52 protein-coding genes and 2 pseudogenes (1 of these 54 running past the window's edge) are annotated in these 57671 nt (G+C 42.6%); 13 read left to right on the forward strand and 41 right to left on the reverse strand.

Annotation, left to right across the window (positions count from 1 at the left end; all coding sequences use genetic code 11):
- Positions 1–80, reverse strand: an 80-nt coding sequence (locus ODU55_RS05375) for an IS630 transposase-related protein (RefSeq protein WP_226314317.1), incomplete at its 3' end; no start/stop codon positions are given.
- 44 nt (positions 81–124) lie between these two features.
- On the opposite strand from ODU55_RS05375, the pseudogene ODU55_RS05380 reads away from it, so the two are divergent.
- Positions 125–1150 (forward strand): annotated as a pseudogene (locus ODU55_RS05380) (MATE family efflux transporter); the annotation flags it as partial.
- A gap of 152 nt (positions 1151–1302) precedes the next feature.
- On the opposite strand, the gene ODU55_RS05385 reads toward ODU55_RS05380, so the two are convergent.
- The 18 genes and pseudogenes from ODU55_RS05385 to ODU55_RS05470 form a co-directional block, all read right to left on the reverse strand.
- The gene (locus tag ODU55_RS05385; RefSeq protein ID WP_398582154.1) at positions 1303–1686 is read right to left on the reverse strand and encodes a hypothetical protein; all 384 of its coding nucleotides are present in this window, start codon (positions 1684–1686) and stop codon (positions 1303–1305) included.
- Positions 1687–1820: 134 nt separating this feature from the next.
- Positions 1821–2078: a DUF896 family protein gene (locus ODU55_RS05390; protein ID WP_398582155.1), complete on the reverse strand. Its 258-nt coding sequence runs from the start codon at positions 2076–2078 to the stop codon at positions 1821–1823.
- 9 nt (positions 2079–2087) lie between these two features.
- Entirely contained in the window at positions 2088–4124 is a 2037-nt protein-coding gene (gene glyS, locus ODU55_RS05395; RefSeq protein WP_398582156.1) for a glycine--tRNA ligase subunit beta, read from the reverse strand.
- Entirely contained in the window at positions 4124–5041 is a 918-nt protein-coding gene (gene glyQ, locus ODU55_RS05400) for a glycine--tRNA ligase subunit alpha (protein WP_394718506.1), read from the reverse strand. Before glyQ ends, glyS begins: the two co-directional genes overlap by 1 nt.
- A gap of 206 nt (positions 5042–5247) precedes the next feature.
- Positions 5248–5727 (reverse strand): DUF1398 domain-containing protein, encoded by a 480-nt coding sequence (locus tag ODU55_RS05405; RefSeq protein ID WP_398582157.1) that lies wholly within the window; start codon positions 5725–5727, stop codon positions 5248–5250.
- A 266-nt stretch (positions 5728–5993) separates the two neighbouring features.
- Positions 5994–6698, reverse strand: a complete 705-nt coding sequence (locus ODU55_RS05410) for a B3/4 domain-containing protein (RefSeq protein ID WP_398582159.1) — start codon at positions 6696–6698, stop codon at positions 5994–5996.
- A gap of 193 nt (positions 6699–6891) precedes the next feature.
- Positions 6892–7521, reverse strand: coding sequence for a hypothetical protein (locus ODU55_RS05415; RefSeq protein ID WP_398582160.1), 630 nt, complete (start codon positions 7519–7521; stop codon positions 6892–6894).
- A gap of 18 nt (positions 7522–7539) precedes the next feature.
- Positions 7540–8451, reverse strand: coding sequence for a hypothetical protein (locus tag ODU55_RS05420; protein ID WP_398582161.1), 912 nt, complete (start codon positions 8449–8451; stop codon positions 7540–7542).
- Between the two features lie 285 nt (positions 8452–8736).
- Positions 8737–9429, reverse strand: a complete 693-nt coding sequence (locus tag ODU55_RS05425; RefSeq protein ID WP_029179347.1) for a methionine ABC transporter permease — start codon at positions 9427–9429, stop codon at positions 8737–8739.
- Positions 9430–10494, reverse strand: coding sequence for a methionine ABC transporter ATP-binding protein (locus ODU55_RS05430; protein WP_398582162.1), 1065 nt, complete (start codon positions 10492–10494; stop codon positions 9430–9432). It abuts the gene before it with no gap.
- Positions 10487–11854, reverse strand: coding sequence for a M20/M25/M40 family metallo-hydrolase (locus ODU55_RS05435; protein WP_398582164.1), 1368 nt, complete (start codon positions 11852–11854; stop codon positions 10487–10489). The genes ODU55_RS05430 and ODU55_RS05435 overlap by 8 nt, the downstream gene beginning before the upstream one ends.
- A 155-nt stretch (positions 11855–12009) precedes the next feature.
- The gene (locus tag ODU55_RS05440; RefSeq protein ID WP_172052460.1) at positions 12010–12867 is read right to left on the reverse strand and encodes a MetQ/NlpA family ABC transporter substrate-binding protein; all 858 of its coding nucleotides are present in this window, start codon (positions 12865–12867) and stop codon (positions 12010–12012) included.
- Between the two features lie 152 nt (positions 12868–13019).
- Positions 13020–13709, reverse strand: a complete 690-nt coding sequence (locus tag ODU55_RS05445; RefSeq protein WP_398582165.1) for a gamma-glutamyl-gamma-aminobutyrate hydrolase family protein — start codon at positions 13707–13709, stop codon at positions 13020–13022.
- 84 nt (positions 13710–13793) lie between these two features.
- Positions 13794–14675: pseudogene (locus tag ODU55_RS05450) on the reverse strand (ATP-binding cassette domain-containing protein).
- Positions 14668–15528, reverse strand: coding sequence for an ABC transporter ATP-binding protein (locus ODU55_RS05455; RefSeq protein ID WP_398582166.1), 861 nt, complete (start codon positions 15526–15528; stop codon positions 14668–14670). Before ODU55_RS05455 ends, ODU55_RS05450 begins: the two are co-directional and overlap by 8 nt.
- Positions 15528–16358: an ABC transporter permease gene (locus tag ODU55_RS05460; protein ID WP_398582167.1), complete on the reverse strand. Its 831-nt coding sequence runs from the start codon at positions 16356–16358 to the stop codon at positions 15528–15530. The genes ODU55_RS05455 and ODU55_RS05460 overlap by 1 nt, the downstream gene beginning before the upstream one ends.
- Entirely contained in the window at positions 16355–17317 is a 963-nt protein-coding gene (locus ODU55_RS05465; protein ID WP_398582168.1) for an ABC transporter permease, read from the reverse strand. Before ODU55_RS05465 ends, ODU55_RS05460 begins: the two co-directional genes overlap by 4 nt.
- A gap of 90 nt (positions 17318–17407) precedes the next feature.
- Positions 17408–18979, reverse strand: coding sequence for an ABC transporter substrate-binding protein (locus tag ODU55_RS05470; protein ID WP_398582169.1), 1572 nt, complete (start codon positions 18977–18979; stop codon positions 17408–17410).
- Positions 18980–19272: 293 nt separating this feature from the next.
- On the opposite strand from ODU55_RS05470, the gene metE reads away from it, so the two are divergent.
- Together metE and metF are read left to right on the forward strand one after the other, a co-directional pair.
- Complete coding sequence (metE, locus tag ODU55_RS05475; RefSeq protein ID WP_398582170.1) at positions 19273–21522, forward strand: 5-methyltetrahydropteroyltriglutamate--homocysteine S-methyltransferase; 2250 nt, start codon at positions 19273–19275, stop codon at positions 21520–21522.
- 3 nt (positions 21523–21525) lie between these two features.
- Positions 21526–22386 (forward strand): methylenetetrahydrofolate reductase [NAD(P)H], encoded by an 861-nt coding sequence (gene metF / locus ODU55_RS05480; protein WP_398582171.1) that lies wholly within the window; start codon positions 21526–21528, stop codon positions 22384–22386.
- Positions 22387–22733: 347 nt separating this feature from the next.
- Here the strand turns inward: metF and ODU55_RS05485 are convergent, their stop codons facing one another.
- Positions 22734–24194 (reverse strand): NCS2 family permease, encoded by a 1461-nt coding sequence (locus ODU55_RS05485; protein ID WP_398582172.1) that lies wholly within the window; start codon positions 24192–24194, stop codon positions 22734–22736.
- Positions 24195–24539: 345 nt separating this feature from the next.
- On the opposite strand from ODU55_RS05485, the gene ODU55_RS05490 reads away from it, so the two are divergent.
- From ODU55_RS05490 to ODU55_RS05520, 7 genes are all read left to right on the forward strand, one after another.
- Positions 24540–25352 (forward strand): Cof-type HAD-IIB family hydrolase, encoded by an 813-nt coding sequence (locus ODU55_RS05490; protein WP_398582173.1) that lies wholly within the window; start codon positions 24540–24542, stop codon positions 25350–25352.
- A gap of 221 nt (positions 25353–25573) precedes the next feature.
- Positions 25574–26566: a PTS sugar transporter subunit IIB gene (locus ODU55_RS05495; protein WP_158455695.1), complete on the forward strand. Its 993-nt coding sequence runs from the start codon at positions 25574–25576 to the stop codon at positions 26564–26566.
- A gap of 29 nt (positions 26567–26595) precedes the next feature.
- The gene (locus ODU55_RS05500) at positions 26596–27402 is read left to right on the forward strand and encodes a mannose/fructose/sorbose family PTS transporter subunit IIC (protein ID WP_398582174.1); all 807 of its coding nucleotides are present in this window, start codon (positions 26596–26598) and stop codon (positions 27400–27402) included.
- Positions 27403–27420: 18 nt separating this feature from the next.
- The gene (locus tag ODU55_RS05505) at positions 27421–28332 is read left to right on the forward strand and encodes a PTS system mannose/fructose/sorbose family transporter subunit IID (protein ID WP_398582175.1); all 912 of its coding nucleotides are present in this window, start codon (positions 27421–27423) and stop codon (positions 28330–28332) included.
- A gap of 59 nt (positions 28333–28391) precedes the next feature.
- The gene (locus tag ODU55_RS05510) at positions 28392–28763 is read left to right on the forward strand and encodes a DUF956 family protein (RefSeq protein ID WP_024388464.1); all 372 of its coding nucleotides are present in this window, start codon (positions 28392–28394) and stop codon (positions 28761–28763) included.
- Between the two features lie 214 nt (positions 28764–28977).
- Positions 28978–30252 carry a serine--tRNA ligase gene (gene serS / locus ODU55_RS05515; protein WP_398582176.1) on the forward strand — a complete coding sequence of 425 codons (1275 nt, stop codon included), beginning with the start codon at positions 28978–28980 and terminating at the stop codon, positions 30250–30252.
- Between the two features lie 18 nt (positions 30253–30270).
- On the forward strand, positions 30271–30834 hold the full coding sequence (locus ODU55_RS05520) for a DUF6287 domain-containing protein (RefSeq protein WP_398582177.1): 564 nt from the start codon (positions 30271–30273) through the stop codon (positions 30832–30834).
- 172 nt (positions 30835–31006) lie between these two features.
- Here the strand turns inward: ODU55_RS05520 and ODU55_RS05525 are convergent, their stop codons facing one another.
- The 15 genes from ODU55_RS05525 to ODU55_RS05595 all read right to left on the reverse strand — a co-directional run bounded on the left by ODU55_RS05525 (position 31007) and on the right by ODU55_RS05595 (position 43715).
- Positions 31007–31474 carry a GNAT family N-acetyltransferase gene (locus ODU55_RS05525; protein WP_398582179.1) on the reverse strand — a complete coding sequence of 156 codons (468 nt, stop codon included), beginning with the start codon at positions 31472–31474 and terminating at the stop codon, positions 31007–31009.
- Positions 31475–31538: 64 nt separating this feature from the next.
- A complete protein-coding gene (locus tag ODU55_RS05530; protein ID WP_398582180.1) occupies positions 31539–32312 on the reverse strand; it encodes an acetyl-CoA carboxylase carboxyl transferase subunit alpha in 774 nt (257 codons plus the stop codon).
- The gene (gene accD, locus ODU55_RS05535) at positions 32309–33175 is read right to left on the reverse strand and encodes an acetyl-CoA carboxylase, carboxyltransferase subunit beta (RefSeq protein ID WP_398582181.1); all 867 of its coding nucleotides are present in this window, start codon (positions 33173–33175) and stop codon (positions 32309–32311) included. The genes ODU55_RS05530 and accD overlap by 4 nt, the downstream gene beginning before the upstream one ends.
- 14 nt (positions 33176–33189) lie before the next feature.
- Positions 33190–34563, reverse strand: coding sequence for an acetyl-CoA carboxylase biotin carboxylase subunit (locus ODU55_RS05540; protein WP_398582182.1), 1374 nt, complete (start codon positions 34561–34563; stop codon positions 33190–33192).
- A 25-nt stretch (positions 34564–34588) separates the two neighbouring features.
- On the reverse strand, positions 34589–35011 hold the full coding sequence (gene fabZ, locus ODU55_RS05545) for a 3-hydroxyacyl-ACP dehydratase FabZ (protein ID WP_398582183.1): 423 nt from the start codon (positions 35009–35011) through the stop codon (positions 34589–34591).
- On the reverse strand, positions 35008–35475 hold the full coding sequence (gene accB / locus ODU55_RS05550; RefSeq protein ID WP_398582184.1) for an acetyl-CoA carboxylase biotin carboxyl carrier protein: 468 nt from the start codon (positions 35473–35475) through the stop codon (positions 35008–35010). Before accB ends, fabZ begins: the two co-directional genes overlap by 4 nt.
- Positions 35476–36711, reverse strand: a complete 1236-nt coding sequence (fabF, locus tag ODU55_RS05555; RefSeq protein WP_398582185.1) for a beta-ketoacyl-ACP synthase II — start codon at positions 36709–36711, stop codon at positions 35476–35478.
- 241 nt (positions 36712–36952) lie between these two features.
- A complete protein-coding gene (gene fabG / locus ODU55_RS05560; protein ID WP_398582186.1) occupies positions 36953–37687 on the reverse strand; it encodes a 3-oxoacyl-[acyl-carrier-protein] reductase in 735 nt (244 codons plus the stop codon).
- 9 nt (positions 37688–37696) lie between these two features.
- Positions 37697–38617: an ACP S-malonyltransferase gene (fabD, locus tag ODU55_RS05565; protein WP_398582187.1), complete on the reverse strand. Its 921-nt coding sequence runs from the start codon at positions 38615–38617 to the stop codon at positions 37697–37699.
- A 1-nt stretch (position 38618) separates the two neighbouring features.
- On the reverse strand, positions 38619–39584 hold the full coding sequence (gene fabK / locus ODU55_RS05570) for an enoyl-[acyl-carrier-protein] reductase FabK (protein ID WP_398582188.1): 966 nt from the start codon (positions 39582–39584) through the stop codon (positions 38619–38621).
- Positions 39585–40070: 486 nt separating this feature from the next.
- The gene (locus ODU55_RS05575; protein WP_002938891.1) at positions 40071–40295 is read right to left on the reverse strand and encodes an acyl carrier protein; all 225 of its coding nucleotides are present in this window, start codon (positions 40293–40295) and stop codon (positions 40071–40073) included.
- A 59-nt stretch (positions 40296–40354) separates the two neighbouring features.
- A complete protein-coding gene (locus ODU55_RS05580) occupies positions 40355–41332 on the reverse strand; it encodes a beta-ketoacyl-ACP synthase III (protein WP_398582189.1) in 978 nt (325 codons plus the stop codon).
- A complete protein-coding gene (locus ODU55_RS05585) occupies positions 41329–41763 on the reverse strand; it encodes a MarR family winged helix-turn-helix transcriptional regulator (RefSeq protein WP_398582190.1) in 435 nt (144 codons plus the stop codon). Before ODU55_RS05585 ends, ODU55_RS05580 begins: the two co-directional genes overlap by 4 nt.
- 79 nt (positions 41764–41842) lie before the next feature.
- Positions 41843–42634, reverse strand: coding sequence for an enoyl-CoA hydratase (locus ODU55_RS05590; protein WP_398582191.1), 792 nt, complete (start codon positions 42632–42634; stop codon positions 41843–41845).
- A 439-nt stretch (positions 42635–43073) separates the two neighbouring features.
- Positions 43074–43715 (reverse strand): HAD family hydrolase, encoded by a 642-nt coding sequence (locus ODU55_RS05595; protein ID WP_398582192.1) that lies wholly within the window; start codon positions 43713–43715, stop codon positions 43074–43076.
- A gap of 175 nt (positions 43716–43890) precedes the next feature.
- Between ODU55_RS05595 and ODU55_RS05600 the strand changes: the two genes are divergently transcribed.
- Positions 43891–45246, forward strand: a complete 1356-nt coding sequence (locus ODU55_RS05600) for an aspartate kinase (protein WP_105157213.1) — start codon at positions 43891–43893, stop codon at positions 45244–45246.
- 594 nt (positions 45247–45840) lie between these two features.
- On the opposite strand, the gene alr is transcribed toward ODU55_RS05600, so the two are convergent.
- From alr to ODU55_RS05620, 4 genes are all read right to left on the reverse strand, one after another.
- Complete coding sequence (alr, locus tag ODU55_RS05605) at positions 45841–46944, reverse strand: alanine racemase (RefSeq protein ID WP_398582193.1); 1104 nt, start codon at positions 46942–46944, stop codon at positions 45841–45843.
- A complete protein-coding gene (acpS, locus tag ODU55_RS05610; protein ID WP_012027718.1) occupies positions 46937–47296 on the reverse strand; it encodes a holo-ACP synthase in 360 nt (119 codons plus the stop codon). The genes alr and acpS overlap by 8 nt, the downstream gene beginning before the upstream one ends.
- 114 nt (positions 47297–47410) lie before the next feature.
- Entirely contained in the window at positions 47411–49936 is a 2526-nt protein-coding gene (gene secA, locus ODU55_RS05615; protein ID WP_398582194.1) for a preprotein translocase subunit SecA, read from the reverse strand.
- A gap of 312 nt (positions 49937–50248) precedes the next feature.
- Entirely contained in the window at positions 50249–50512 is a 264-nt protein-coding gene (locus ODU55_RS05620; protein WP_277947780.1) for a hypothetical protein, read from the reverse strand.
- A 63-nt stretch (positions 50513–50575) separates the two neighbouring features.
- On the opposite strand from ODU55_RS05620, the gene ODU55_RS05625 reads away from it, so the two are divergent.
- Entirely contained in the window at positions 50576–53806 is a 3231-nt protein-coding gene (locus ODU55_RS05625; protein ID WP_398582195.1) for a ZmpA/ZmpB/ZmpC family metallo-endopeptidase, read from the forward strand.
- A gap of 41 nt (positions 53807–53847) precedes the next feature.
- On the opposite strand, the gene scrK is transcribed toward ODU55_RS05625, so the two are convergent.
- Together scrK and ODU55_RS05635 are read right to left on the reverse strand one after the other, a co-directional pair.
- Positions 53848–54729 (reverse strand): fructokinase ScrK, encoded by an 882-nt coding sequence (gene scrK / locus ODU55_RS05630; protein WP_313681145.1) that lies wholly within the window; start codon positions 54727–54729, stop codon positions 53848–53850.
- 196 nt (positions 54730–54925) lie between these two features.
- The gene (locus ODU55_RS05635) at positions 54926–56815 is read right to left on the reverse strand and encodes a sucrose-specific PTS transporter subunit IIBC (RefSeq protein WP_398582196.1); all 1890 of its coding nucleotides are present in this window, start codon (positions 56813–56815) and stop codon (positions 54926–54928) included.
- A 206-nt stretch (positions 56816–57021) separates the two neighbouring features.
- On the opposite strand from ODU55_RS05635, the gene ODU55_RS05640 reads away from it, so the two are divergent.
- Positions 57022–57671: the start of a sucrose-6-phosphate hydrolase gene (locus ODU55_RS05640; RefSeq protein ID WP_398582197.1), read on the forward strand. The gene runs 805 nt beyond the window's last position; the window shows 650 of its 1455 coding nt (coding positions 1–650); it begins with the start codon at positions 57022–57024; its stop codon lies off the right edge, out of view.

The raw sequence follows: 57671 nt of genomic DNA on the forward strand, positions 1-57671 counted from the left end.
ATAACAGATGCTTCAGTAATACTGCCCGTTTTCTCACAGTATGCGAGAACTTTTTTACGAAAATCTAATGAATATGCCATAAATACATTATACCACAAATGTACTGTTTTTGTTTCATTTTACTATAACAGTCTTAGCCTTAGCTTTTTTGAAACCTATCTTGGTCTTAATGCAAACACCTGTGAGTATCATCGACCACTCCCATGCCTTTCTAACGGCCATGTTTGGAGGATTGACCTTTACTATTTTTTATAATTTCCTGTCTTCAGCCCTACGCAGTCTCGGAAACTCTAAAACACCTCTACTGGCTCTAGTTATCGCTTGTTTTATCAATATCGGTCTGGATTTTTTCTTTATCTTAGTCATGAACTGGGGCGTTTTCGGAGCTGGCTTTGCAACTATCCTTGCCCAAGCCTGTTCGGTCCTCTTTCTTATTTTTTACATTATCCACAAGGTACCTCACTATCATATCGGACTAGCTGATTTAAAATTGGATAGAGGTAATCTCAAGAAACATGCCCAGCTTGCTTTTCCAATGGGATTTCAAGCCAGTATTATCGCCATCGGAGCCATGACCTTGCAGTTTATGGTCAACCAACTAGGGACAGACGCAATCGCCGCCCAGGCCATTGCCCTTCGTACTGACCAGTTGGCTATGCTGCCCATGGTCAATCTGGGCTTGGCTATCGCAACCTTTACTGCTCAGAACTACGGTGCTAAACTCTACGATCGAATCCGAGAAGGGGTTCGCCACTCCCTATTTCTGAACATTGTTTGGGCTATTGTATTTGCGGTCATTCTCATCTTGGGCAATCGCTTCTTCTCTGGTCTCTTTCTGCCAAATGCCAGTCAAACAGTGCTGGACTTGGCTCTTGTTTACTACATCATTAACGGCTCTTGTTACTGGATTGTTGCTTCCCTCTTTATTCTTCGTAGCTTTATTCAGGGACTTGGCAAGGGCTTTATCCCAACACTAGCAGGCTTTGGAGAATTGATTTTCCGAGCAGCAGTCGCCATCATCGGCATGCAGTATTTCGGTTTTTATGGGACTGCCGCCGCAAACCCTGCTGCCTGGATCGGAAGTATCATCGTTCTGATTCCAAGTTCCATCATCTTTATGAAAAAATTAAAAGCTGGACAAAGTATTTAGAAAAGAAAACGCTGGGCTCAAGCCCAGCACACTTCTCAGAGTTCGTGTCAACATCTCAGCGCAGTGGTTGATTGGCAGATTTGTTCGTGTTTCACACTCCAAATCTGACCTAATCAACTGTGCGGGGGTGGGAAGACGAACTCTTTTTTAGACTAGTCGAGTTCTTTCCCACTCCCAAAATAATATTTCCTTAGGAATTGGATATGAAGGAGATTCCAAAGCATAGCATAGCTAATCGCCACTACAAAAGCTATGCCATATTGCCAATTAAATTCCATCACAAGGCTGACAAAAAGGATGATTCCAAGAAGGAACAATAACAAACTACTTGTCTTTTTCTTATCCCACTTAAAATAGGCTAACAAGGGTTGGTCAGGACAAGCTCGCACTTCCTTGAACTGTTTGAAACTAGCTCCAAGACTGGCTCCTGCCACCCCTATAATTGCACCACAATAATAGTGAGGAAGGACGTAGACCGACAAATAAGCGACCGTAACATAGGCAAGCACCAACAAGGCATACATCAGTTTTTTCATGACAAATCCTCCTGAATCTATTTATCTATATCTATTTTATCATTTACAAACTAAGCAAACAAGTAAATACATGTTCTCAAAAGCACAAAAAAGACTAGAAAACCTAGTCTTTCCTTGTTTATTATCATTTATTCTTAGGAATTTGGATCATCCAAACTACGGCCATGCAAGCCCTTTTCACGTTGGACTTGACGGAGTTTCTCTGGCGTCACGTCATTACCATCTTCATCAACCAGTTTAATCCCCTCAATATGATGACGGATTGCTCGACGATACCCCTCAATATATTCTTCCCTTAGCTGAGCCTGTTCAACTTTTTCCTCTGATGTCAAGGTACCAGCTTTTTTCTTTTTAGCTAATTCATTGATCCGATCGATTTTTGCTTGTTCCATGTTTGCCTCCTACTTACTGTTCAAGAGATTGAAGACTGCTACTACAGCAGCCTTATCCGCCAAGGCTTTCAAGAGAGCCAAACGGTTGGCTTTAACCGCCGCGTCGTCTACCATGACCATGGTATTGTCGAAGAAGGCTGCGATGACTGGGCTGAGAGCAAAGAGCTTGTCCAAGTTGCCCGCCATATCTTCTGTCAACTCCAAGTTCGCCACTGCAGCTGCAAGGGCTTTTTCCTGGTCATTTTCAAAGAGGGCCTCGTCAATCACTGTTGCCTCCGCCTTTTCAGCCAAGTTGAAGACCCGTGACAAGTTTTCCACGGCTTCCTTATAGTCAGCCTCTTTTGATTTTTGGAAAATAGCAGAGCTGGCTGCCAGTTGTAGTCTAACCACAAAGGTTGAGCTAGCCAGCACGGCCTCACGGATGTCTTTCGGAATGCTCTTATCCATCATCTTCTCTACACGAGCACGGATAAAGTCCATCACAGCTGGCTGGTTGTCATAGGTCATGCTGGCAAAGTTCAAGCTGTAGAGCTCCGCAATCAACTGATCCAATGGAATTTCCCAACCAAATGCTTCCAAGATTCGCACGATACCCTGTGTTGCACGACGAAGAGCATAAGGGTCGTTTGAGCCTGATGGAATCAAACCAACCGAGAAGAAGGATAGGAGGGTGTCAAATTTATCAGCCAGTGCCAAGACCGCACCGACCTTGCTCTCAGGCAATTCGCCTTCTGCTGAGTTTGGCAAGTAGTGCTCACGGATTGCTGCTGCCACCGCAGGTTTTTCTCCTGCAAGAAGGGCATACTTCTCACCCATAATCCCTTGCAATTCATCAAACTCGCCAACCATACCTGTCAAGAGGTCAAACTTGTAGATGTCCGCCGCACGTGCCACATCCGCTTTTTCATCCGCAGACAAGCCTGCCAAGTCAGCCAGTTTTTCTGCGATGACTTTGGTGCGTTCCATGTGCTCGTAAAGTGAGCCGATTTTCTCATGGAAGGTCACGACTTTGAGGCGTTCTACCAAGTCAGCAATCTTGAGTTTTTGGTCTTCACGCCAGAAAAACTCACCGTCTTCCAAACGTGCCACCAAGACTTTTTCATTTCCCTTGATGACATTGTCAAGGTATTGGTCGTTACCGTTGCGGACGGAAATGAAGTTTGGCAAGAGTTTGCCAGCCTTATCACGCACCACGAAGTAACGTTGGTGATTTTTCATGGAAGTCACCAAGACTTCTTCTGGCACTTCCAAGTACTTGGTATCAAAGGAGCCCATAAAAGCAGTTGGGTACTCGACCAAGTTAAGAACTTCATTGAGCAGGTCTTGGTCAATCTCAACGGTCACATTATGTTTGTCCTCGATGGCCTTAATTTGCTCGACGATCATATTTTGACGCTCTGCGGGATCTGTAATTACAAACTGTGCACGCAAGTCTGCCTCGTAAGAATCTGCACTTGCAATCTCGGTTTCATTGCCAAGGAAACGATGACCACGGCTGATGCGAGCTGACGAAATGTCCAAGAAATCCATATCCAATGCCTCGTCGTCCAAGAGAACGGTCAACGTGTGGACAGGGCGGATGTAGGCGAATTTGTTGGATGCCCAGTTCATGCTGACTGGGAAGGTCATAGCTTTCAAGACCTCTGGAATGCCCGCCAAAACTGCCTTAGCTGGCTGACCAGCTTCGTGTTTGGTCACGTAGACATACTCTTCCCCCTTGATCTCGCGGAATTCGATGTCAGCAGTCGTCAGACCTTTGCCACGGACAAAACCTTCTGCCGCCTTGGTGAAGTTTCCGTCTGCGTCCAAGGCAATCTTCTTAGCAGGCCCCTTGAAATCTTCGGTCAGGTCTGTCTGCTGGTCCGCTAAACCACGCACTCGAACAGCCAAACGGCGTGGCGTTGAAAAGACATCAATGCTATCAAAAGCCAAGCGATTGTCTGTCAAAAAAGTCGCCATGCGGTCACGCAACTGGTGCATAGCTGGGGTTACGATGTAAGCAGGAATTTCTTCCAAGCCAAGTTCAACAAGTAAATTCTTTGTCATTATTCTGCGTCCTCCTTCAACAATTCTGCTCGTGTTGCTTCGTCTAAAAGTGGGAAGCCGAGTTTCTTCCGCTCTGCCACAAAGGTTTTGGCAACGACACGAGCAAGCTTACGGATACGGGCAATGTAGCCTGCACGCTCGGTTACAGACACAGCTCCACGGGCGTCGAGCAGGTTAAAGGTATGAGAGCATTTGAGCACATAGTCAAAGGCTGGGTGAACCAAACCCTCTTCCAAAGCCCGCTCTGCTTCTTTTTCAAACTTGGTAAAGTTTTCAAGCAGCATATCCTGGTCTGATACTTCAAAGGAGTATTTTGAGTGCTCGTACTCCGGCTGGATGAAGATTTCACCGTATTTAACACCGTCAGCCCACTCAATATCATAAACGGAGTCAACCTCTTGGATATAGGAAGCCAAACGCTCCAAACCGTAGGTTACCTCAGCTGTGACAGGACCTGTCGCCAAACCACCAACCTGTTGGAAGTAGGTAAACTGCGTGATTTCCATACCGTCCAACCAAACTTCCCAGCCCAGACCAGCTGAACCTGTTGACGGATTTTCCCAGTTATCCTCAACGAAACGAATGTCGTGTTCCAAAGGATTGATGCCCAAACGCTCCAAAGATTCCAAGTAAAGTTCTTGGATGTTAGAAGGCGACGGTTTCATAACCACCTGGAATTGGTGGTGTTGGTAGAGACGGTTTGGGTTTTCCCCGTAACGACCGTCTGCAGGACGACGACTTGGCTCAACATAAGCCGCATTCCAAGGCTCAGGACCGATGGCACGTAAGAAAGTGTAAGGGCTCATAGTACCCGCACCCTTTTCCGTATCATAAGCCTGCATGAGCAAGCAGCCCTGCTCATTCCAAAATTGTTGTAAGGTTAAAATGATTTCTTGAAAAGTCAACTTTTTTGACATAATATCCTCTTTCTATTTTAAATGTTCTTGCGACGTGAGCCTTCCTAGCCGATACCGCTAGGAAAGGCGAACTAGTACAGCGTCTAGCTCAGTCGCCCTAGCGATGAGCGTGTGGCAATTCGACTGAAAGGAGACTATGCCACTGACGCTGTGGAAAGTAAGTTTTTTTGACATAACATCCTCTTTCTATTTATATTTCAAAATTGCTAGTTCTCCACACTAGGTACGGTTTCCACAAAAACAACCTGCTCTGCTTTGTCCATGTAGGAACAGGTCATGGCTTCTAGGTCGATGACCCACTTGTAAATGCCTGCTTCTGCTGTTTCCTGGCAGAAGGTTGGAAAATCTGTTTGCCCAGCCTGATGATTGCGTAAGATAGTCACAAACTGGTCCAGATTAGCTTGGTCCGAAACAGGTATCGTCACTTGATAGTCCCGCTTTTCCAGAGTCTGCCCTGCTTGTGAGCGATAGGTAACCTGTCCAGACTGGATATCCACAGTATTTTCCACCATACCCAAGTCCTTAAAATAGGCAATCAGTATGGGAAAATCAGGCCCAGTAAACTGTTCATGACCGCGATTGATATTTTCTAAGGTGAACATTGGTCTCCTTTCTTTATAGTAGCTGTCTTTCACCTTGAGATAAAAAACAAGAAATACTCGGTCGGCAGACAAAAAGAACCACATTCTCTTCCCCTGTCAACAGACATAGGGGCGTTGAGAACGCGGTTCCACCCTAATTTATTACTTCATTTGTATGATTCTGATTGAGTCGGACATGGTCACGACCGGGAAAGCGCCAATTATTTCAAGACTGGCTTGGCTTTCACTCTCCCAAGCTCGCTAGACAGGCTTTTGAAACAACCTTCTTTCATGCTTAGTATTGTAGCAGAAAAATCAGCATTTGTCTAGAAAGACCACTATTTATCCGAATACAATCTCGCTAACAAATCCTACAAGGCTATTGCAGGCGTATCGCAATCTAGTAGATATTTTTCTGGTACTACTCCCAAGAATTTTTCTGCTTGTTGACTGATAAAATCAAGGGCATTTTCCAAATCTTCTATTCTATCAGAATTGACCAACTCCATGACCAAGAAAGCATTTTTTGTTTCATCCGTAATCATGGTTCGCTCACCATCGCGCCAATTGAAACAGCGACAAACGGCTCCTTTATCATCCTTATAACATACCTCACCTGGCAAGGTTGGTTGATTGACCTCATCTCCAATCAGATAGAACTCATCTCCACCCTCGGTAACTGTTAAATGTAAATCGCCTACAAAAGTATCTATATCTTCCGCACCACATGGAAGACCGAAATGCAAACTTGCTGCATTATAAATATCCACTAAGGGCGAGATTGTCGAAACTGGACGGTCACTAGCAGAACGCTTCAAAAGTGCTTCAATACTAGAACGTGCACCTTTTTTTGTTTTGAATTTTTGATAAGCTTGGCGATACGTTTGGATGACTTCATTTTCACTAAAAGTATCTTCTGTGAGAAATTTCTGGGCAATTTCATTACTTTCTTCCAGTAGTTTCACTAAATCTTCTGGTGATTCTGATGGCGTTTTATAACCCTTCAATAATAGAACTCCAATTTTAGCGTCTGGAAATAGATTCCAAAAAGATGAATCAACAACAAATTGTGACATATTCTTACTCCTTTTATACAAAATCAGCACCCTATGAACATCTTCAATGACCTAACGATGTTCATAAAATGCTGATGCATGACTACCCGGTGGCAGTAAATATTTGGTTGCTTTCATTATAAAGAATCACTAAAAGAATGTCAAATATTATCTCAAAATTAGGAAATCTATCCTGAGGTTACCCATCATACAGTTAAAATTTATCCACAAAATTATCTTTATTGATGCGAACGTTTAAGAACATATAAAATGCCGAAAGGAGCGCACACAAAATCAAAACAAACCCAACTGGTTTTAATTCCGGAACGTCATAATTTGCCAAAGCCACTACAGGAATACTCAAAATAATGTAGGGAATTAGCATGGTTGACCCTGCAGCAACATCTACTAAATCTTTGTCAGGCTCCTCAACAAACCAAAGGAATGGTAAAAATAAACGAAGCCGTTTTGCTCTCTCTGTAAATTCTAAAATTGGTCGAATAAATAGTGTCAGCAACTTGTATCCAGCAAAAGCAACCAAACGATACCACCATAAAAAGACAAGTGCAAGAAAGAGACCAATTAGCCAGGTCCAAATATCAAAACTATCCTCCTTACAACTTTTTGGTGCAAACAAATTCGCCAAGATAACCCCCACTCCTATTTGCGGAACAAGACTGACCCAGGTATCTAAATTAGGATTATCATATCCAATTTTTATATACTCTAAGCCATCGTAATAATAGACATTATTGTTCAAATCAATGTAGGTTCCTTCTTTATAGGGCTGAAGTTCACCTATATTTTTCTTAGCATATTCGTTTGCTGTTTTACGGAATACCATATCCCCTTACCTCCATTTCTATTTTTTTAATACATTGTAAATGGTATTAAATGTAGTCATCTGTTGAATTTGTTCTGCTCGCTGTAGTGTGGCTGCTTGTTGGCGCAACAGTTGGTCATATTGACTTTCTTGATGATACAGATTTAGAGCTTCCTGTAAGGTATTGACACGCCCCTCATTGACATAACCAAGCATTGTTTCAAAAAAGAATGAAGAACTATGTTGCCCCTGTTGCATAATCAATGGATGTTCCTGAGCTTTATGATAGTGCCAACTTTTACACTCTTTTACTTCCTCAAGCCTTTGTTTAATCACTGCACTATCTTCTTGCTTCTTCTGACGCATTCTATTTGCAAAAATACCGATAATAGCTGACAAGAAAAAGAATGTCAAACTCCTTTGAAAATAGCCAGCCCTATCATTACCGAAAACCAATTCACCAATAGCGAAGAAGAGGGTCAAACCAAGAATCCACCACATCCAATTCCCCTTTTTTTCCCTGTTAGACCAGGCAATAAGCACCTCATTTTCCCAATGCAGAGTTGATTCCCATCTACTCATCAAAATTGCTGCATCATAAAGATACCACTTCAATTCATTCACATTGAATTTTTCAAAGAAACCTATTCCGTAAACAGAACGGTACCATTCCTCAGAGGTCATCACTTGGCTAGTCAGATGCCGAACCCTTTCAAGAGTTCCTGCGTTCTCGCCTAATTCACCAACGGCTTTCTCATCTTCCGGCGAGAATACTATTTTATTCATTAGGTAATGCTCGTAAGTTGGGGCATCTTTAGCCGCTTCACTCTTGTAACCGTCGGGAATATCGTAATAACGATACTCTTCAATAATCCTATTTTTCTTTTGCAAATTCTCTGCCTTAAATTGTTCGATTAGTTGCAAATCTTCTTGATCTAGAAACGTTGCCATTTTTACCTCCAAAATCCATCTCTTTTCAATCCATTTATGAGTGTAATATCTACATCAATAAATATCCTCTGACATATGTACTATTTAGAAATAGCAATATAAGTGACTATCACCAATTCTAATAGCCTGATGATTGCCGCATTTCGGACACATATATTCTCGCTATTTTTGGCTTTTTAGAAAGGCTTGGCTGTAAAGTCAAGCCTTGTTATACTAGTATAACAAGAAATTTGTCAAGTATTTTGCATCAAAAAAGAGGACCAATTTGTCCTCTCAAAACATAACTTATCTATGACTAATCTTTCTGGTCAAGAAATCACCAATAAACTGAATGGCAAAGATGATAACCAAAATCAAAAATGTTGCAAGGAAGGTCACATCATCATTGTAACGCAAGTAACCATATGAAAGGGCAACCTGTCCCAAACCACCTGCTCCGATAGCTCCAGCCATGGCTGTATAGCCGACCAGAGAAACCAGGGCAAAGGTCGTCACCCGAATCAAGTCAGGCAGACCCTCACGCAGATAGACAAGGACAATATCCCAGAAAGTCGCTCCTGAAGCCTGAGCGGCCTCAATGACACCGCGGTCCAATTCTGACAAGACCACCTCAACCTGACGAGCAAAGAAAGGGAAGACTGAAAGTGCAAGAGGAACCAAAGCTGCCTCCGTACCAATCGTTTTTCCAACAATAATTTTTGTCAAAGGAGCAATGGCCGCCAACAAAATAATGAAAGGAATGGCACGGAAGATCGAAGCCACCTTATCCAAAATCCAATAAACCGTCTTATTTTCAATGACACCCCGAGGACCAGTCAATACCAAGAACAAACCAGATACCAAGCCCATAAAGCCACCAAAAGCAAAGGAAACAAAGGTCATATAGAGGGTCAAATTAAAATGTGTTAACCAACCTGTCTGACCATCCCAGCCCAATTTATAAATATCTGGAAAATTCGTTTGAATCCATTCTAACATCTAGTTTGCTCCTTTCAAAATTGTCACTTCCACACGCGCCTCCGTCACTGCCTCAATCGCACGGTGCAACTGACCAGGCTCGCCAGAGAGAATAACTACCATCTCACCGACTGGCGTATGGTCCAAAATCTCAATATTTCCATACAAAATATTGGCAGATACTTGATAAAATTTGTACAAATCATTGACAATAGCTGTATCCGTATTGGAACCAGCATACTTGAGTTGCACCAAAATACTGTTCTCAGGCAAATTCTGAACAATATCCTGCTGGTAAATTTTCACTAAGGCCTCATCAATTCCTGTTGCTGTTTTGATGAAATCCTGTGTCAATTCTTCTTTTGGATGAGAGAAGATTTCTAAAACTGAACCCTCTTCGATCAAGCGACCATCCTGCATAACAGCCACACGGTTACAAATGTCTTTTACAATCTGCATCTCGTGGGTAATCATGACAATGGTCAAGCCTAGTTTTTCATTCAACTCCTGCAAGAGTGCCAAAATCTGCTTAGTCGTTTTCGGATCCAAGGCTGAAGTCGACTCGTCAGAAATCAAGATTTTAGGGTCATTGGCCAAGGCACGAGCAATGGCAACACGTTGTTTTTGACCACCAGACAACTGAGCTGGATAGTTTTCAGCACGATCAGAAAGACCAACCAAGTCCAACAACTTAGCAACTTTTTCTTTCTTCTCTTCCTTGCTCAAGCCAGAATGCTTGAGGGCAAAGGCTACGTTTTCTTCTGCTGTCATCTGAGCCATCAGGTTGAAATGCTGGAAAATCATTCCAATCTCACGACGTTTGCTTCGCAGTTGAGCAGGGGTAAGCGTGACCCGATCCCCCTCATAAATCACATCCTCATCAATGGTAATTTTACCTGCTGTAGGAACCTGCAACAAATTGATGACGCGGACAAGGGTAGATTTCCCAGCACCCGAATAACCTACGATACCGTAAATATCCCCTTGATTGATATGGATAGTCACATCCTTTACCGCTTCGATGGTGCGTTTTTTCTGCTGGAAAGTTACATCAATATTATCTAGCTTAATCATTTCCTTACTCATAACTTGCAATTAACTCCTCTACTAATTCAACATGGCTATAGTAGTCAGCGATGCTGACATTTTCATCACCTGCATGGTCACGGCTATTGGCATTTCCTAGACCAAATCCTGCAATCGGCACACCTAGAGCATGAAAGACGGTGTGCATAGGGCCTGTTCCCGGTGATGTCGGCAAGACAGCAACTCCTTCTGGCGTCAATTTTTTAGCCAATTCAATCACATTGACAATGGCAGGATGGGACATATCACTTCGGTAGCTCATTTCCCCCAAAGTAAAGATAACCTCAACTTTGTCAAATCCGTGCTTGTTCAAATGCTGGCGAATCTTGTCCAAAACATCGTGTGGCTCCAAACCAGGCACCAGACGAACTTCCATTTTTGCAGAAGCCTGAGCTGGAATAATGGTCTTAACACCTTGACCAAGATAGCCAGTTGACAAGCCTTCAATGGTAATAGATGGCTCAAAATACAGACGCTTCAGAAATTCACGACGGTCTTCTACCAAGGTTGGTAGGGTCAAGCCATAAATGTCTTTCATAGACTGACTGGTTGCTAGTGCAAATTCCTCCACCAAGGCCAATTCACGCTCATTTGGCTCTTGCACCTGCTCGTAAATGCCCTCTACTAGAATTCGCCCATCTGCAGCCCGCATGGATTGAAGCGCTGATAATAAATACCAGCTTGCCGAATCAATGACACCACCATAGGAAGAATGAATATCCAAGTCAGCTGATTTGACCTGAAGATCAAAGGTCACAATTCCTTTATTTCCCCCAGCAATTTCTAGCTGATGTAGGCTATTGCGATGCCCCTGCTCCCAGACAAGTAAATCAGCACCGAGCAAATGTTCTTTATATTTTGAAAGGTATTTGTCCAAGTCGACAGAAGCTGACTCTTCTGCCCCTTCCATAATAAAAATCACATTGACTGGTAAATGGCCATTCTGTCTAGACTGATATTTTTTCAAGGCTGACAGACGAGCTGTAATATGCCCCTTATCATCGTCCACCCCGCGACCATAGATATAGCCATCGGAAATGGTCAATTCAAAGGGGTTCCCCTTCTCCCAGACCTGATCGGCATCTGCTGGCACTGTATCGTAGTGGTTATAGAAAATCAAAGTTTTGGCATTTGGGACTGTCGCTGTAAACTTAGCCATGACAAAGGGTGCTGCATAACTATCATCCAAAACAACCTCTGCACCAGCTTCTTCAAACATCTCTTTCAAGTAAGTCGCTACATCCAAGAGACCAATCTGCTGAGCAAAAATAGATTTCTTTGAAATCAAGACCTTCAACTTTTCAAAATAGTGCTGAATAATCGAATCTTGTTCAAAGGCTTGAATTTTACTATCTGCCATACTTCCTCCTCATACTCAATGAAAAATCAAGCAAATCTTCTAACCAAAATCAAAAATTTCTCGCATTTCTAACTCTGGTTAAGAGATTTTTCTTACCTCTATAAAAACAGATAGAGGGCTGAACAATTCTGTCCAGTCCTCAACCTATTTACATTTTACCAAACTGGCTCATCCATACCGTCTGAAGTCTCTTCAATAACTTTTTTCACTTCATCCGTGTGGTATGCTTCAATAATTTTCTTAATCGCTGCTGCTTGCTCTGATTTTTCCCAATCGCTACGAGCTGCAATCAAGTTGTACCACTGTTTTGAATTTTCATCTTTTTGCTCTTTGTAAAGGGCATTTTTGTAATCCAAACCAGCTTCCAACACAAATGTGTTGTTTACAACTGCTGCATCAACTGAGCTAAGTGAACTTGCTGTTTGGCTTGCATCCAACTCAGTAATTTTCAAGTTTTTCTTGTTTTCAGTAATGTCAGCAATAGTTGCCAATTCTGTACCAGATACACCAACCTTGATCAAACCAGCTGCTTGAAGAAGGTAAAGAGCACGACTTTCGTTTGTTGGGTCATTTGGAACCGCAATTTCTGCACCATCTGGAATTTCTTCCACTTTAGTGTACTTGTTTTTTCCATCAGCTGTACCTGAGTAAAGACGGATTGGTGCGATATAAGTATCCGCAATAGCAACCAAGTCCTCACCATTTTCTTCATTCCAGTTGTTCAAGAAGTTGTAGTGCTGGAAGGCGTTGATGTCTACCTCATTTTCAGCTACTGCCTTGTTTGGTTGTGAATAGTCTGTAAATTGAGTGAATTCCAACTTCACTTCATCACCAAGAATTTTTTGAACTTTATCCCAACGAGCTTGCTCAGAATCGCTCAAACTCATCACACCCACACGAACAGTTGTTGCTGAAGAATCGGATGAAGAGCTAGAAGACGAGCTACCACATGCAGCAAGTACACCTACTGATAAAGCAGCTGTTGCCAAACTAAACAATTTTTTTAATTTCATAAAATGATCTCCTTAAATTAGAACTGTATCTATCTTAACACAGAATTTTCTTTCTGACTAATTGACTTTTTTTATAGAAAGTTATAACTTTTCGTTATAACAAATACCCTTGCAATTATAAGAATTGACAATAAAAAGAGGGAAGCCCCTCTTTAAAACACATCGACTAGATACTGAAATAAGTTTCTATGCTGTTTGCAGTCATTGTATAGAAATTCTGGATGCCATTGAAGCCCAAACAGGGCCTGCTTGCCCTTGCTTTCATAGGCCTCAATCGTACCGTCTCTCGGATCCAGACCAGTTGCCACCAAACCAGGTGCCAAATCTTTGATCCGCTGATGATGGAAGGAATTAATCGAACTTCCCTGAGCAAATAATTGACTGACACGACTTTTTGGCTTGACCTGCAAACGATGTGAAGTCCCTTCAATTCCGTCTTGCCAATGATCCACCACTTCCTGCTCCAAGCTACCACCAAGTGCGACATTGAGCAACTGCATGCCACGGCAGACCGCAAAAATCGGTTTCCCTTGGCGGAGTGCTTCTTTAATCAAAGCCAATTCAAATTCGTCACGCTCCAATAGGTAATCATCACTATCAATTAAACGTTCTTGCCCATACAGACTTGGGTCAACATGCTGACCACCTGATAAAATCAACTTATCAATCATGCCGATATAGTCTTTGGCTAAATCCGGAGTTCCCATCGGGATGACCATTGGAACACCACCTGCCTGACGAACACTATCTGCCAATTCACGTGCAACTGTCACGTAAACCCGACCAGATTTTGTTGGAAATTCTTGTTCATTTCCTGAAATTCCAATAATGACTTTTCCCATAAGAAACTCCTTTCTGTGATTTTTTACATTGTAACACGATGGACTAGCCCTGTCTAATATAGAAGTTTTATGGGCCGATAAAAATTATCTATCAGTGGCCTGTAATACGAAATGGTCACCGCTGATTTCTTTCCATTCGCCTTCCGTAATGAAATCCTTTAGGAGCCCTGTTTGTGACAACTCTTGCAATTACGCTCTTGCCTGATGAGGATCTAAACTTAAATTGGATTGCAAAAGATAGCGGGTGTAGGGATGCTGGGGATTTTGAAAAATATCCTGCGCAGGTCCAATTTCAACCAAACTACCCTTGTACATGACCGCAATCCTATCAGCAAAATGCCGCACCAAATTTAGATCATGAGAAATGAAAAGATAGGTTAAACCTAAATCCTCTTGAAGCTGGTTAAGCAAATCTAATATGGTTGCCTGAATCGAAACATCCAGAGCAGAAGTCGGTTCGTCACACACAATAAATTGCGGATGAGATACAACTGCCCGAGCGATTCCAATACGCTGACGTTGACCTCCACTAAAAGATTTTGGACGTTTATGTACAGCATCCCCCTGTATACCTACCCTTTCCAACATTGCTAAAGCCCTCTCTTCTGCCTCCTTCTTCGGTAGCAAATAAAGCGGTTCTTTGACAAGTTCTAAAGCTGATAAATAAGGATTGAGGGAGGAGTAAGGATCCTGATAGATCACCTGAAGCGCTTGATTGTTTAGTTCCTCAGCTGTCAAACCAGGAAAGTCTACCTGTCCCTGACTTGCTTTTTCCAGTCCCAAAACAATTTTAGCCAGTGTCGATTTACCACTGCCAGATTCTCCAACCAGACCGAGTGTCTCACCTTTATAAATGGACAAATCAACCCCATTTAAAGCATCGACGCGTTGTTCTTGACCTAACCAATTCTTCTTGGAATAGGTCTTTCTCACATCTGAAACTTGTACCAATACTTCTTTAGCCATTTTTCTCCTCCTTTCTCACCCAGTGTTCTGGACCAATTTGAACCAACTGACTAGCATCGCGATCAGCTGGTACAGAACCTTGACTTGCTTCTAAACGGGCCGCCTTCAACAAAGCTTGCGTATAGGGATGCAAAGACTGGGCAAAAATCGTATCAACTGGTGCATGTTCCACCACTAGACCGTTTCTCATCACATAGACCTGATCACAAATACCAGCAATGACACTAAAATCGTGGCTCACAATGACAACTGTCAACCCTAATTGCTCTTGCAATTCTTTCAGCAAAGCCAAGATTTGAGCTTGAATTGTCACATCTAATGCAGTTGTCGGTTCATCAGCAATTAACATGTCTGGCTTGGTCAATAAGGCCATGGCAATCATGATCCTTTGACGCATCCCTCCTGAAAACTCAAAAGGAAACTGTTTGAGTCGAAGTTCTGGATCAGAAATTCCCACCTTATCCAACATCTCTAAAATGGCCATTTCCCGCTCTTCCTTGGTCAATGTCGGCTGAAAACGACGAAGAACTTCCCGTAAATGAAAACCAACGGTCCGTAATGGATTCAAAGAGGTCATTGGATCTTGAAAAATCATAGACAAAGGCAAAACCTTTGGATTACCAACTTGCTTCCCATCCATTTCAAATCGATCATAGCTTGCTTCCAAACCTTTTGGTAAAATCCCCATCAAGGATTTCATTGTCAAACTCTTACCCGAACCAGATTCTCCAACAATTCCAACAATTTTTCCTTTGGGAATGGAGAGATCAATTCCTTTGACGAGAGTAGTTTGTTCTTTACTTTTTTGATTGATAACGGTGAGGTTACTGATTTCTACCAAGTGCTTTGACATTAGTACACCTCTCTTTCAAGGCAATCACGTATGAGATCACCGATATTATTAAATGAATAAATGGTCAATAGGATAAAAAGTCCCGGTAAGATCGCCATATGGGGAGAACTCTGTAAGGTCGACTGGGCGTTTTGCAAAAGGCTGCCCCAAGATGCTAAGGGCTGTTGAATCCCCATCCCTAAGAAACTAAGAGCTGATTCTGTCATAATGGCTGACGAAATACTGGTTGAGGCCGTGACAATCAAGGTCGGTAAGATTGCTGGCAAAATGTGCCGCCAAATAATCCGTGGTTTCTTTAAACCGATAAAAGCTGCATAGCCAACATAATCTGCCACCTTTGCTTTTAAGGTTTCAGCCCGTAATATCCTAGCAATACTCATCCATGAAAAACCACCAATCACAATAATGATTGTAGATAAACCAGGCTTTAAAAAGACACTGAGGACAATCACCAAGACCAACCAAGGTATGGATGACAGCACATCTACCACCCTCATAATAGCATTGTCCCATTTTCCTCCCAGATAGCCTGCTGTGATGCCAACCAAGCTTCCAATGGTCACTGATGCAGCCATTGCCAACAAGCCAACTAAAAGAGAAATCCGTCCCCCATAAATAACACGAATAAAGTAATCACGCCCTACTTGATCGGTTCCAAACCAATGCTCAGCACTAGGACCTTGGTTCATTTGACTGACATCCGTTACATTTGGATCAATAGGAATCAAGGGCGCAATAAGAGATAAAATAATCAAGAAAAGAATAAAAAGAAGTGAGAAAAGATAGAGTGGTGAACTCTTCAAAGTCTCCTTTAATTGTTTAAGAATCATTGACCCTCTCCTCCTTTCCAAATACGTGGATCGACGACAGCATAGAGAATATCTGATAAGAGATTCCCTAGAATAACTAAGGTTGCAGATAAAAGCATGACAGCCATAATCACTGGATAGTCCAAACTCTTCGTCGCTGCTGTCAAATAAGGACCTACACCAGGCCAAGCAAAAATAGTCTCTGTGATAATAGCACCTGTTACCAACATCGGTAAGGCCATTCCAACTTGAGTCACGACTGGAATTAAAACATTGCGGGCTACATGTTTGCTAAAAATTTCAAACCGATTGGCTTTGAATGCTTCTTGAACGGTTACATAGTCCTTTTCAACCTCTACAATCGCTGATGCTCGAATAAACCGAATCAACTCAGGTAAAAATGCCATGGTCAATGTAAGATAGGGTAAGGCAAAATGAGCTAGAAAATCAAGAACATCTCCTTCCTTTCCCAAAGTGTACATTCCGATAAACGGAAACACCCGCCACTTATAGCCAAAGAAATAGATTAAAATCATGGCAAACCAGAAAGTTGGCACTGCAATGCCCACAGATGCAAAGGCATCGATGGCCTTATCCGCCCATTTACCACGTTGGGAAGCAGAAACAAGCCCAAGTGTAATGGCTAAGACAAGAGCCGTCACATAGGCTGGTAAAACCAAGGAAATCGTATTGGGAATTTTTTCAGCCAAGTCTGCCCCAATCGAATGTTGAGTCAATAGCGAAAAACCTAAATCACCAGTCACAATTCCCTTCAACCATACAAAATATTGAACTAAAAATGGCTGATCCAAACCATATTTTACTTTCAACAAATCAATCTGTTCTTGGCTCATATTGGGTGTTGTCATTGAATCAATGACATCAAAAGGGGCTAACTGAATCAATGAAAAGACAATAAAAGAAATCAAGAGCAAGAGGGGAATGGCCTGTAAAATTCTTTTTATAATATAACGAAACATATATCCTCCAAAAACGCGAAAAAGAGGGGAGGAGTTTCAGCTTTTGCCACTCCTTCTCCTCTTTGCTGGTCATACCAGCAGACACGACGTTTATTCAATAGTTAATTTAGACGGATCTTCAAATGTGTAGATTGGAATCAAGCCAGCTTCTTCAACATTTTTCACACGGTTGTTGACAGCCAGTACTTTCTTATTATCTACAATTGGGTAGATGGCAGCTTGATCAGCCAAGGTCGCTTGCAAATCGTCATAAATTTGCTCGCGTTTTGTTTGATCCAATTCAACAGCACCTTGTTCAAAGAGACTGTCTACCTCACTTGACGCTAATTTGAAGTAGTTTGAAGCACCGCCAGTTTTGAACAGACGAGCATACTGATCAGGGTCATTTCCCATGATATAGCCACCCAAGAAGAGGTCATATGCTGTAGAGCCTTCTTTTTTCAACTCTGTAAAGAGTGCTGTAGAATCCCCACCTGCCAATTCAACTGTCACACCAATCGCTGACAATTGTTGTTGAATCAAGGTTGCCTGCAAGGTTTGGGCTGCATCTGAAGATGTGTAACCAAGATTCACAGTCAGGTTGCTAACACCTGCTTCTGCTAAGAGTTGTTTAGCTTTTTCAACATTCTGTTCATATTTCTCAACATCTTCCGTCACATATGGATTGGCAACAGGCAAGAATGAATATGGAGTTTCATAATATTTCTTATCCAAGTAGGCCGCTTGGTTGAACTCTTCTTTATTCAAGGCATAAAGCAAGGCTTGACGAACTTTTACATCCTTCAATTCTTCCGTTGAAGTATTGAGACCAAGGTAACCAACACGGTTTTCACTATAAGCATAGGTGGTAATGGTATCCGTGCTCAAATCTTGAATATCAGAAGGGAGCACAAAGGCCGCATCTACCTCACCAGTTTGCAAGGCTACTTTGGTTGTATCTGCACTTTCAATGATACGAAGAACAAGGTTGTCAATTTCTGCCTTCCCTTTGTAGTAATATTCATTGGCAGCCAGCTTGATATATTCACCATGCTTGTATTCTACAAATTTGTAAGGTCCTGTTCCGACAGGCGTTGCTGTCAACTGATTAGCAGAAAAATCTGCTTCATCCTTGAACACATGTTGAGGAATGATATAGGTTTCCGTCACGATATTGTCCAAAGCTGGCGCTGAAACAGCTGGAAGAACAAACTTCACAGTGTAGTCATCTACTTTCTCAACTTTTACTGGCTGACCGTTGATGTATAGACCATCAGAACCACCGTTTTCTTCCTTGATTTTTTGCTCGTAGGTAAAGATAACATCGTCAGCAGTAAATTTTTCTCCATCAGACCATTTAACATCCTGACGCAATTTTACTGTAATGCTCAGACCGTCTTCGGCAATTTCATAAGAATCCGCCAATTCATTGACATAGGTACCATCAGCCTCTACTCGAATGAGCGGTGAATAGATAAAGTTTGTCAAGGTCAATCCCCAACGATCGCTTGTATTGATAGGGTTGGTTGAACTGGGATCACCATTGATTGCATAGGTAAATGTTTCCGTGTCCGCTGATGCATTAGAACTTGATGCTGTGCTTGATGAGCCACCACTTGCGCAAGCTGCCAAGGTTAATACTGCTACTGTAGAAAGTATGCCTGTTAGCCACTTCTTTTTCATAGAACTTCCTCCAATTTCAAAAAGTAGTACTAGTCTATCAAGGATTTGCAACTTTGCCCAATATATATAATTTATGAAGCCATTAAGAAAAACTATAGCCAGTCAAATGAAGCTGATTAGCTAGGATATAAAAAGAATTTTTGAAGGCTATATATGGAAGTGATTTTTTAAAAAAGAAATTTCGAAAATCTGATATAGTTAAAAACTATAACATCCTCTAATTTTTTACAATTATACAAGTGTTTGGATTTCTGTTAGGATAAGAGCATAGAAATATTTTTGGAGGAAATCCTATGACAACAACTATTATCGGCTTCCCACGTATCGGAGAACACCGTGAATTAAAATTTATCACTGAAAAATACTTTAGAAATGAAATTCCACAAGAAGAGCTTTTGACAGCAGCTAAAGACTTGCGTGCTAAGCACTGGACTATTGTTAAAGATGCAGGCATTACTGAAATCCCAAGTAACGACTTCTCTCATTATGACAATGTTTTGGATGCAGCTGTTCTCTTCAACATCGTACCAAAAGCCGTTCAAGAGCTTGACTTGACAGACCTTGAAAAATACTTCGCTCTTGCACGTGGCTATCAAGGAGACAAGGGTGATGTTCGTGCTAGACCAATGAAAAAATGGTTCAACACCAACTACCACTATATCGTTCCAGCTATTGAAAAAGACACAGACATCAAACTAGCTGGTCACAAGATTTTCGATGAATTCCAAGAAGCAAAAGACTTAGGTATCACAACTCGTCCAGTCCTTATTGGTCCATTCACTCTCTTACAATTAACTGACTTTGAAGAAGGTGTGAAAGCTGAAGATGTCGCAGATAGCTTGGTTGCTGCCTACGGACAAGTATTTGCAAAATTGGCAGAACTTGGCGCTGAAAAAATCCAGTTGGACGAACCTAGCTTGGTCAAGGATTTGACTGCTCAAGAAAAAGCCCTTTTCCTAAATATTTACCAAACACTCTTGGCAGACAAGAAAGGCTTGCAAGTCCTTATCCAAACCTACTTCGGCGATGTGCGTGACATTTACACTGAATTGACAAACCTACCAGTCGATGCCATCGGTCTTGACTTTGTAGAAGGTAAGGAAACAGCTGCACTTGTTGCGACAGGCTTCCCAGCTGATAAAACGCTCTACGCAGGTATCGTCAACGGTAAGAACATCTGGCGCAACAACTATGAAAAGAGCCTGGCTGTCTTGGACGCTATCCCAGCTGAAAATCTTGTCTTGACAACTTCTTGCTCACTACTTCATGTACCATTTACAACAGCCAATGAAGAATTTGAACCAGCTATCCTCAACCATTTCGCCTTTGCAGTTGAAAAATTGAGCGAATTGCGTGATTTGGATGCCATCCGTAACGGTCAAGGCGAAGTTGCTCTCACTGCCAACAAGGAACTCTTTGCCCTTGAGCGTGTTGGTCGTGATGCAGCCCTTGCTAATCGCTTGGCAGGATTGACAGATGCAGACTACACTCGCTTGCCTGTTTTTGCAGAACGCGAAGCTATTCAACGCGAAAAATTGAACCTCCCCCTTCTTCCAACAACTACTATCGGATCCTTCCCTCAAACCAAGGACGTCCGCAGCACCCGCTTAGCCTTCCGCCGTGGCGAAATTACCGAAGCAGAGTACGATGCCTTTGTAGAAGCACGTACGGATGAGTGGATCAAGTGGCAGGAAGAAGTTGACTTCGATGTGCTTGTACACGGTGAATTCGAGCGTAACGACATGGTAGAATACTTCGGTGAAAACCTGTCTGGCTACCTCTTCAGTAAGAACGGTTGGGTACAATCATACGGTATGCGTGGGGTAAAACCACCAATCATCTGGGGTGATGTAACACGCTTGAACCCAATTACTGTCAAATGGTCTAGCTATGCTCAAAGCCGTACCAACAAACCAGTTAAAGGTATGTTGACAGGTCCTGTAACCATCCTCAACTGGTCATTCCCACGTGAAGATATTTCTATCAAAGAATCAACCCTTCAAATTGCTCTCGCTATCAAGGAAGAAGTTCTCGACCTTGAAGCAGCAGGTATCAAGATTATCCAAATCGACGAAGCAGCCCTTCGTGAAAAATTACCACTCCGCCGTAGCGACTGGTATAGTGAGTACCTTGACTGGGCAATCCCTGCCTTCCGTTTGGTACACTCAACTGTTGCACCAGATACACAAATTCACACTCACATGTGCTATAGCGAATTTACAGACATCATTCCAGCTATCGACAATATGGATGCGGACGTTATCTCATTTGAAGCCAGCCGTTCAAATCTTGTTATTCTAGATGAACTCAAGGCTAAAAACTTCCAAACTCAGGTAGGTCCTGGTGTCTATGACATCCACTCTCCACGTGTCCCTACCGTTGATGAAATTGCACACACTATTCAAGCCATCCTTGCCAAAGTACCGAAAGAAAAAGTCTGGATTAACCCAGACTGCGGACTCAAGACTCGTGGCGAATCAGAAACAAAAGCTAGTCTTATCCACTTGACTCAAGCAGCTAAGGCAGCCAGAAAGGAACTCTAATTTATGATCGGTCAAACCCCAAGTCTCTCATTTGAAATTTTTCCTCCAAAACCAGAAGTAGGCAATGAAAAGATACTCTTAACACTTGATGAGATGCAGGGTTTGGCCCCTCATTTTATCAGTGTGACTTGTAGCAATAACAACCTTAACGTAGAAGAAACGACTGTCAAGTTGGCTAACCATGTTCGCAATGAATTGCATATTCCAACTATCGCGCATTTGCCAGCTGCTTACTTGACAAAAGAAAAGGTCCGATCCGTTCTTCATTCTCTCGATGAAATTGGTGTGCATCAGATTTTAGCACTTCGTGGCGATATTATTGAAGGTCTTCCCCCTAAAGAGGACTTCCAGTATGCAACCGACTTGATTTCCTTTATCAAGGAAGAAGCTCCACATTTTGACATTATTGGAGCCTGTTATCCAGAAGTACATCCAGAATCACCAAACTCTGTCTCAGACATCAAAAATTTGAAGAAGAAAGTTGATGCCGGTTGCTCAACCTTGGTCACGCAACTCTTCTTCGATAACGAAGCATTTTATAACTTTCAGGAGAAATGTTCTCTCGCAGACATCGAAGTGCCTATTATCGCAGGTATCATGCCTATCATCAACAGGAATCAGGCACTTCGTCTCTTGAAAACTTGTGAGAATATTCGCCTCCCTCGTAAATTCAAGGCCATCTTGGAAAAATACGAGCATAATCCTGAATCCCTACGTGCAGCTGGCCTAGCCTATGCTGTAGATCAAATTGTTGACTTAGTGACCAATGATGTGGCTGGTATCCATCTCTACACTATGAACAACGCTGAAACAGCACGCACCATCCATCAGGCAACTCATTCGCTATTCAAACATTATAGTTAGAAATCTCCCCCTGAGCCCAAGCTCAGGGGTTAATCTATGCCCTCTGAATCCCAAAGACTCCTTGATCATTTTCTACCCCATCATGACATTAATCCAGCAGATGTCTAGGTATGTGACATCTTGCTTACAATAACGAACAGCCATTTAAAATACAGTCACAAGGAGTAAAAATGGCACTAAGAGAAGACAGAGAAACGACGAAATGGAAAAATAAACTCCGTCCGTTTGCAATTTACAACATTCAAGACAGTATTTTATTAACTGAAGCACATTGATTCCCATATATTTTAATCGTAAATAAAAAAACTGACCTTCAAATGAAGATCAGTTCAAGGATAATAAACAGATTACAAGATGGCTAGAATGATGAAGTTCAGAATAAATAGACCTGTAGCACCCCAAAGGATTGGATGAATTTCTTTAGCCTTACCTGTCGAAACTTTTACCAAGCAATAGAAGATAAAGGCTGCTGCAATACCGTATGAGATTGAGAAGCAAAGTGCCATGAAGAAGGCTGCAAAGAAGGCTGGAAGAGCGTCTTCGAAATGGCTCCAATCCACATCTAGGAATGATGAAACCATCATAACACCGACAATAATCAAAGCTGGAGCTGTTGCCGCTGCTGGAACAATACCGATAAATGGCAAGATAAGAATTGAAAGAAGGAAGAGAACCGCTGTTGTAACAGCTGTCAAACCAGTACGACCACCTGCTGAGATACCTGCTGCAGATTCAACGTAAGTTGTCGTATTTGATGTTCCAAAGAGGGCACCGATTGATGTACCGATAGCGTCTGCAAAGAGAGCCTTATCCATTTTCGAGTTAAATCCAGTACCATTTTCAAGTGCCAATTCATCTTCCGCTGAGAAGATACCAGTCTTACGACCTGTACCGATAAAGGTACCAAGCGTGTCAAAAGTATCTGACAAGCTGAATGCAAAGATAGTCATTAAAACAAGTGGAAGACGGCTTGAATCAGCAAAGAGCGAAGATAGACCACCAAAAGCAGCTAAGAAAGTTGTACCCAATTCTGAAAAAGCGGATCCGATATTGTTATTTGCAAAATCAATCGCTGAAAGGTCAACAACACCTGCTGGAATTCCTGCCAAAGTCGTTGCAATGATTCCAATCAAAATCGCACCACGAACATTTTTAATGACCAAAACAGCTGTCAAGAGTAGACCGAACACAGTCAAGAGAACACTTGGATCTGTAAAGGTTGAAATACCTGGTACAACACCACCGCCTGCAAATACTGAAAAGACCCCGTTTGAGAAGGTTTCTGCAGTTGCATCCGCAGGAGCAACCCCGTTAACTGTAATAATGTCAGAACCAGATGTCAAGAAGGTAATCAAGTTTGAATTTTTAAAACCAAGATAGGCAACAAATACCCCGATACCACCACCAATCGCATGTTGCAAACTAACTGGAATCGCCTTGATAATGCTCTTACGAACCTTTGTAACAGTAATAAAGATATTAAACAAACCACAAAGGAAAACCATTGCCAAAGCTTCTTGCCAAGTAAAACCAAGACCAATAACCACTGTATAGGTAAAGAAGGCATTTAGCCCCATCCCTGGTGCCAATGCATAAGGAACATTAGCAAAGAGACCCATAACTAGTGTAGAAATTACACTGGCAATAATTGTCGCCAGGAAAACAGCCTGTGTTGGCATTCCAGCAACGCTTAACACACTCGGGTTAACAAACAAGATATATGACATAGCAAAGAAAGTCGTAAGTCCTGCCATGATTTCAGTCGAAACGGTCGTACCGTGTTCTTTTAACTTAAAAAATGAATCCATTTTTCAATTTTCTCCTTTAATTTACGAACGATAAAAACATTATAATCAAAAAACATTATAATTTCAAGTTTTTTAATCTCGAAAACGTCATTTTATTGATTTTCAGTCTTTAATGTTCGTAAATAACGAACATTAAAAAGTTGCGGACGATCTATAAAAAATTTATTGCTTCTTTGCTTTTATTATCTCCTTTTGTTATACTGGAAATTATTAGTTCAAGATATGGTTACCTACAAGTACTATTCTTTGACGCATAAAACAATTTCTCAGCAGTCTAGCTACTACCTAAACACTATTCACTATTAAAAACTAGTATAACGAATCTAGAAAGGAATGCCATTAAATATGAAGAAAAAAATCATTGCTATCGATTTGGACGGCACATTGCTCAATAATGATAGTCAATTATCTGATTATACCATCTCAACTATAAAGAAGGTCCGCCAAGCAGGACACACCATTCTTATCGCCACAGGTCGCCCCTATCGAATGGCTGAAAAATATTACCACCAACTAGAACTGGATACTCCCATGATTAATTTCAACGGTTCTTTAGTTCACATCCCTGGAAAGAAATGGCAATGGGAACAAAATATTTTAATCGACAAAAAATACCTACTAGAATTTCTAAAAGAAGAAGATAATTTTGAAGCAGATTTTATTGCCGGTGAGTACAAGAACAAGTTTTACATCACTCAAAAAAACTTAGATAAAATTGATCCAGCTCTGATGGGGGTTGAACAGATTACTCCAGATACACTCATCAGACCTGAGTTAATCACTAGCGATCCTCATTCCATCCTTATGCAAACTCGTGCAACTGATAAGTATGAACTTGCAAAAGAAATGAATGCCTATTTCAAAGATGAATTAGAAATCAATACGTGGGGTGGACCATTAAATATCCTCGAAACTTGTGCAAAAGGTGTCAATAAGGCAACCGCTCTGAGCTATGTTCTTAACCTCTACCAAGCCTCTCCTAGCGACTTAATTGCCTTCGGCGATGAGCACAACGATGTTGAGATGCTAGACCTAGCAGGAACAGCCTATGCCATGAAAAATTGTAGCGATACACTTCGTCCACATGCCGACAGATTGACAGCATTTGCTAATTTTGAAGATGGTGTCGCGCGTGAACTAGAAAACCTATTTTTATAGACATCAAAAAACCTGATAAACTGTCAGGTTTTTGTCATATTCGTTGCATATTTTTATCACTTTTCTGAAACCAACTTATGAAAAATTTCGGAAATATTTTGCACTTTTAACATAATTCCTCTTGACAAATGCACTGAAAACGTTTTATAATGTTACAGTTCGAACATGAAAGCCCATTCAATGGTTTTTACATGAACAAGAAAAATTTAGGGGGAACAATAATGAGTATTGGAATCATTATTGCAAGTCATGGCGAATTTGCTGCTGGTATCCATCAGTCAGGTTCAATGATCTTTGGCGAACAGGATAAAGTACAGGTTGTTACTTTCATGCCAAGTGAAGGACCAGATGATTTATACGCTAAGCTCAATGCTGCTGTTGACGCATTCGATGCCGATGATGAAGTTTTGGTGTTAGCTGACCTTTGGAGTGGGTCACCATTTAACCAAGCAAGCCGCGTAGCTGGTGAAAACCCAGATCGTAAGTTTGCCATCATCACAGGCCTCAACTTGCCAATGTTGATCCAAGCCTATACAGAGCGTATGATTAACGCTGAAGCAGGCGTGGAAGAAGTTGCGGCAAACATTATCAAAGAAGCCAAGGATGGTGTGAAGGTTCTTCCAGAAGAACTTCAACCCGCAGAAGCTGCTCCAGTAGCTGAAGCAGCACCAACTGCTCCACAAGGTGCAATCCCTCCAGGGACTGTTATTGGAGATGGCAAGCTGAAAATCAACTTGGCTCGTATCGACACTCGTCTCTTGCATGGGCAAGTTGCGACTGGTTGGACTCCTGCTTCTAAGGCAGATCGTATCATCGTTGCTTCAGATACAGTTGCTAAAGATGAATTGCGCAAACAACTCATCAAACAAGCTGCTCCTGGTAACGTGAAAGCGAACGTTGTCCCAATCAAGAAATTGATTGAGGTTTCTAAAGACCCTCGCTTTGGTAACACACATGCCTTGATTCTCTTCGAAACACCACAGGAAGCTCTTGAAGCAATCGAAGGTGGCGTAGAAATCAAAGAATTGAACGTCGGTTCTATGGCTCACTCAACTGGTAAAACAATGGTGAACAACGTATTGTCAATGGACAAGGATGACGTTGCAACCTTTGAAAAATTGCGTGACTTGGGCGTTGAATTTGATGTGCGTAAAGTACCAAACGATACGAAGAAAGACTTGTTTGAGTTGATCAACAAGGCAAACGTTCAATAATACAATCTGATTTAAGAAAGGATTTCAACATGGATATTACACTTATTTCCGCAATTCTTGTTGTCATCGTTGCCTTCTTCGCAGGTCTTGAAGGTATCCTTGACGAATTTCAATTCCATCAACCATTGGTAGCTTGTACCCTTATTGGTCTTGTAACTGGTAACTTGGCTGCAGGTGTTATGCTCGGTGGTTCCCTACAAATGATCGCTCTTGGTTGGGCGAACATCGGTGCAGCCGTTGCACCAGACGCAGCACTTGCATCTGTTGCTGCTGCTATCATCATGATCAAAGGTGGCGACTTCTCAGCAGAAGGTATTGCCGTTGCAACAACAACTGCTATTCCTCTTGCCGTAGCTGGTCTTTTCCTTACAATGATCGTGCGTACTATCTCAGTTGGTTTGGTTCACGGTGCAGACAATGCAGCAAAAAATGCAGACATCGCCGCTGTAGAACGTTACCACTTGTTCGCTCTTCTCCTTCAAGGATTGCGTATCGCCCTACCAGCTGCACTTCTTCTTGCAATGCCAGCTGAAGCTGTTCAAGGTGTGCTCGAAGCCATGCCAGAATGGCTCAAAGGTGGTATGGCAGTCGGCGGTGGTATGGTTGTAGCCGTAGGTTACGCTATGGTTATCAACATGATGGCAACTCGTGAAGTATGGCCATTCTTCGCACTTGGTTTTGCCTTTGCTGCTATCAGCCAATTGACACTTATCGCACTTGGTGTTATCGGTGTTGCAATCGCGCTTATCTACCTCAACTTGTCAAAACAAGGCGGATCAGGTAACGGTGGTGCTTCATCTAACGACCCAATCGGCGACATCCTTGAAGACTACTAAGAGAAGGGAGATTCAACCATGTCAGAAAAAATTCAACTTTCCGTAAGCGATCGTAAAAAAGTTTGGTGGCGTTCAACCTTCCTTCAAGGTTCTTGGAACTACGAGCGTATGCAAAACTTAGGTTGGGCATATGCAATGATCCCTGCTATCAAAAAACTCTATACTAAAAAAGAAGACCAAGCAGCTGCCCTTGAGCGTCACTTGGAATTCTTCAACACTCACCCATACGTTGCTTCACCAATCCTTGGTGTAACACTTGCCCTTGAAGAAGAGCGTGCAAACGGTGCTGCTATCGATGACACAGCTATCCAAGGTGTGAAAATCGGTATGATGGGACCTCTTGCTGGTATCGGTGACCCAGTCTTCTGGTTTACTGTTCGCCCGATCCTCGGTGCCCTTGGTGCTTCACTTGCTATGAGCGGCAATATCATGGGACCAATCATCTTCTTCTTTGGTTGGAACGCAATCCGTATGGCCTTCCTATGGTACACACAAGAATTTGGTTACAAAGCTGGTAGCGAAATTACCAAAGACATGTCAGGTGGTATCCTTCAAGACATCACTAAAGGGGCATCCATCCTCGGTATGTTCATTCTTGCTGTCCTTGTTCAACGTTGGGTATCGATCAACTTTACCGTTGACCTTCCTGCAAAACAATTGTCAGAAGGTGCCTACATCGTCTTCCCAGAAGGTACTGTAACGGGTACTGAACTTCAAGGTATCTTGGGGGAAGCCCTTAGCGGACTTAGCCTTTACCCAACTCAAGCACAAACATTGCAAGGCCAGTTGAACGGCTTGATTCCTGGTTTGATGGGACTTCTCCTTACTTTCCTCTGCATGCACTTGCTTAAGAAGAAAGTAACACCAATCACTATGATTATCGGACTCTTCATCGTAGGTATCATCGCTCGTTTCTTCAACATTATGTAATCAATAACCCCGCTCTTGCGGGGTTTTATGATATAATGAATATCTAGGAAGGGAGCACTATGGCACAATCACAAAATACAAGCGTTGAACTACAAACCACAGGGGTTTCCTACATGGGCTTTGGTGGCAAGGTTGGTAAATTTCTAATTGGTGACAAGGCACTTGAGTTCTACCCAGATAGCAACGTTGAACGCTATATCCAGATTCCTTGGTCAGAAATGACTAGCATTGGCGCAAACGTTTCTGGAAAAACAATCAGCCGTCATTTTGAAATTTATACAGAAAAAAGTCGATTCTTGTTTGCATCTAAAGATTCTGGTAAGATTCTTAAAATTGCCCGTGAGCATATCGGCAATGAAAAAGTTGTGAAATTACCGACTCTTCTGCAAACAATCGGCAGAAAAATTTCGAATCTATTTGCCAAAAAATAAAAAATCAAGTATAATGGTAGAAACGGATAAGTAATATCAGGCGTTTTTCAGAAAGTCTGCGGTCGCTGTGAGCAGATAAACAAGGGATATGAAATTCTACCGTTGGCTAAAAATGACATACTTAAAGTGCACAGAATGTGAAGCTGGATGGAACCGCGGTAAACATCGCTCCAGCATCTCTCATTCTGTGTTTTTTATTCTAAAGGAGACATCTATGCTAGATATCAAACGTATTCGTACAGATTTTGACGGAGTAGCTGCAAAGCTAGCTACTCGTGGTGTGGCTGCTGAAACCTTGGCAAACATCAAGGACTTGGACGCAAAACGTCGTGAAATCCTGGTCACTGTTGAAGAGTTAAAAGCAGAGCGCAACACTGTTTCTGCAGAGATTGCCCAAGCAAAACGCAACAAGGAAAATGCTGATGACAAGATTGCTGCCATGCAAAAATTATCTGCCGACGTGAAAAACTTGGACGCTCAGCTCTTGGAAATCGATGAAGAGTTGAACGCCATCCTTGCAGTTCTTCCAAATACGCCGCACGATTCTGTCCCTGTTGGTGCAGACGAAGAAGAGAACGTGGAAGTTCGTCGTTGGGGAACACCTCGTGAATTTACTTTCGAGCCAAAAGCTCACTGGGATTTGGGCGAAGACCTCGATATTCTGGACTGGGAACGTGGTGCAAAAGTCACTGGTGCCCGCTTCCTCTTCTACAAGAACTTGGGTGCTCGCTTAGAACGTGCCCTCTACAACTTTATGTTAGACGAGCATATCGCAGAAGGCTATCAGGAAATTATCACACCTTACATGGTCAACCACGACTCTATGTTCGGTACTGGTCAATATCCTAAGTTCAAGGAAGATACCTTTGAGTTGGCAGATACTAACTTCGTCCTCATCCCAACTGCGGAAGTACCATTGACCAACTACTACCGTAACGAGATTTTGGAAGAAAAAGACCTGCCAATCTACTTCACAGCCATGAGCCCATCTTTCCGTTCTGAAGCTGGTTCTGCTGGTCGTGACACCCGTGGTCTGATCCGTCTCCACCAATTCCACAAGGTTGAAATGGTCAAATTTGCCACACCAGAACAGTCTTATGATGAATTGGAAAAAATGACAGCAAACGCAGAGAATATTCTCCAAAAACTAGGCTTGCCATACCGCGTTTTGGCCCTCTGTACAGGCGATATGGGCTTCTCAGCTGCTAAGACCTATGACTTGGAAGTCTGGATTCCTGCCCAAAATGCCTACCGTGAAATCTCAAGCTGTTCAAATACCGAGGATTTCCAAGCCCGCCGTGCCCAAATCCGCTACCGCGATTCTGCTGACGGCAAGGTCAAATTGCTCCACACCCTCAACGGTTCTGGTTTAGCAGTTGGTCGTACCGTGGCAGCCATCCTTGAAAACTACCAAAACGAAGATGGATCTGTCACCATTCCAGAAGTGCTCCGTCCATACATGGGTGGGGTTGACGTAATTAAGCCGTAACCTCTACAGGAGGTAAAAATGAAAAAGATGATGTTACTTGCCGGAGTCCTCTTGAGTCTGTCCTGCTTCTCTGCCTGCCAGAAGGAGACAAACTCTACTATCACTACTTCAACCAGTCAAGAAACCTCTAGTACCACTACTATCAGCTCTGAAACTAGTACTAGTTCGAGCAGTCAAGATGAAACAACACAAACTTCTTCCAGCCAGCAAGTCCAACCTGTCCTTGATATCCTTGGCATTCAAGCAGGTGATTATTCTAGCCTAGTTGGCACTTGGAGAGACAACCTTGGAAATACATTGACTTTCGATAAATATGGAGCGTTGGCAGAATATCCTACTGTAAAAATGGGACCAAATTCTAATATTCGCAACAATGTTTTGGAACTATCTGTCCAAAATTCCGAACAAACGGGTAGCTTCAGGATAGTCTTTATCCCTCAAAACATCGCCTATTCTCCTACCTACGAAGATGGTACAAGTAGTCCAGATACTTCTGACACTAGTAAAGATCGGATCCTCATCGGACAAAATATTATCAATTCAAATCCAGACTATGTCTATTATCGTGTTGACGCACCGTAGAAAAGTAAACAATCAGCTCTTCCACCTGAGAAGAGCTGATTTTCTTATGACTTATAAATAGTAGAAAGCCACTACCGACCAGGCATTATTGATAAAAAGTATTGCCCTAGGATCAATCAAAATTCGAACAAAAGGTGTTGCCGTTATCCATTTGACTAACAGAAATGTCTTTTTATTTCCCTGAAATCCACTTCTCCATATAGACCATATCCATGCCTTCCTGCTCAGGCTCGGTTTTGATAGCCTTGTAGCCGAGTTTTTCGTAGAAAGCGACTAATCTGGGCTCCTGCAAGACGGTACAGAGTACCCAGCGTCTAACCGTTGGATAAAGCTGTTCTAAGTCTAGCATTGCCTTATGACCATAGCCTTTTCCTCTGTAGTCTGGATCAATGCCAATCAAGCCTAGCCAGCCCTGGTCTGCATCTTCAGCGACCGTTGTTCGTACTAAACCAACTGTCTGCCCTTCCTCAACAATCGTGTAGTAGGTGCAATTTGGTCGTGCAAATCGTGATTGGAAGTAGTCCATGCTTTCAATGGCAGGGCTGTATTGGTCCTGATAGGTTTCATATAAAGCTGCAAAGGCTCGGTGCTGAATAGGTAGCAATTCTTCTACGTTTGATAGTTCTGCTTTTACTAACATGGAAAACATCCTGATAACTATTTTATCCATTGTATCAAATCTAGCAAAAAAATACTAGGTCTTCCTAGTATTTTCTAAAGCGTTGATAACGGTTTTCGAGTAGTTGATCAAGTGGCAATGCTTGTAGTTGAGCCAACTGGCTGACCAGATTTTCCTTGATGTCAAACAAGACTTCCTTGGTCGCTCTGCCATTTTCCAAAACCACCCGATCGACCACTTGGAGTTTCTCCAACTCATAAGAAGTGATCTTCATGAGTTCTGCCGCTTCCATGGCCCGACTGCCGTCTTTCCAGAGGATAGAGGCGAAACCTTCAGGGCTGAGGACGGCGTACATGGAGTTTTCCAGCATCCAGACCTGGTCTGCGACTGCTAGGGCAAGTGCTCCACCAGAACCTCCCTCGCCGATGATAATGGCGATAATAGGCACCTTGAGATCGCTCATCTCCATGAGGTTGCGAGCAATGGCCTCGCCCTGTCCACGCTCCTCGGCACCGACGCCTGGATAGGCTCCAGCGGTATTGATAAAGGTGACAACGGGACGACCAAACTTCTCCGCCTGCTTCATGAGGCGAAGGGCCTTGCGGTAGCCTTCTGGGTGAGGCTGACCAAAGTTGCGTTTGAGGTTGTCCTGGAGGTTCTTCCCTTTTTGGATACCAATAACTGTCACCGGCTGACCTGCTAGAAAGCCGATCCCCCCCACAACTGCTCCGTCATCACGGAAATTCCGATCGCCGTGCAATTCGATAAAGTCATCAAAGAGCTGTGTGGCATAGTCCAAGGTCGTCAGGCGAGCCTGGTCACGTGCCAAACGGATCATACGTGCTACATCACTGGTCATCTGACACCTCCATGCATTCTCAACAAGCGACTAATGGTCGCTGGCAAGTCCTGACGTTTCACAATGGCATCAACAAAGCCGTGTTCTTGTAAAAATTCAGCCTTCTGGAAATCGTCTGGCAGATTTTCCCGAACAGTTGACTCGATAACCCTGCGGCCTGCAAAGCCAACCAGAGTCTGTGGCTCAGCCAGGATAATATCGCCTTCCATGGCAAAACTAGCTGTCACACCTCCTGTTGTCGGGTCTGTCAAGACCGTCAGGTAAAAGAGACCAGCATTGGAATGGCGTTTTACAGCTGCCGAAATCTTAGCCATTTGCATCAGGCTCATAATGCCTTCCTGCATCCGAGCACCGCCAGATGCGGTAAAGAGGACAACTGCCAGTTGCTCCTCAATAGCCAGTTCAAAGAGGCGGGTGATTTTCTCACCGACCACTGTTCCCATAGAAGCCATGATAAAGTGAGAATCCATGATTCCAAGGGCAACTACTTGTCCGCCGATTGTCGCCTTTCCTGTCAAAACAGCCTCGTCCAAGCCTGTCTTTTGACGGGTGGCTGCCAATTTTTCCAAATAATTAGGAAAGTCCAAGGGATTTTTGGTTTCAATCCCTGTAAACAATTCCTCGAACGATCCTGCATCCACTGTCAAAGCCAAGCGTTCTTGAGCTGTAATCCGGAAATTATAGGAACAGTGTTGACAGGTTTTCTCTAAGCCCAAGTCCTTTTTGTAAAGGAGTTCCTTACAAGCTGGACATTTGGAAAAGAGTTCATCTGGCACCTCTGGCTTTGCTTGAGGTGCTGACTCTATCCGCGAACGATTTGGATTGATGCGGATATATTTGTCCTTTTTGCGAAACAAAGCCATACTTCTCTCCTATTTTACTTTTTTAGTTCTTCTTGATAGCGGGGTAGAAATTCTTCCATAAGGTAGGCAGTGTCGTAATCACCAGCCACCACTCGCTTGTCGGAAATTAAATCCAGCTGGAAGTCAGTATTGGTCACCACTCCGTCAATTTCCAATTCGTAGAGGGCCCGCTGCATCTTCATCAGGGCTTCAAAGCGATTTTCCCCATGCACGATGACCTTGGCAATCATAGAATCATAATAAGGCGGAATGGTGTAGCCTGGATAAACAGCTGAATCTACACGCAAACCAACGCCGCCACTTGGCAGGTAGAGATTGGAGAGCTTACCTGGGCTTGGGGCGAAGTTGAAGGCTGGATTTTCAGCATTGATCCGGCATTCAATAGCATGGCCTGTAATCTTCACATCTTCTTGACGGACGCTGAGTTCCTGACCAGCCGCGATCTTGATTTGCTCCTTGACAATATCCACACCGGTAACAAATTCGGTAACTGGATGCTCTACCTGCACCCGTGTGTTCATTTCCATGAAGTAAAATTCGCCCTTGGCTTCGTCCAAAAGGAACTCAATGGTCCCTGCATTTTCATAGCCAACTGACTGGGCTGCCCGCACGGCTGCTTGACCGATACGGTCCCGCATGGTCTGGCCGATAGCAATCGACGGAGCTTCTTCCAAGACCTTCTGGTTGTTGCGTTGAAGGGAACAGTCCCGCTCTCCCAGATGAATGACATGACCATGTTGATCCGCCAAAATCTGTACTTCGATGTGGCGTGCTGGATAGACGACACGCTCCATGTACATGGCTCCGTTGCCAAAAGCAGCCTTGGCTTCGCTGGAAGCCGATTCGAAAGCAGGCACTAGATCTTCGGCTTTTTCCACCTTACGAATCCCCTTACCGCCACCACCTGCCGATGCCTTGAGCATGACAGGGTAGCCAATCTTTTCAGCAATTTCAAGGGCTTCTTGACTAGTCAAGACCTCACCGTCTGAGCCTGGAATGACAGGCACTTGAGCCTTAATCATCTCTGCCCGAGCATTGATTTTATCGCCCATGGTATCCATAACCGTCCCAGAAGGACCGATAAACTTGATACCGACCTCTTCACAAAGGGTGGCAAATTTGGAGTTTTCACTCAAAAATCCAAAGCCGGGATGAATGGCCTGGGCACCTGTCACAACAGCCGCCGATATGACTGCCTGCATATTGAGATAGGAGTCTGTCGAACGGGCAGGTCCGATACAGACAGCCTCATCTGCCAACATAGTGTGGAGGGCTTCCTTGTCAGCCTCTGAATAGACAGCCACCGTCGCAATCCCCAACTCCCTAGCCGCACGAATAATCCGCACCGCAATCTCACCACGATTGGCAATCAAAATCTTCTCAAACATGATGAATCCTATCTCCTTTTAGATATTATTTCCCGATAGCAAAAGTCAACACCCCCGACGCAGCCAGTTTTCCGTCCACCTCTGCCTTTGCCTCAACGACCGCAATGGTTCCACGGCGTTTGACAAATGTAGCAGTCATGATCAACTGGTCACCAGGTACAACTTGCTTCTTAAATTTAACCTTATCCATGCCGGCATAAAAAACCAGCTTGCCCTTGTTTTCTTCCTTGGACAACTCCAAGACACCTGCGGTTTGTGCCAAAGCCTCCATGATGAGAACACCTGGCATGACAGGATAGTCTGGGAAATGCCCGTTGAAGAAGGGCTCGTTAATGGTCACATTTTTGAGGGCGACAATCTCATCTTCCGATACTTCAAGGACACGATCGACCAAGAGCATGGGATAGCGATGAGGAAGAGCCTCTTTAATTTTCAACATATCAATCATTTAATGCGTACCAATCCTTGTCCAAATTCTACAACGTCCTGGTTGGCCACCAAAATCTCTGTGACCACGCCGTCACGATCAGCAGGCACTTCGTTCATGACCTTCATGGCTTCGATAATCATGAGGGTCTGCCCTTTTTTGACCGTGTCACCAACTGCTACAAAGACTGGCTTGTCCGGAGCTGGTGACAAATAAGCCACACCAACCAAAGGACTTTCCACCACTGCCCCTTCTGCCACAGGGCTGGCGTTGGCTTCTGCTGGAGCAGCTGGCTCACTGGTTGCAACTGCTGGGCTTGCAGGAGCTACTGGAGCAAGCGGAGCTTCTACTGTTGGACTCGGAGCCGCTGTCGCCTGCTGATTTTTACTGAAATGCAAGGTTTCCCCAGCATTGCTATATGAAAATTCTCGCAAACTTGACTGGTCAAACTGACTCATCAAGTCCTTTATTTCTGTAATATTCACTTAAGCCTCCCAACGCTTGAAGGCAATCACCGAGTTGTGACCTCCAAAGCCAAATGTATTTGAAATGGCATGGCGGATTTCCATGTCACGACCTTGACCGTAGATGACATCCGCCTCAATGTAATCAGACAATTCCGTCGTACCAGCTGTCTTAGGTGCGTAAGAATGACGCATAGCTTCAATAACCGCCGCTGCTTCAACTGCACCTGCTGCTCCCAACAAGTGACCTGTGAAGGACTTGGTGGAAGAAACTGGCGTGTTCTTGCCGAAGACCGATACGATAGCTTGACTTTCTCCTTTTTCATTAGCCGGTGTCGAAGTGCCATGGGCATTGATGTAGTCAATGTCAGCTGGCTCTAAACCTGCTTCTGAAATAGCCAACTTCATGGCCTTAATAGCACCCAAACCTTCTGGATGTGGAGAAGTCATGTGGTGGGCATCGCAGGTATTTCCATAACCAACGATTTCAGCCAAGATAGTTGCCCCACGTGCTTCTGCGTGTTCCAAACTTTCCAAGACCAAGACAGCAGCCCCTTCTCCCATAACAAAACCATTGCGGTCCTTGTCAAATGGAATGGAAGCACGGCTTGGATCATCTGTTGTAGACATAGCCGTCAATGCTTGGAAGCCACCGATTGCAAATGGAGTAATGGCTGCTTCTGAGCCACCTGCCAACATGACATCTTGGAAACCAAACTTGATTTCACGGAAGGCTTCTCCTAAGGCATCATTTGACGAAGCACAGGCTGTGATGACACACTTGCAGACACCATTTGCACCGACCTGCATAGCAATATTTCCAGCAGCCATGTTTGGCAAGGCCTTTGGAAGAGCCATGGGACGAATACGTTTTGGTCCCTTTTCGTTCATACGAGCCACTTGCTCTTCAATTTCCAAAATACCACCGATACCTGTTGATAAGATAACGCCAAAACGGTCACTATCCACTGTCTCTGTATCCAGCTGTGCATTAGCAATCGCTTCTTTAGCTGCATAGAGTGCATAGAGGGAGTAGTTATCATAGCGGTTGGTATCTTTTTTAACGAAGTATTTATCAAAAGGAAAATCCTTGATTTCCGCTGCATTATGGACAGTGTATTCACTGGTATCAAACTTGGTAATCTTTCCAATCCCAATCTTACCATTGACCAGGCTATCCCAGAATTCCTCTGGCGTATTGCCAATTGGCGATGTCAGACCATAGCCTGTCACTACTACACGATTTAATTTTGTCATTTTCAAACCTCTCTTAAAACAACACACAAAACGACATTGAATTTACAGTGCGTTATTGTAGTCTTTCAGTTTACTTTTAGTACGGCAAAGCGAGTTCAAACAATCCAATAGATTGTTTGAAGCTGGAAATCTGGAAACGTAGTTTCAAACTACCACTCTTTAACTCAAAGGTGGTAGGCTGAAAACCTCCACTGGAGCTTTTCACTCATCGAAGTAATAAAAGATAAACTGGAAGACTGGATTACTGCATGGTCAAGCCGCCGTCAACCGCAATCACCTGTCCTGTTAGATATTCTTGCTTGGCAAGGAATACAGCAACATCAGCTACTTCTTCTGTCGCACCAAAGCGTTTCATAGGAATTTGTGCAGTCATAGCTTCTTTAATCTTGTCAGATAAAACATCTGTCATATCAGACTGGATAAAGCCCGGCGCAATCGCATTGACACGAACATTTCGCCCAGCAACCTCACGGGCAATGGCTTTAGTAAATCCAATCACACCTGCCTTAGAAGCAGAATAGTTGGCCTGTCCAGCATTTCCAATCAAGCCAGATACACTTGATAGATTGATAATAGCACCCTCACGAGCCTTTGTCATTGGTTTCAAAACAGCCTGCGTCATATTAAAAGTTCCAGTAAGATTTACCTTCAGAACTGTATCAAAATCCTCTTCTGTCATACGAAGAGCCATACCGTCTTTGGTAATCCCTGCATTATTGACCAAAATATCAACGCTACCGAGGGTTTCGATAGCTTCTGCCACCATTCGTTTGGCATCTTCCACGCTCGAAATATCTCCTGAAATAGCTAGGACTTTCACACCGTAATCTGCAAAGCTATCCAGAATCTCTTGCCCTAATTGACCACGACCGTTCAGCACCACATTGGCACCAAGACTGGCAAACTTATGGGCAATGGCCAAGCCGATTCCTCGACTTGAACCCGTTACAAACACATTCTTATTGGTAAGTTCCATGATTTCTCCTTATCGACTAGCCAGAAATTCCTGCAAACTAGCCGCATCTTCCACTGTCACAACCTCAGCTGTCTTATCAATTTTCTTGATAAAGCCTGCCAAGACCTTGCCTGGACCGATTTCAATAAAGTTAGTCACGCCAGCTTCCTGCATGGTTGCGATTGACTCATAGAAACGGACTGGTTCCATCACTTGACGGGTCAAGAGGGACTTGATGTCCTCTTTTTTCATGACCGTGGCTTCCGTATTGCCAACCAACTCTACTTGGAAATTCGCAAATTCCACTTCTTCCAAGGCCTGAGCCAATTGCTCCGAAGCTGGTCGCAGGAGAGCTGTGTGGAAAGGCCCCGACACATTGAGGGGAATCATGCGTTTGACACCTGCCGCCTTCAAGGCTTCCACCGCCTCATCCACAGCAGCCACCTCGCCTCCAATGACGATTTGGGCCGGTGTGTTGTAGTTGGCTGGGGAAACAATCCCAGAGGTAACTGACGAACAGACTTCTTCAATCAGGTTGACATCTGTGTTGAGAACAGCAACCATCTTACCAGTTCCTGCTGGCGCAGCCGTTTCCATATATTCACCACGCTTAGCAATCAGGGCAATCGCATCTTCAAAGGCCAAAGCTCCCGATGCCACCAGAGCTGAATATTCTCCCAAGGATAGACCAGCTACCATATCAGGTTTAATCCCCTTTTCTGCCAACAAACGATAGATAGCTAGGGAAGTTGTCAAAATAGCAGGCTGGGTATAGCGAGTCTGATGTAATTTATCCTCTTGATTGTCAATTAGGTCGCGAATGTTATACCCCAGAATCTGACTAGCCCGATCAAACGTTTCTCTAACTATCGGGTAATATTCGTAAAGGTCGCGAGCCATCCCCACTGTCTGAGCCCCTTGACCTGCAAAAAGAAAAGCTGTCTTTGTCATCCTATTCTCCAACTGAAGCCCAACGGCTTGCCTCTTCTCTAATCACTTTGGCTGCTCCATAATAGATGTCTTTCAAAATATCTTCACAAGATTCTTCTTTAGAAACCAGACCAGCAATTTGACCAGCCATCACGGAGCCATTTGTTACATCACCCTCAACAACTGCATTGCGAAGGGCTCCGGCACCAAGTTCTTCAATAGCATCTGCCGAAATTTTACCTGCCAAGAAATCTTTCTCTGCAGCTGCATAAGCAGATGACAACTTATTCTTGATAGCTCTCACAGGATGTCCAACAATAGAAGCAGATACAGTTGTATCAATATCCTTAGCTTTTAAAACTTTTTCCTTATAAGCCTGATGAGCATTGGACTCTGTAGCTACTACAAAACGAGTTCCAACTTGCACCGCTTCTGCACCCAACATGAATGCTGCCGCTGCACCTGCACCATCTGCAATACCTCCAGCAGCAATAACAGGAATAGATACGGCTTCAACAACCTGACGAACCAAGGTCATGGTGGTCAATTTACCAATATGGCCTCCGGCTTCCATACCTTCAGCAATAACAGCATCTACCCCTAATTTTTCCATGCGTTTCGCAAGAGCTACACTCGGTACAACAGGAATAACTGTAATCCCTGCAGCATGGAGACGCTCCATATACTTCCCTGGATTTCCTGCTCCTGTAGTGACAACTTTCACACCTTCTTCGATGACCAAGTCAACAATGTCATCCGCAAAAGGAGACAAAAGCATGATATTGACACCGAAAGGCTTGTCCGTGATAGATTTAACCTTGTCAATATTTGCCTTGACCACCTCTTTTGGAGCATTTCCTCCACCGATGATTCCTAGACCACCTGCATTAGATACGGCACCAGCCAAATCTCCATCAGCTACCCAAGCCATACCACCTTGAAAAATTGGATACTTAATATCGAGCAATTCTGTTATTTTCGTCTTCATAATTCCCTCATCTTTTTTCTTGCTTACCTAATCATTTGAATATCAAATCATTAGGTAAACAAGTGAAGGGTTGCCCCTCACTCAAAAAATAGTTTGATATTTCAATGTTTTGATTATCAAAGTATTTAGCTTAAGAAAAATGCTCACCAGCACTTTTCTTAGCTATCCTCTTCCTTATACTATCTTTGAAATAAGGAGAGGAATACTATAGTCTTTCAGTTTGCTTTTAGTACTAGCTTTACAAGTCTAGGAATAGACTGGTAAAGGTCGGAAATAAAACAAACGAAGTTTGTGTCAATTGCTGTAGATAGCTTCAATAGTCCAGTGGACTATTGAAGCTCGGAAATCGTACTTACGATAGCAAGTAACATTCGTAGAGTACGGCATTGCGAGTTCAAATAAACAAAAGTTTATTTGAAGTTGGAAATAAGGAAACGAAGTTTCCTCATTCGTTGACGTAATAAAAGATAAACTGAATGACTATAATTATTTTGTTTTTTCTTCAACATAAGCAACCAAATCGCCTACAGTTGTCAAACCTTCTTCAGTATCGATTTGAATATCGAAGGCATCTTCGATTTCAGAGATAACTTGGAAAAGATCCAATGAATCTGCGTCCAAATCTTCAAAGGTTGTTGTAAGGGTTACTTCTTCAGCATCCTTACCCAATTCTTCAACGATGATTTCCTGTACTTTTTCAAATACTGCCATGATAAATGTCTCCTTTTGGAAAATAAAATATTTTAATCTTGCCTAGGGCAAGGAATTAACTAAAGTTGTAAGAGTAGAGTTCCCCATGTGAGGCCTCCACCGAAACCAGCCATGAGAACAGTCTGGCTTCCATCCAATCGCAACATCCCGCTCTCTACACATTCTGATAAGAGAATGGGAAGACTTGCTGCGCTGGTATTGCCATATTTATCCATATTTGCTGGAAATTTTTCACGCGCCACTCCCAATTTACGAGCCATCTTATCTAAGATACGTATATTGGCTTGATGGAGCAAGAAATAATCAACGCAATCCACAGTCATATCAGCTTGTTCTAGCAGCTCTGCCATGGTTGCCGTAACATCCCTCGTAGCAAATTCAAATATAGCTCTGCCCTCCATTTGGATAAAGGGTTGCTGACGGCTTTGTGTCGAGAATGGTGTCTCTTTCTGGTCTATCCCTGCTGTCAGACTAGCACCTCGACCGCCATCCGTTCGTAAGATTTCTGCTAAAAAGCTCGGTTGCTCACACGCTTCCAGCAAAACTCCTCCAGCACCATCTCCAAATAAAACAGCCGTTGATCGATCCGACCAGTCGACAGACCTAGATAGGGTCTCAGCTCCAATGACAAGTCCTCTCTTATAGACTCCTGAAGCAAGCAATTTTTCCGCTGTTGATAGCGCAAAAACAAATCCTGAACAAGCTGCAACGAGATTATAGGCAAAAGCCTTTTTCGCACCAATTGCTGCTTGGACCATAGCTGCCGTAGATGGCATTGAAGCATCTGGAGTAATCGTTGCTACGATGATGAAGTCAATTTCACTAGCATCTAGCTGAGACTTTTCCAGTAATTTTCTAGCCACTTGACTAGCCAAATCACTCGTCGTCTCTCCAGTAACAATGTGCCGTTGACCGATACCTGTACGGCTACGAATCCACTCATCACTGGTCTCCATTCGTTGAGCCAAATCATCATTGGTCACAACCTGCCTTGGTACATAGTGGGCAACTTGACTGATTTTAGCAAAGGTTCTCATTTCAATCCCTCCAAGAAATTATAGAGTTTGTAGAGCCCTTTTTTCATCACTTGGTATTCCGCCTCGTCCATGCCGTCTGTAATCTGCTTGACCATTTCATTGTGAAACCGTTGGTGCAAGCGATAGACCAGACGACCTTTCTTGGTCAGATAGAGGTGGACGACCCGTCTGTCCTTGGTGGAACGAATACGCTCAACATAGCCTTTCCGCTCCAAGTTATTCAGACTGGTTGTCACCGTTCCAAGTGTCACCATCAAAGTGCGAGCCACATCGCTTGGCGTCGCTCCATCCATACCACCGATGACATCAATGGTGTGCATTTCCTTTATGGAAATATCGTTGAAACGACTACCACGAAGACTTGTTTCTTCAATCACCAACACATTATTAAAAATCGCTGTCAGATATTCATTTACTTTTGGATCTTCCAAAACAGGCCTCCTTTACTTTGATAGCCAAAGTATACTCCAGAATAATTTGATTGTCAAATATTTTTTCAGAAAATGCTAATTATTTTCCTTTGAAAGCGGGTCTCCTCCGCTCTGCATGTGCACGTACACCTTCTTTGAAGTCTTCTTTGAAGGCCAAACTTTCCTGCAATTGTAACTCCAAACGGCGATAAGATTCCCAGTCCTTGAACTGACTCTCCCAGACCAGTTGCTTAATCGCCACGTAGGAATTGATGGAACCACGCATGAGCTTCTTAAGGACCTGCTGGACCGTTTTTTCCAACTTTTCTGGCTCAACCAGTTTATAAATAATGCCGTATTCTAAGGCTTTCTCCGCAGACAAACCTTCTCCTGTCATGGCCAAATGACTAGCACGATTGGCACCAATGGCACGGCTGATCAGGAAAATACCACCCGCATCTGGCGCCAACCCAACGCCTACAAAGGCTTGGATGAATTTTGTCTTGCTGGAGGCAATAACAAAATCAGCCGCCACCGCCATATTAGCCGCGGCTCCGGCCACTGCCCCATCTGTCACCATAATGACTACTTTAGACAATTTCTTCATCGCAAACGAAATATCATTCACCAGTTCTGCTATTTTTACCAAAGAAGCAATATCATCATCATCAACTGCACGCTTCATCTCAACTAAATCTCCACCCACGGAGAAAATGGATCCCTGTGCTTGAATTTGTAAAATTTTGACGGAGGCATCCCCTTCTGCAAGGCGGATTGCTTCTAAGATTTCTTCACACATAGGAATATTAAAACCATTTGCCACTTCCGGTCTGTTTAAAGTTAGAATCGCTACGGAATCAATTACTTCATAACGAATTGTTTGGTAGGCCATTCCCTTGCTCCTTTCAAAATAGTTTGATTATTAAAAGATTTGAACATCAAACTTCAAATTCTTGTTTTCCATTGTAACACAGTTTTTACAATTGTCACTTTTTTTCTAGCAAGGAAAGTGTGACGTCCGAAAAAGAGGGGGGGCTATCCTCGAAATATAAAATTTAGATATGCTAGAAAATAACGTGTCTAAGAACCTATATTCACACGCAAAGCCCTTGGCTTTTTCGCTCATCAAGGCAATTTTTGAGGGAAATACTGAGTGTATTTTGAAAAAAAACAACCTCAATATACAAGTCTGAACTGTAAATATAGGCTCTAAGTTTAATTGACAACTTTCATTTTTTCACGTTAATACTTTTGGAAGATTTAACTGGATTCTGAGCTAGAAACACCATTTTTCACCGAGAACTAATACTTGGACTACAATATAATATTTCTTAAAATCGCAATAAATCAAAGGCATCTTCAAGATTGTCTACCAATCTATCTGCTTTCGACTGATCAATTCCATAATGCTGGTCTCGAATAGCCCAAACTGTCAATCCTGCTTTTTTAGCCGCTTCAATTCCCTTAGCACTATCTTCAAATACTAAAATGTCCGATTTAGCTACTCCTGTTGCACTGGCTGCTTTCACATAAACTGCGGGATCTGGTTTTGGGGCCTCACAATCCATCGCTGAGAAAACATGACTAAAGTGAGATCGTATACCAGCATCTAGTAGAGCACGTTCGATTTCTGAACGGTCGGTATTTGAAGCCAAAACTACAGGAATACCTTGGATAGTTAATCTCTCCAATACCCCTTTAACTTCAGGAAAAATCCTCTCTGCATAAGGGGTTGGTCGCTTTTCTTTATACACACGATATTCTTCTTCCAAGGCAGGGACATCCCAGTTATCATAATCATCCCCTAAAATCCGTTGCCAAATTTGACTAGCCCTTCCACCGACAAATATAGATGGATCCAAATGATCAACCGATAAACCTTTTGTCGCTAAAAAATTCGCTCGACGTTGAAAATAGAATGTTTCTGTATCAAAAAGTACACCATCCATGTCGAAAATAATTGCTTTTACCATACTCGCCTCCTATTACTTTAATTGTAACACAGTTGAAAGAAAAAATGTTTTTCTGAAATTTTCATACTTACCTCTTGTTCGTTTTTCGATAAAATTCTTGGCAAGATTTGTCTGAACATACTGACAATTTCATATCATTCTGCTATAATAGAAAAAAATATCCAAGGAGATGAGAATGAAAGTTATTAAATTTGGGGGAAGCTCACTTGCTTCTGCTGGACAGTTAGAAAAAGTTTTCAATATTGTTCAATCTGATTCAGAACGTCGCTTTGTTGTGGTGTCTGCACCTGGAAAACGCAATGCCGAGGATACTAAAGTTACTGATGCGTTGATTAAATATTATAAAGAATATGTTAGCGGAAAAGATGTGACTGCCAGTCAAGAATGGATCATCAACCGTTATCAAGCAATGGTTGACGAACTTGGTTTCACAGCTAACAGCATGAAGAAAATCGCAGACAGCATCATCTCTTTGGCCAGCCTACCAATTGATGATAACGAATTCCTTTACGACGCATTCTTAGCAGCTGGTGAAGATAATAATGCCAAATTGATTGCCGAATATTTTACCCACAGAGGATTGCCTGCACGCTATGTCCATCCTAAAAAAGCTGGTATTGTTGTCAGCTCCGAACCAGGAAATGCTCGCATTTTGCCTTCAAGTTATGACAAAATCGAAGAGCTTCGTGATACAGATGAAGTACTCATTATCCCAGGATTCTTCGGTGTAACTGTTGATAACCAGATTTGTACCTTCTCACGAGGTGGATCGGATATTACAGGTTCCATCATTGCTGCCGGGGTCAAGGCTGACCTCTATGAAAACTTTACAGATGTCGATGGTATTTTTGCAGCCCATCCTGGCATCATTAAAAATCCACATTCAATCAAAGAATTGACCTATCGTGAAATGCGAGAATTAGCTTATGCAGGTTTCTCCGTCCTCCACGATGAAGCCCTCCTTCCTGCCTATCGCGGACGGATTCCATTGGTTATTAAAAACACCAATAACCCAACTCACCCTGGTACCCGAATTGTACACAAACATACCGAGCAAACAGTTCCTGTTGTCGGTATTGCTGCAGACGATGGTTTTGTCAGCATTAACTTGTCTAAATATTTGATGAACCGTGAAGTTGGTTTTGGTCGCAAGGTTTTGCAAATTCTCGAAGATCTCAATATTCGCTGGGAGCACATGCCGACCGGTATTGACGATTTATCCATCGTAGTCCGTGAGCGTGAATTGACTCCTATCAAGGAAGAAGAGATCCTTCGTCAACTCAATACGAAAATGGAAGTTGACAAGGCCGAAATCGAGCATGGTTTATCTATTATCATGATTGTTGGTGAAAATATGAAGAGCCATGTCGGTGTAACAGCTACCGCTACCACCGCACTCTCTAAACAAAATGTCAACTTGGCAATGATTTCACAGGGCGCCAGTGAAGTTTCTGTTATGTTCGTTGTCAAAACCGAAGAAAAGAAACGCGCCCTGCACGCACTCTATGAAGCTTTTTTTAACGAGCAATAATCGCAACGAGGCCGGTCCGTTCCCTCTTCATACTCTTCGAAAATCAAAATCAGACATTGTTGACTTGATTTGATAAGTGTCAAGCTCCAGCGGAGCTTGACAGCCTGCCACCATAAAATAAGAAAGTAGCAGGCGTATATCTGCTCTTGGAGAAACGAACTTCGTTCACTCTATCTCCAAGCTCCAAAGGTTTGGGAAACCTTTGGAGCTAGTCTGATTTTAATTTTCATTGAGTAGCAATTAAAATTTGAATAAACAAAAATAGCTTAGAATCAACGTTTCTGACGATGCAATTCTAAGCTATTTTTTTAGGCTTTTTATACGAAAACTCAAAGTTAGTGTCAACATCTCAGCGCAGTGATTGATTGGGTTTAACAGTTCAGTGGACTATTTTAGCCCGAGCCAACTCCTTGGAAGTGAAGGGAACTCTTTTTGACCTAGTCGAGTCTTTCCCACTCCCCTTACATCGAAGTAATAAAAGTCAACTAAATGACGATATTTGTATTATAGACAATATCTAGGTGACAGTTCTCTAATATTTTACCCTTCTATTCTAGTGAAAGAGGCGGATTATCGTCACTTTTACTATCGCTGTTATTCAAAAATTCGAGGTAGGCGATCTGTCAAAAGACAAACCACCTCGTAATTTATGGTTCTGATGCGATCAGCCCACTCCTGAACAGAGATCATTTTATCTCCATCTTGACCGATTAGGGTGACTTTTTGACCAAGTGGATAAGCATGAGGTAAACGAATGGTGATCTGGTCCATCGAAATACGCCCTACAATTTCACAGGCTTGCCCATCGACTAAGACTGATAAGCCTTGTAAGCTTCGTACGAGACCATCTGCATATCCTATCGGAACGGTCGCAATCCATTCTGAATCGGTACTGTGATAAGTAGCTCCGTAGCCAATTGTTGTGCCAGCTTCAACCTGCTTTACATGAACAATTTCAGATACGAGAGATAAGGCTGGTTGAACATCAAACGGGAGTTCTAGCACTCGTCCACTTGGATTAAGTCCATAAAGAATGTTTCCCAAACGAACCAGGTTAAATACTGTATCAGCATGCCAAATGCTTGTTGCTGAATTGCTGGCATGAATCCAGCGCGGAGTAATTGGTAGAACATCCAAAAATTCTTTAAAAACAGACAGTTGACTCTCGAAGTGCGCCTGATCAACCTCATCCGCAGTAGCAAAATGAGTATAGACTCCTTCGATATCATACTCTAATTCTTCAAGGATAGCAATCGCTTGTAGCAAATCGGCTATTTTTCTAAAACCAATCCGCCCCATACCTGTATCTAGCTTAAGATGAACAGTTAGACCAGATAAATCAGCCTCTAAGTCTTTTGCATCTTGCAACCAGTCCAGACTGGCAACTGTCACACTGATATTGAGTTGATGAGCTACTGGTAAAAAACGTACAGGAACCACTCCTAAAATCAAGATAGGATGCTCGATACCTGCTTTACGTAACTCTAATGCTTCATCCAAATTCGAAACACAAAAACCAGCTGCTTGACTGGATAACTTTTTCGCTACCGCAACAGCTCCATGACCATAAGCATTCGCCTTAACAACTGCAAATGCTTCGGTCTTATGGGGCAAGTTGGTCATTACTTGCTCGAAATTTTCCGCAATCGCATCTAAGTTAACCCGAATTTGCGTGGGTCGATGTTCACTTTCAATCATCTTTCTCCTCCAAAATCACACTAGCTTGTACAAAATTTCCTGAATGGCTAATGCTGAGCCAAATATTCCCATCAAAGGGACTCTTCGTCACATAGGGAACTCCTTTGCTGGTATTCAGAATTTCAATATCATGAAATCCTATCTTACCAATGCCTGTTCCCAAGGCCTTGGTCAGTGCTTCTTTGGCTGACCAACGTCCAGCTAAATATTCTAGCTGACGGCGACCGGACAGACTTTGATACCGTTCAAATTCTTTCTCTGTGAGAATCTTTTTGGGAAACCCTTGGTGTTTGATTCTGGCACTTTCAATCGCCTCCATCTCCTGAAGGTCAATGCCATGTCCTACTATCATTAATCGGTCTCCTTTTGCATAGTCATTTCATTTATCAAAATAAACGAACTGACTCTAGTGACTTGTCTAAAAATTGCAAAAGGACTGGACAGCCGTCCAGTCCACGCGTCATTCCTATTTACGGCCGTGACAATTTTTAAATTTCTTACCAGACTGGCATGGGCATGGATCATTACGATCAACACCTTCAAAAGATACATTCTCCTGAATTGCATGCGATTGGTTCGGCATAATATTCTTAACAGCTGTCGTATGTGCTTCTTGACTTGTACGCTCACGCTCAATATTGTCATGAATTTGCGCCTTCATCATCAAGCGGGTTACTTCAAACTCGATAGCCCCAATCATATCGTTGAACATAGTAAATGCTTCTGATTGATATTCAACGATTGGATTGTTTTGAGCGTATCCACGAAGACTGACTGCATTGCGCAATTGATCCAAGGCATCAATATGGTCTGTCCATTTGTTATCCACAACACGAAGGATAAGAACTTTCTGGAATTCGCGTACACGTTCTTCATCGCGTAATTTTTTCACTTGCGAATCATAGACTCTCAAAGCACGTTCATAGAGCTCTTCGACAATCTCTTTCTGATTCATTGCTTCAAAAGTAGCTTTACTCAAGGTATCATCGTCAACGAGATTTGCATGCGCAAATTTGATAATTCCATCAATAGCTTCATCTTTCGAACCAAGGAAGTGACCAGCAACTTGGCGTTCAATCGTCCGTTTCATCATCGCTTTGATTTCAGGAGCCAAATCACGGTCAGCAGTAATAACATCCTGGCGTTGGCGATAGATGATTTCACGTTGCTCACGCATCACATCGTCATATTGAAGGACTTGTTTACGTGAGTCGTAGTTGTTCCCTTCCACACGCTTCTGAGCAGATTCAACTTGACGTGTCAACATTTTAGACTTGATAACAGACTCTTCTTCTGTTAGATTCATACGCTCCATAAATACTTTGATGCGTTCTGAACCAAAGCGTTTCATCAAGTCATCTTCGAGAGATAGATAGAATTGTGATTCACCTGGGTCACCTTGACGACCTGAACGTCCACGAAGCTGGTTATCAATACGACGACTTTCGTGGCGCTCAGTACCAATAACACATAGTCCACCAAGTTCACGTACACCTGGACCTAACTTAATATCGGTACCGCGTCCCGCCATGTTGGTCGCAATAGTGACCGCACCACGCTGACCAGCATTCATAATAATCTGCGCTTCACGATAGTGGTTTTTAGCATTCAATACTTCGTGAGGGACACCTGCAGCTACCAATTTTTGAGAAATCAAATCAGAAGTTTCAACCGCAACTGTACCGACCAAGACAGGTTGCCCTTTCTCATAGCGTCTCTTCACATCCGCAATAACGGCATTGAATTTGTATTCTAGACTTGGATAGAGTAAATCTTCGTGGTCAACACGCGCGATTGGGCGGTTAGTTGGGATTGGTACAACACGGATGTTGTAGATTTCACGGAATTCTTCCTCTTCTGTTTTACCAGTACCCGTCATCCCTGATAATTTTTTATACATACGGAAAAGGTTTTGGTAGGTAATAGAGGCACTTGTCTTAGACTCGTTTTGAACCGGTACACCTTCCTTAGCTTCGATGGCTTGGTGAAGTCCATCAGAATAACGACGACCTTCCATCGTACGACCTGTAAATGGATCGATAATCATGACCTCTTGGTCTTCATTGACCAGATAGTCAATATCATAGGTCATGATGTAGTTGGCACGAAGTGCATTATCCAAGAAATGGGTAATGGCTACATTTTCAATATCGTAGAGGTTATCTAACTTGAAGAATTTCTCTGCTTTGTCAATACCTGAATCAGACAGACCAATCGTTTTAGATGGAATGTCAATGATGTAATCTTCTGTTGTCAAAGATTTAACAAGATTATCTGCCAAGAAATACAACTGGTTTGTTTCAGAACCTTGTGCACCAGATACAATCAACGGCGTACGAGCTTCGTCAATCAAGATTGAGTCAACTTCATCGACCAAGGCGTAATTGAGAGGACGTTGAACCATGTCTTCTGCACGCACAACCATATTGTCTCGGAGGTAGTCAAAACCAATCTCTGAGTTGGTCGAATAAGTAATATCGCAGTTATAGGCCTCACGTTTTTCCAAGGGTGATTTAGCAGCTAAGTTGATACCAACTGAAAGACCGAGCCATGAGTACAATTCACCCATTTCAGTCGCATCACGAGTAGAAAGATACTCGTTAACCGTCACTACGTGAACACCTTGACCAGACAAGGCATTCAAATAAACAGGCATCGTTGCAGTCAGAGTCTTACCTTCACCTGTACGCATTTCTGGAACGTCACCGTTGTGAAGAACGATTCCTCCCATAACCTGAACCTTGTAGGGATAGAGCCCCAATACGCGTCGAGCTCCTTCACGGACTACCGCATATGCTTCGTACAAAAGATCGTCGAGGGATTCGCCGTTATTGTATCGCTCCTTAAATTCTGCTGTCTTAGCTTGCAACTGTTCATCAGTCAGCGCTTCCATTTCATCGGCATACGAGAAGACCTTATCTGCCATTTTCTCAAGTTTTCTTAGCTCTCCCTTATCATTTTCAATGAGAGAACGAAGTGCATTTGTTACCATATCATTCATCCTATTTCAGTTTTAGTCAATAATATATTGTAGCAGAAAACCAGTCAATTTTCAAGGTTTGCCCTTAGGATACACAGTATTCTTAGATAAAAACACAATAAACACAATAAAAACACAATAAAACAAACAAATCTGGAAAAATTTCTACACGAGGCTGGGCAAAAAGCCCAGCACCGCTTCTCAAAGTTAGTGTCAACATCTCAGCGCAGTGGTTGATTGACTTTAACAGTCCACTGGACTGTTAAAGGTTGGAGATAAGATTTGCAAAGCAAATCTCAGCAATTCGTGTTTTACACTCCAAATCTAACCATTACGACTGTTGCGAACAAAGTTCGCTTTATCTCCAACCTCAAACTGTCTCCCAGACAGTTTGAGCTGTGCGGGGGTGGGAAAACGAACTCTTCTATGAATGGCTGAGTTCTTTCCCACTCCCAAAAAGAACATGATTAAGACACCAATTACTAAAATAAATTCCAGGATACCAGCCTCTATCTCTAGTAAAAATATACCATTTAAAATTTTAAAAAAATATGCACTATTGCCCCAAAAATGTGAACGATTTGGCATTTTTTTCTTCTTACAAGTAGTATAATCTGATTGTACAAGTAAATATGTAAAAAGGAGAGGGAAATGTATACCAAGAAAATCGCTCTTAAACAACTAGCCATATCTAGTACTACAGTAGCCATAGTGAGTAGCCTATGGGGAAGCCAGCCTCCTATAGTTTACGCAAATGATGCATCGACGGTATCTGTTCAATATCACTATATTGCACAAGATGAACTAACAAGTTCAGAGAAGGATTCTGTCTTATCTAAGCTGAAAACTGTCTCACCTTCCAAAGAAACAGCTACGGAGAATCAGACAATCTATCTCATCTACAAGACCGAACCTAAAAAAATATTTGGGATTCTTCCGGCTACAGGGGAGACTGGGATCAATCTATTAACGATTGGAGGGGGACTTATTCTAGTTCTAGGAATAAGTTTGGCTGGAAAAGGCAAAAAGAAAAGGATTGTTTCATCCATCCTTCTTCTGACAGCCACTGGTTCTATTCTACCTATCCAGAGTATCCAGGCTCTAGAAAGCAATTTACTTGCAGGCTACAATCAGGTTCATCAGCTCAAAGTCGGAGACCAACTTCCTGATCCAAGTAACATAAAGCAGTATCAGTATGTAGGCTATGTCACTGACAAGGATATAGGTCCGCAATCTACCGAGAATAAAGAGAGCTCTTCCACAACTGCATCATCTCAGCAGCAAGATAGTACCGATAGTGCTATAAATAATGAAACCTTGCTCTTCAATCTAAAAAAATTAGATCCAACAAGCGACAACCAGCAACTAAAAAAGGCTGCCAACAATATTGACGCAGACCACAAATTGGCCAGTAGTAAAATGGTCAGCCTTGTCCCCATGGCCGACAAAACCATTATTTCTGACATACAGGGAAGAGAGGAAAATATCAATACACTCCTAGCTCACTTTGAAGATGGCAGCACCTTATTTTTCCCACTCCAATATACAGAAAACAAAGATAAACGTGCTTACTACCAAGTAGCGGATTGGGGAGTTACTTATTCACCTCTCCAAACATTACAAGACTACTCTGACATTCTAGACAAGGTAGTTCCAAGCCTACAAGCGGTTGAATTTCGTTCTGAAAATATGTATACCGCTCTCTCCATTACAGAAAATCAAGAGCAGCAAATGGACCGTCTCTATCTAGAAGAACCATTTAACAAAGTTAAGACAAATATTCGTGACTATCTAAAAAAAGCGTTAATAAATGATGAGTCTGTTAAACTAGATGATCCAGAATCAGTCACACAAACCATTCGTACCATCGAAGAGAATAAAGAAATTATCTTACTCAGTTTAGCCTACCTCGATAGATGGTACGATATTGATTACGGAGAAATTAATAGCAAGGAATTAACAATGTTCCATACGGATTTCTTCGGAGGAGAAGCGGATTCACTAGATGCTCTCATAACTTTTGGACAAAATGACTACCAGAGTTACAGTCCGCAAAAAAGTTATTTTTCCTATGCAGAGAACTTTGCATCTGTCACAGACAAGGCATCCCTGACTGATTTCCTTGAAGCCTATCGAGAAATCTTTTTACCTGAAATGTCTGATAACGATTGGTTCAAACAGACGACAGATGCCTTTATCGTAGAGACTAAATCTACCGTTCTTAGCGATGAAGACAACAGCAGACTAAATGTCTATGAGCGATTAAAAAATCCTCAAATCCCTGAAGAAGTGATTACGCCTCGTATCCGCGATACCTATCCAAATATGTTGCTTCCGCTATTAACAACGAGCGAGGACAATGTTTACATCATTTCAAATCTATCAAATCTCATCTTTAGTTCCTACGATCGTTACATTGATCAATCTTTAAAACTAAGCAATCCCGAAGTCTATCAGGCCGAACTCTCCAAAATAAAAGATCAAATCCTAGCAGATGCCGAGTTGTATCGTGCTCATTACGACATGTGGTACCGTATCCTGCCTGATTATCATAAGCATACCTTACTCTACTTCCAGCCAGTATGGGGAGGACACGGCAATTACGCCTACGACGCCTCTTCTTACGCTTGGAAAGGTGTTTGGTATTCCGATACAGGCAAGCTCACTCCTGAATTTGTTGAGAAAATGCAAAATGATGCTAGCGCTGAGACAACAGCTGCCATTCAAGAGGTTTTCGGTCCTTCTGGAACCTACTTCCTTCCTGAACTCACTTGGGCCGGTGCTTATGCTTGGAGACAGGAAGTCAGCTTTGTCATCACCCCATTACTCGGAACAGATGGCGCCGTAACACTCACGCACGAGATGGTTCACGCATTTGATTATGATAAATTCTTACTCGGTCATAACCGAAGAGCTGGTATGCAACTTGAAGCATTTCCTGAAGGAATGTTACAAGCACCAGACCGCGTTGATTATCCAATCATCGGCTTTAATTCTCTATCTGATTATTCAGGTTATACTGGCACTCGCTACCACAATATTAGTCCTGAGCGCTTCCAAAACTCAACAGATTTACAACAATATATGCAGGGCTTATTCGATCTCATCTACACATTAGAATACGCTGAAGGTACAGCTATTTTAAAACAGGATAAAGACACTCAACGCCAATGGTTTCACAAGTTAGAAACGAAAGAAAAACTCATCACAGGTGCGGAAGAGTATGGACCTTACGGAGTAAACCTTAAACGGGATTTCACAGATGAAGAATGGAATAGCATCGAGCTAAAAACTATTGATGACCTTGTTGATAATGATGTGACCGTCCGTCGTGAATCTGCAAATCGTATTGAGCGAGACCCTGATAATCCTGAAGAGGTGATGAACAACGGCTATCACAAACTAAGTCTCTTTGCTCCTATCTGGGCTACCGCAACAACCGAGCGTGTTCCTGGTGATCTTTCTTTTCGACGTACAGCATTTGAACTTCTAGCTGAAAAAGGATATGAAAATGGCATGGTACCTTACATGTCTAACCAATACAAACAAGCAGATAGCGATGTCGTTCCTGATTCACTCATCTTTACCAATATTCTCCCTGAATACAATGGCGATTATAAGACTTTCAAGAAAGCGATGTACCAAGAACGCGTCCAAAAACTTGCTTTCCTAAAACCTGTTACCATCAACTATGATGGGCAGGAGCTCACGGTAGCCAACTATGAGCAATTGCAAGAATTGATGGATCAAGCTGTCCTAGCCGATATTGCTGCAGGTAATTTTACAACAGAAAATACGAAAGTTTCTGAATTAAAAGGATTGTTACACGATGCCTTTCTAAAACTTACCGATGATTATAGAACTAGTATTTTTACAGAATAAGAAAAAAGTTAGGGATTATTTCTAGTCCCTAACTTTTTATATTACTTTTCTGATACCTGTTTTGCCAAAGCAAAGTTTCCAAGAGTTGCAGAACCATTTTCAGCAACAGCTGGCGTTACGATATATTCTTTGACATCTGGTGTTGGGAGATAATCGTTCATCAAACCGACAAACTTCTCACGTACACGATTAAGCATGTGCTCTTGAGCCATAACTCCTCCACCAAATACAATGACTTGTGGACGATATAGAAGAGTCGCTTGAACAGCCGCTTGAGCAATGTAATATGCCTGAACATCCCAAACGTCTGAATTTAACTCGATCAATTCACCACGAATACCTGTACGGCCTTCAAGAGAAGGACCTGCAGCTAAGCCTTCCAAACACCCATTGTGGAACGGACACATCCCTTTAAATTCATGTTTTACATCGTAAGGGTGTAGGGCAACGTAAGTATGACCCGCTTCGGTATGACCCAAGCCACCGATAAACTCACCATTCTGAATAGCACCTGCACCAATACCTGTACCGATTGTATAGTAAACTAAGCTCTTTACCCCTTTACGAACCAATGTTTCACCAAAAGCTGATGAATTCACATCTGTCGTGAAGTAGAATGGAATGTTAAATTCCTTAGCAATCAGACCAAGTAAATCAATATTTGACCAATGTGGCTTAGGAGTTGATGTAATATAGCCATATGTTTGTGAGTTTTGGTCAATATCAATTGGACCGAATGAACCAATGGCGATACCTGCCAAACGGTCTTCATAACGTTTGAAGAATTCTACTGTACGTTCAATGGTCTCATAAGGTGTTGTCGTTGGAAATTGTGTTTTTTCAATTACTTGGAAATTCTCATCACCAACAGCACAAACAAATTTTGTACCACCAGCTTCCAAGCTTCCGTAAAGTTTTGTCATGTGAATGTCTCCCATTTTTTATCTGTTCTATTATACCATAGATAATAACAGAAGAAAAAGGCTTACCGCCTTTTTCTAAATATTTTTACTTCTAGGCTCTCATCTTACTTTCAGTACTAGGCAACGAGCTGAAGGCTGTACTGAAGTACGCCAAAGCGAGTTAACGAAGTAATGAAAGCAAAGAGGGGGGCTAGAATTATTTAGCAACTTTCAAGAAATCCGCACCATGAGCAATTGTACCTTCAGCAAGCGGTGATACTTCTGCAAAGTCAGCAGTGTTGGTTACGATGATCATTGTTGTATCATCAAGACCAGCTTCTGCAATCTTCGCTGCATCGAATTTAGCAAGTGGTGTACCTGCTTTTACCTTATCGCCAGCTGCAACCTGTTTCTCAAATCCGTTACCGTTCATTGATACAGTATCAATACCGATGTGGATCAAGATTTCAGCTCCTGAAGCTGTTTTCAAGCCATAAGCGTGACCTGTTTCAAAAGCAATAGTTACTTCTGCATCTGCTGGTGCGTAAACAACACCTTCAGTTGGCTTAACTGCCAAACCTTTACCCATAGCTCCTGATGAGAAGACCGGGTCATTTACATTTTCAAGAGCAACAACATCACCTGATAGTGGAGATACAAGAGTTTCTTCAGCTACAAGTCCTGTTTCTGCTTCTTCAAGCGTTTCAGCTGTTTCTTGTGCAGAAGCACTAGACTTTTTTACGTCTTTCTCCTCATCTTCATAACCGAAGAGGTAAGTCAAAGCGAAACCAAGAGCAAATGATACAGCAACCATAAGGATGTATGGAAGAATTTGACCATTACCTGCGTAAAGTGTCAAACCTGGGATGATAGTAACACCCATACCTGTACCTGCAAGACCAAGAAGAGATGCTACAGCACCACCGATGGCACCAGCAACCAATGAAAGAAGGAATGGTTTGCGGAAACGCAAGTTAACACCGAAGATAGCTGGCTCAGTAATACCGAGGAAGGCAGAAAGAGCTGCTGGGAAAGCAAGAGCTTTCAATTTAGGATTTTTAGTTTTCACACCAACCGCTACTGTAGCAGCACCTTGTGCTGTCATAGCTGCAGTGATGATAGCGTTGAATGGGTTAGCACCAGTGTTTGCGACCAATTGAGCTTCCAAGAAGTTGAAGATATGGTGAACACCTGATACCACGATGACTTGGTGAACACCACCGATAAGGAGACCACCAAGACCCATTGGCAAGTTCAAGATAGCTTGTGTACCAGCCAAGATGTAGTTTTCAACTACGTGGAAGACTGGACCAATGACAAACAAGCCAAGAATAGACATTACAAACAAGGTCACGAATGGCGTTACCAAGAGGTCAAGAACTTCTGGAACAACCTTGCGGACAGCCTTTTCAAATTTAGCACCAATCAAACCGATGATGAAGGCTGGCAATACTGAACCTTGCAAACCAACAACTGGGATGAAACCGAAGAAGATAGTTGGTTTCACATCGCCACCTGATGCTACAACCCAAGCGTTTGGCAACTGACCCGCAATGAGCATCATACCAAGAACGATACCGATTGTTTGGTTACCACCGAATACACGGAAGGTTGACCATACTACCAAGGCTGGCAATACGATGAATGCTGTATCTGTCAAGATTTGTGAGTAAACGTTCAAATCTTCTGGAAGAGTATAACCAAGAGCTCCAAGAAGACCGCGAAGACCCATGAAGAGACCAGTTGCTACGATAGCAGGAATGATTGGAACGAATACGTCACCGAATGTACGGATTGCACGTTGGAAAGCATTACCTTGTTTCGCTGCTTCCGCTTTTTGCTCACCAGTTGTTGCTGTTGGCAAACCAAGTGCAACGACTTCATCGTAAATTTTGTTTACTGTACCAGTACCAAAGATGATTTGGTATTGACCAGAGTTGAAGAAAGCACCTTGTACTTTTTCGATGTCTTCGACTGTATCCTTGTCGATTTTTCCTTCATCAACAACCATGACACGAAGGCGAGTCGCACAGTGGGCAACACTGCGTACGTTCTCACGTCCACCAAGGGCGTCAATGACTTTTTTTGCAATTTCTGTATTATTCATCTTGCAAAAATCTCCTTATTAAATATTTTTTATTTTTTTTGAAAGTGTTTTCAAACTTTCGATGGTTTTATTATATCACTTTTATAAAATATGTCAAACGTTTATCACATTTTTCTTTGAATTTCTTAAAAACATTGTTAAAACTTGATTTTTTACAAGAAAACGTTTACTATATTAATGAAAAACTAGAAAATTTGGAGAAAATTATGGCATTTACAACAGAGGAGCGTTACAGGGCTTATGCTGACTGGACACCCGAATATATTGAAAAAATAAAGAAGAATACAGAGAGTTCACCTTGGAGGACCAACTTCCATATCGAAACACCGCATGGACTCTTGAACGATCCCAATGGGTTCTCTTATTTCAATGGAAAATGGACCTTGTTTTATCAATACTTTCCTTTTGGTGCAGCACACGGCCTAAAATCATGGGTACATACTGAATCAACGGATCTGGTCCATTTTGAAGAAACTGGTACGGTTATGTACCCAGATACACCACTTGATAGCCACGGTGCCTACTCTGGCTCTGCCATGGAATTTGGCGACAAGCTCTTCCTCTTCTATACTGGAAATGTCCGCGATGAAAATTGGGTTCGCCATCCATACCAAATCGGTGCCTTGATGGATAAAGATGGTAAGATTGAAAAGATTGATAAAGTCTTGATTGAGCAACCAGAAGATACCACCGACCATTTCCGTGATCCACAAATTTTCAACTATAAAGGGCAATATTACGCTATCGTCGGTGGACAAAATCTGGAGAAAAAGGGAATTGTCAAACTTTATAAAGCTGAAAATAACGACTACCTCAACTGGTCCTATGTTGGTGACCTAGATTTTGCCAATGATAT

It is taken from the genome of Streptococcus sp. 2022WUSS037 (assembly GCF_044427225.1).
GTDB lineage: Bacteria > Bacillota > Bacilli > Lactobacillales > Streptococcaceae > Streptococcus.

Bases quoted from the DNA above. Each gene is read 5' to 3' on its own strand.
- ODU55_RS05385 (WP_398582154.1), bottom strand. From the start codon at position 1,686: ATGAAAAAACTGATGTATGCCTTGTTGGTGCTTGCCTATGTTACGGTC.
- ODU55_RS05390 (WP_398582155.1), bottom strand. From the start codon at position 2,078: ATGGAACAAGCAAAAATCGATCGGATCAATGAATTAGCTAAAAAGAAA.
- glyS (WP_398582156.1), bottom strand. From the start codon at position 4,124: ATGACAAAGAATTTACTTGTTGAACTTGGCTTGGAAGAAATTCCTGCT.
- glyQ (WP_394718506.1), bottom strand. From the start codon at position 5,041: ATGTCAAAAAAGTTGACTTTTCAAGAAATCATTTTAACCTTACAACAA.
- ODU55_RS05405 (WP_398582157.1), bottom strand. From the start codon at position 5,727: ATGTGGTTCTTTTTGTCTGCCGACCGAGTATTTCTTGTTTTTTATCTC.
- ODU55_RS05410 (WP_398582159.1), bottom strand. From the start codon at position 6,698: ATGTCACAATTTGTTGTTGATTCATCTTTTTGGAATCTATTTCCAGAC.
- ODU55_RS05415 (WP_398582160.1), bottom strand. From the start codon at position 7,521: ATGGTATTCCGTAAAACAGCAAACGAATATGCTAAGAAAAATATAGGT.
- ODU55_RS05420 (WP_398582161.1), bottom strand. From the start codon at position 8,451: ATGGCAACGTTTCTAGATCAAGAAGATTTGCAACTAATCGAACAATTT.
- ODU55_RS05425 (WP_029179347.1), bottom strand. From the start codon at position 9,429: ATGTTAGAATGGATTCAAACGAATTTTCCAGATATTTATAAATTGGGC.
- ODU55_RS05430 (WP_398582162.1), bottom strand. From the start codon at position 10,494: ATGAGTAAGGAAATGATTAAGCTAGATAATATTGATGTAACTTTCCAG.
- ODU55_RS05435 (WP_398582164.1), bottom strand. From the start codon at position 11,854: ATGGCAGATAGTAAAATTCAAGCCTTTGAACAAGATTCGATTATTCAG.
- ODU55_RS05440 (WP_172052460.1), bottom strand. From the start codon at position 12,867: ATGAAATTAAAAAAATTGTTTAGTTTGGCAACAGCTGCTTTATCAGTA.
- ODU55_RS05445 (WP_398582165.1), bottom strand. From the start codon at position 13,709: ATGGGAAAAGTCATTATTGGAATTTCAGGAAATGAACAAGAATTTCCA.
- ODU55_RS05455 (WP_398582166.1), bottom strand. From the start codon at position 15,528: ATGTCAAAGCACTTGGTAGAAATCAGTAACCTCACCGTTATCAATCAA.
- ODU55_RS05460 (WP_398582167.1), bottom strand. From the start codon at position 16,358: ATGATTCTTAAACAATTAAAGGAGACTTTGAAGAGTTCACCACTCTAT.
- ODU55_RS05465 (WP_398582168.1), bottom strand. From the start codon at position 17,317: ATGTTTCGTTATATTATAAAAAGAATTTTACAGGCCATTCCCCTCTTG.
- ODU55_RS05470 (WP_398582169.1), bottom strand. From the start codon at position 18,979: ATGAAAAAGAAGTGGCTAACAGGCATACTTTCTACAGTAGCAGTATTA.
- metE (WP_398582170.1), top strand. From the start codon at position 19,273: ATGACAACAACTATTATCGGCTTCCCACGTATCGGAGAACACCGTGAA.
- metF (WP_398582171.1), top strand. From the start codon at position 21,526: ATGATCGGTCAAACCCCAAGTCTCTCATTTGAAATTTTTCCTCCAAAA.
- ODU55_RS05485 (WP_398582172.1), bottom strand. From the start codon at position 24,194: ATGGATTCATTTTTTAAGTTAAAAGAACACGGTACGACCGTTTCGACT.
- ODU55_RS05490 (WP_398582173.1), top strand. From the start codon at position 24,540: ATGAAGAAAAAAATCATTGCTATCGATTTGGACGGCACATTGCTCAAT.
- ODU55_RS05495 (WP_158455695.1), top strand. From the start codon at position 25,574: ATGAGTATTGGAATCATTATTGCAAGTCATGGCGAATTTGCTGCTGGT.
- ODU55_RS05500 (WP_398582174.1), top strand. From the start codon at position 26,596: ATGGATATTACACTTATTTCCGCAATTCTTGTTGTCATCGTTGCCTTC.
- ODU55_RS05505 (WP_398582175.1), top strand. From the start codon at position 27,421: ATGTCAGAAAAAATTCAACTTTCCGTAAGCGATCGTAAAAAAGTTTGG.
- ODU55_RS05510 (WP_024388464.1), top strand. From the start codon at position 28,392: ATGGCACAATCACAAAATACAAGCGTTGAACTACAAACCACAGGGGTT.
- serS (WP_398582176.1), top strand. From the start codon at position 28,978: ATGCTAGATATCAAACGTATTCGTACAGATTTTGACGGAGTAGCTGCA.
- ODU55_RS05520 (WP_398582177.1), top strand. From the start codon at position 30,271: ATGAAAAAGATGATGTTACTTGCCGGAGTCCTCTTGAGTCTGTCCTGC.
- ODU55_RS05525 (WP_398582179.1), bottom strand. From the start codon at position 31,474: ATGTTAGTAAAAGCAGAACTATCAAACGTAGAAGAATTGCTACCTATT.
- ODU55_RS05530 (WP_398582180.1), bottom strand. From the start codon at position 32,312: ATGACCAGTGATGTAGCACGTATGATCCGTTTGGCACGTGACCAGGCT.
- accD (WP_398582181.1), bottom strand. From the start codon at position 33,175: ATGGCTTTGTTTCGCAAAAAGGACAAATATATCCGCATCAATCCAAAT.
- ODU55_RS05540 (WP_398582182.1), bottom strand. From the start codon at position 34,563: ATGTTTGAGAAGATTTTGATTGCCAATCGTGGTGAGATTGCGGTGCGG.
- fabZ (WP_398582183.1), bottom strand. From the start codon at position 35,011: ATGATTGATATGTTGAAAATTAAAGAGGCTCTTCCTCATCGCTATCCC.
- fabF (WP_398582185.1), bottom strand. From the start codon at position 36,711: ATGACAAAATTAAATCGTGTAGTAGTGACAGGCTATGGTCTGACATCG.
- fabG (WP_398582186.1), bottom strand. From the start codon at position 37,687: ATGGAACTTACCAATAAGAATGTGTTTGTAACGGGTTCAAGTCGAGGA.
- fabD (WP_398582187.1), bottom strand. From the start codon at position 38,617: ATGACAAAGACAGCTTTTCTTTTTGCAGGTCAAGGGGCTCAGACAGTG.
- fabK (WP_398582188.1), bottom strand. From the start codon at position 39,584: ATGAAGACGAAAATAACAGAATTGCTCGATATTAAGTATCCAATTTTT.
- ODU55_RS05575 (WP_002938891.1), bottom strand. From the start codon at position 40,295: ATGGCAGTATTTGAAAAAGTACAGGAAATCATCGTTGAAGAATTGGGT.
- ODU55_RS05580 (WP_398582189.1), bottom strand. From the start codon at position 41,332: ATGAGAACCTTTGCTAAAATCAGTCAAGTTGCCCACTATGTACCAAGG.
- ODU55_RS05590 (WP_398582191.1), bottom strand. From the start codon at position 42,634: ATGGCCTACCAAACAATTCGTTATGAAGTAATTGATTCCGTAGCGATT.
- ODU55_RS05595 (WP_398582192.1), bottom strand. From the start codon at position 43,715: ATGGTAAAAGCAATTATTTTCGACATGGATGGTGTACTTTTTGATACA.
- ODU55_RS05600 (WP_105157213.1), top strand. From the start codon at position 43,891: ATGAAAGTTATTAAATTTGGGGGAAGCTCACTTGCTTCTGCTGGACAG.
- alr (WP_398582193.1), bottom strand. From the start codon at position 46,944: ATGATTGAAAGTGAACATCGACCCACGCAAATTCGGGTTAACTTAGAT.
- acpS (WP_012027718.1), bottom strand. From the start codon at position 47,296: ATGATAGTAGGACATGGCATTGACCTTCAGGAGATGGAGGCGATTGAA.
- secA (WP_398582194.1), bottom strand. From the start codon at position 49,936: ATGGTAACAAATGCACTTCGTTCTCTCATTGAAAATGATAAGGGAGAG.
- ODU55_RS05620 (WP_277947780.1), bottom strand. From the start codon at position 50,512: ATGCCAAATCGTTCACATTTTTGGGGCAATAGTGCATATTTTTTTAAA.
- ODU55_RS05625 (WP_398582195.1), top strand. From the start codon at position 50,576: ATGTATACCAAGAAAATCGCTCTTAAACAACTAGCCATATCTAGTACT.
- scrK (WP_313681145.1), bottom strand. From the start codon at position 54,729: ATGACAAAACTTTACGGAAGCTTGGAAGCTGGTGGTACAAAATTTGTT.
- ODU55_RS05635 (WP_398582196.1), bottom strand. From the start codon at position 56,815: ATGAATAATACAGAAATTGCAAAAAAAGTCATTGACGCCCTTGGTGGA.